General features: G+C 64.5%; 63 protein-coding genes (1 of these 63 only partly in view). 30 read left to right on the forward strand and 33 right to left on the reverse strand.

The genetic code is table 11. From position 1 onward, the window contains the following. The 9 genes from ACQPXH_RS27365 to ACQPXH_RS27405 all read left to right on the forward strand — a co-directional run. Positions 1 to 562, forward strand: partial view of a metallophosphoesterase family protein gene (locus ACQPXH_RS27365; protein ID WP_433599343.1) — the 3' portion only. It extends 161 nt beyond the left edge of the window; the window shows 562 of its 723 coding nt (coding positions 162-723); its start codon lies beyond the left edge, outside the window; its stop codon occupies positions 560 to 562. A 12-nt stretch (positions 563 to 574) separates the two neighbouring features. Then, positions 575 to 1027, forward strand: a complete 453-nt coding sequence (locus tag ACQPXH_RS27370) for a hypothetical protein (RefSeq protein ID WP_433599344.1) — start codon at positions 575 to 577, stop codon at positions 1025 to 1027. Between the two features lie 136 nt (positions 1028 to 1163). Next, positions 1164 to 1307, forward strand: coding sequence for a hypothetical protein (locus ACQPXH_RS27375; RefSeq protein WP_433599345.1), 144 nt, complete (start codon positions 1164 to 1166; stop codon positions 1305 to 1307). A gap of 408 nt (positions 1308 to 1715) precedes the next feature. Then, on the forward strand, positions 1716 to 2120 hold the full coding sequence (locus ACQPXH_RS27380) for an ATP synthase subunit I (protein ID WP_433599346.1): 405 nt from the start codon (positions 1716 to 1718) through the stop codon (positions 2118 to 2120). Next, positions 2117 to 2905, forward strand: a complete 789-nt coding sequence (gene atpB / locus ACQPXH_RS27385) for a F0F1 ATP synthase subunit A (RefSeq protein ID WP_433599347.1) — start codon at positions 2117 to 2119, stop codon at positions 2903 to 2905. The genes ACQPXH_RS27380 and atpB overlap by 4 nt, the downstream gene beginning before the upstream one ends. Before the next feature lie 82 nt (positions 2906 to 2987). Continuing rightward, positions 2988 to 3245, forward strand: a complete 258-nt coding sequence (locus ACQPXH_RS27390; protein ID WP_040687366.1) for a F0F1 ATP synthase subunit C — start codon at positions 2988 to 2990, stop codon at positions 3243 to 3245. A gap of 6 nt (positions 3246 to 3251) precedes the next feature. Then, complete coding sequence (locus ACQPXH_RS27395; protein WP_433599348.1) at positions 3252 to 3755, forward strand: F0F1 ATP synthase subunit B; 504 nt, start codon at positions 3252 to 3254, stop codon at positions 3753 to 3755. A 3-nt stretch (positions 3756 to 3758) separates the two neighbouring features. Then, positions 3759 to 4367 (forward strand): hypothetical protein, encoded by a 609-nt coding sequence (locus ACQPXH_RS27400; RefSeq protein WP_433599349.1) that lies wholly within the window; start codon positions 3759 to 3761, stop codon positions 4365 to 4367. 42 nt (positions 4368 to 4409) lie between these two features. Next, complete coding sequence (locus tag ACQPXH_RS27405) at positions 4410 to 5129, forward strand: Mut7-C RNAse domain-containing protein (RefSeq protein ID WP_433599350.1); 720 nt, start codon at positions 4410 to 4412, stop codon at positions 5127 to 5129. A gap of 358 nt (positions 5130 to 5487) precedes the next feature. On the opposite strand, the gene ACQPXH_RS27410 is transcribed toward ACQPXH_RS27405, so the two are convergent. From ACQPXH_RS27410 to ACQPXH_RS27425, 4 genes are all read right to left on the reverse strand, one after another. Next, a complete protein-coding gene (locus ACQPXH_RS27410; RefSeq protein WP_433599351.1) occupies positions 5488 to 5787 on the reverse strand; it encodes a hypothetical protein in 300 nt (99 codons plus the stop codon). A gap of 330 nt (positions 5788 to 6117) precedes the next feature. Further along, positions 6118 to 7413: a glycosyltransferase 87 family protein gene (locus ACQPXH_RS27415; RefSeq protein WP_433599352.1), complete on the reverse strand. Its 1296-nt coding sequence runs from the start codon at positions 7411 to 7413 to the stop codon at positions 6118 to 6120. A gap of 197 nt (positions 7414 to 7610) precedes the next feature. Continuing rightward, positions 7611 to 9203 (reverse strand): hypothetical protein, encoded by a 1593-nt coding sequence (locus tag ACQPXH_RS27420; protein WP_433599353.1) that lies wholly within the window; start codon positions 9201 to 9203, stop codon positions 7611 to 7613. A gap of 334 nt (positions 9204 to 9537) precedes the next feature. After that, positions 9538 to 9783, reverse strand: a complete 246-nt coding sequence (locus ACQPXH_RS27425; protein WP_433599354.1) for a hypothetical protein — start codon at positions 9781 to 9783, stop codon at positions 9538 to 9540. Between the two features lie 84 nt (positions 9784 to 9867). On the opposite strand from ACQPXH_RS27425, the gene ACQPXH_RS27430 reads away from it, so the two are divergent. From ACQPXH_RS27430 to ACQPXH_RS27445, 4 genes are all read left to right on the forward strand, one after another. Next, the gene (locus ACQPXH_RS27430; RefSeq protein WP_433599355.1) at positions 9868 to 11253 is read left to right on the forward strand and encodes a metallophosphoesterase; all 1386 of its coding nucleotides are present in this window, start codon (positions 9868 to 9870) and stop codon (positions 11251 to 11253) included. Between the two features lie 171 nt (positions 11254 to 11424). Then, positions 11425 to 11574 (forward strand): hypothetical protein, encoded by a 150-nt coding sequence (locus ACQPXH_RS27435; protein WP_433599356.1) that lies wholly within the window; start codon positions 11425 to 11427, stop codon positions 11572 to 11574. 130 nt (positions 11575 to 11704) lie between these two features. Beyond that, positions 11705 to 12790 carry an S-(hydroxymethyl)mycothiol dehydrogenase gene (locus tag ACQPXH_RS27440; RefSeq protein ID WP_433599357.1) on the forward strand — a complete coding sequence of 362 codons (1086 nt, stop codon included), beginning with the start codon at positions 11705 to 11707 and terminating at the stop codon, positions 12788 to 12790. Next, positions 12787 to 13413, forward strand: a complete 627-nt coding sequence (locus ACQPXH_RS27445) for an MBL fold metallo-hydrolase (protein WP_433599358.1) — start codon at positions 12787 to 12789, stop codon at positions 13411 to 13413. Before ACQPXH_RS27440 ends, ACQPXH_RS27445 begins: the two co-directional genes overlap by 4 nt. Positions 13414 to 13479: 66 nt before the next feature. On the opposite strand, the gene ACQPXH_RS27450 is transcribed toward ACQPXH_RS27445, so the two are convergent. From ACQPXH_RS27450 to ACQPXH_RS27460, 3 genes are all read right to left on the reverse strand, one after another. Continuing rightward, positions 13480 to 13938, reverse strand: coding sequence for an SRPBCC family protein (locus ACQPXH_RS27450; protein WP_433599359.1), 459 nt, complete (start codon positions 13936 to 13938; stop codon positions 13480 to 13482). A 38-nt stretch (positions 13939 to 13976) separates the two neighbouring features. Then, the gene (locus tag ACQPXH_RS27455) at positions 13977 to 14819 is read right to left on the reverse strand and encodes an alpha/beta fold hydrolase (protein WP_433599360.1); all 843 of its coding nucleotides are present in this window, start codon (positions 14817 to 14819) and stop codon (positions 13977 to 13979) included. Positions 14820 to 14906: 87 nt separating this feature from the next. Beyond that, complete coding sequence (locus tag ACQPXH_RS27460; RefSeq protein ID WP_433599361.1) at positions 14907 to 15746, reverse strand: DUF72 domain-containing protein; 840 nt, start codon at positions 15744 to 15746, stop codon at positions 14907 to 14909. A gap of 66 nt (positions 15747 to 15812) precedes the next feature. Between ACQPXH_RS27460 and ACQPXH_RS27465 the strand changes: the two genes are divergently transcribed. Beyond that, complete coding sequence (locus ACQPXH_RS27465) at positions 15813 to 16124, forward strand: pyrimidine/purine nucleoside phosphorylase (protein ID WP_433599362.1); 312 nt, start codon at positions 15813 to 15815, stop codon at positions 16122 to 16124. Here ACQPXH_RS27465 and ACQPXH_RS27470 read toward each other — a convergent pair. The 3 genes from ACQPXH_RS27470 to ACQPXH_RS27480 form a co-directional block, all read right to left on the reverse strand. Further along, on the reverse strand, positions 16071 to 16982 hold the full coding sequence (locus tag ACQPXH_RS27470) for an NAD-dependent protein deacetylase (RefSeq protein ID WP_433599363.1): 912 nt from the start codon (positions 16980 to 16982) through the stop codon (positions 16071 to 16073). The genes ACQPXH_RS27465 and ACQPXH_RS27470 overlap by 54 nt on opposite strands. Before the next feature lie 153 nt (positions 16983 to 17135). Further along, positions 17136 to 17684 carry a YceI family protein gene (locus ACQPXH_RS27475; protein WP_433599364.1) on the reverse strand — a complete coding sequence of 183 codons (549 nt, stop codon included), beginning with the start codon at positions 17682 to 17684 and terminating at the stop codon, positions 17136 to 17138. A 131-nt stretch (positions 17685 to 17815) separates the two neighbouring features. Further along, positions 17816 to 18913: an LLM class flavin-dependent oxidoreductase gene (locus tag ACQPXH_RS27480; RefSeq protein ID WP_433599365.1), complete on the reverse strand. Its 1098-nt coding sequence runs from the start codon at positions 18911 to 18913 to the stop codon at positions 17816 to 17818. 532 nt (positions 18914 to 19445) lie between these two features. On the opposite strand from ACQPXH_RS27480, the gene ACQPXH_RS27485 reads away from it, so the two are divergent. Then, positions 19446 to 20249, forward strand: a complete 804-nt coding sequence (locus tag ACQPXH_RS27485) for a hypothetical protein (protein WP_433599366.1) — start codon at positions 19446 to 19448, stop codon at positions 20247 to 20249. Between the two features lie 18 nt (positions 20250 to 20267). On the opposite strand, the gene ACQPXH_RS27490 is transcribed toward ACQPXH_RS27485, so the two are convergent. Continuing rightward, positions 20268 to 21395: a serine hydrolase domain-containing protein gene (locus tag ACQPXH_RS27490; protein WP_433599367.1), complete on the reverse strand. Its 1128-nt coding sequence runs from the start codon at positions 21393 to 21395 to the stop codon at positions 20268 to 20270. Between the two features lie 60 nt (positions 21396 to 21455). Continuing rightward, on the reverse strand, positions 21456 to 22109 hold the full coding sequence (locus ACQPXH_RS27495) for an SDR family NAD(P)-dependent oxidoreductase (RefSeq protein ID WP_433599368.1): 654 nt from the start codon (positions 22107 to 22109) through the stop codon (positions 21456 to 21458). Between the two features lie 229 nt (positions 22110 to 22338). Here ACQPXH_RS27495 and ACQPXH_RS27500 point away from each other — a divergent pair, with 229 nt between their 5' ends. From ACQPXH_RS27500 to ACQPXH_RS27510, 3 genes are all read left to right on the forward strand, one after another. Further along, positions 22339 to 23892 carry an LCP family protein gene (locus ACQPXH_RS27500; RefSeq protein ID WP_433599369.1) on the forward strand — a complete coding sequence of 518 codons (1554 nt, stop codon included), beginning with the start codon at positions 22339 to 22341 and terminating at the stop codon, positions 23890 to 23892. A 125-nt stretch (positions 23893 to 24017) separates the two neighbouring features. Further along, positions 24018 to 25232, forward strand: a complete 1215-nt coding sequence (locus ACQPXH_RS27505; protein WP_433599370.1) for a L,D-transpeptidase — start codon at positions 24018 to 24020, stop codon at positions 25230 to 25232. 135 nt (positions 25233 to 25367) lie between these two features. Continuing rightward, entirely contained in the window at positions 25368 to 25952 is a 585-nt protein-coding gene (locus ACQPXH_RS27510) for a TetR/AcrR family transcriptional regulator (protein WP_433599371.1), read from the forward strand. Between the two features lies 1 nt (position 25953). Here ACQPXH_RS27510 and ACQPXH_RS27515 read toward each other — a convergent pair whose 3' ends face one another. The 3 genes from ACQPXH_RS27515 to ACQPXH_RS27525 form a co-directional block, all read right to left on the reverse strand. Continuing rightward, on the reverse strand, positions 25954 to 27981 hold the full coding sequence (locus ACQPXH_RS27515; protein ID WP_433599372.1) for a CocE/NonD family hydrolase: 2028 nt from the start codon (positions 27979 to 27981) through the stop codon (positions 25954 to 25956). 378 nt (positions 27982 to 28359) lie between these two features. After that, positions 28360 to 28566 carry a DUF397 domain-containing protein gene (locus tag ACQPXH_RS27520; protein ID WP_433599373.1) on the reverse strand — a complete coding sequence of 69 codons (207 nt, stop codon included), beginning with the start codon at positions 28564 to 28566 and terminating at the stop codon, positions 28360 to 28362. Continuing rightward, positions 28563 to 29441 carry a helix-turn-helix domain-containing protein gene (locus ACQPXH_RS27525; protein ID WP_433599374.1) on the reverse strand — a complete coding sequence of 293 codons (879 nt, stop codon included), beginning with the start codon at positions 29439 to 29441 and terminating at the stop codon, positions 28563 to 28565. Before ACQPXH_RS27525 ends, ACQPXH_RS27520 begins: the two co-directional genes overlap by 4 nt. Positions 29442 to 29689: 248 nt before the next feature. On the opposite strand from ACQPXH_RS27525, the gene ACQPXH_RS27530 reads away from it, so the two are divergent. Further along, positions 29690 to 29869 carry a hypothetical protein gene (locus tag ACQPXH_RS27530; protein ID WP_433599375.1) on the forward strand — a complete coding sequence of 60 codons (180 nt, stop codon included), beginning with the start codon at positions 29690 to 29692 and terminating at the stop codon, positions 29867 to 29869. Between the two features lie 37 nt (positions 29870 to 29906). Here ACQPXH_RS27530 and ACQPXH_RS27535 read toward each other — a convergent pair whose 3' ends face one another. Beyond that, a complete protein-coding gene (locus ACQPXH_RS27535; protein ID WP_433599376.1) occupies positions 29907 to 30392 on the reverse strand; it encodes a hypothetical protein in 486 nt (161 codons plus the stop codon). Positions 30393 to 30608: 216 nt separating this feature from the next. Between ACQPXH_RS27535 and ACQPXH_RS27540 the strand changes: the two genes are divergently transcribed. From ACQPXH_RS27540 to ACQPXH_RS27565, 6 genes are all read left to right on the forward strand, one after another. Then, positions 30609 to 30947, forward strand: coding sequence for a hypothetical protein (locus tag ACQPXH_RS27540; protein ID WP_433599377.1), 339 nt, complete (start codon positions 30609 to 30611; stop codon positions 30945 to 30947). After that, positions 30940 to 31194 (forward strand): hypothetical protein, encoded by a 255-nt coding sequence (locus ACQPXH_RS27545; RefSeq protein WP_433599378.1) that lies wholly within the window; start codon positions 30940 to 30942, stop codon positions 31192 to 31194. Before ACQPXH_RS27540 ends, ACQPXH_RS27545 begins: the two co-directional genes overlap by 8 nt. Beyond that, positions 31191 to 31427 carry a hypothetical protein gene (locus tag ACQPXH_RS27550; protein ID WP_433599379.1) on the forward strand — a complete coding sequence of 79 codons (237 nt, stop codon included), beginning with the start codon at positions 31191 to 31193 and terminating at the stop codon, positions 31425 to 31427. The genes ACQPXH_RS27545 and ACQPXH_RS27550 overlap by 4 nt, the downstream gene beginning before the upstream one ends. 54 nt (positions 31428 to 31481) lie before the next feature. After that, positions 31482 to 32006 (forward strand): hypothetical protein, encoded by a 525-nt coding sequence (locus ACQPXH_RS27555; protein ID WP_433599380.1) that lies wholly within the window; start codon positions 31482 to 31484, stop codon positions 32004 to 32006. Between the two features lie 116 nt (positions 32007 to 32122). After that, a complete protein-coding gene (locus ACQPXH_RS27560; RefSeq protein WP_433599381.1) occupies positions 32123 to 33226 on the forward strand; it encodes a hypothetical protein in 1104 nt (367 codons plus the stop codon). Between the two features lie 133 nt (positions 33227 to 33359). Then, positions 33360 to 34157, forward strand: a complete 798-nt coding sequence (locus ACQPXH_RS27565) for a HEAT repeat domain-containing protein (protein ID WP_433599382.1) — start codon at positions 33360 to 33362, stop codon at positions 34155 to 34157. Positions 34158 to 34400: 243 nt separating this feature from the next. On the opposite strand, the gene ACQPXH_RS27570 is transcribed toward ACQPXH_RS27565, so the two are convergent. Genes ACQPXH_RS27570 through ACQPXH_RS27580 form a run of 3 tightly spaced genes read right to left on the reverse strand, consistent with a single transcriptional unit; the run spans position 34401 to position 38625 of the window. Beyond that, complete coding sequence (locus tag ACQPXH_RS27570; RefSeq protein ID WP_433599383.1) at positions 34401 to 35861, reverse strand: flavin-containing monooxygenase; 1461 nt, start codon at positions 35859 to 35861, stop codon at positions 34401 to 34403. A 5-nt stretch (positions 35862 to 35866) separates the two neighbouring features. Further along, a complete protein-coding gene (locus ACQPXH_RS27575) occupies positions 35867 to 37267 on the reverse strand; it encodes a wax ester/triacylglycerol synthase family O-acyltransferase (RefSeq protein WP_433599384.1) in 1401 nt (466 codons plus the stop codon). A 32-nt stretch (positions 37268 to 37299) separates the two neighbouring features. Further along, the gene (locus ACQPXH_RS27580) at positions 37300 to 38625 is read right to left on the reverse strand and encodes a cytochrome P450 (protein ID WP_433603598.1); all 1326 of its coding nucleotides are present in this window, start codon (positions 38623 to 38625) and stop codon (positions 37300 to 37302) included. A 625-nt stretch (positions 38626 to 39250) separates the two neighbouring features. Between ACQPXH_RS27580 and ACQPXH_RS27585 the strand changes: the two genes are divergently transcribed. After that, a complete protein-coding gene (locus ACQPXH_RS27585; protein WP_433599385.1) occupies positions 39251 to 40153 on the forward strand; it encodes an SGNH/GDSL hydrolase family protein in 903 nt (300 codons plus the stop codon). Positions 40154 to 40716: 563 nt separating this feature from the next. After that, complete coding sequence (locus ACQPXH_RS27590; RefSeq protein WP_433599386.1) at positions 40717 to 41571, forward strand: class I SAM-dependent methyltransferase; 855 nt, start codon at positions 40717 to 40719, stop codon at positions 41569 to 41571. 1 nt (position 41572) lies between these two features. Here ACQPXH_RS27590 and ACQPXH_RS27595 read toward each other — a convergent pair whose 3' ends face one another. The 10 genes from ACQPXH_RS27595 to ACQPXH_RS27640 form a co-directional block, all read right to left on the reverse strand. Then, complete coding sequence (locus ACQPXH_RS27595; protein WP_433599387.1) at positions 41573 to 42280, reverse strand: haloacid dehalogenase type II; 708 nt, start codon at positions 42278 to 42280, stop codon at positions 41573 to 41575. 6 nt (positions 42281 to 42286) lie between these two features. Beyond that, positions 42287 to 42502, reverse strand: coding sequence for a hypothetical protein (locus tag ACQPXH_RS27600; RefSeq protein WP_433599388.1), 216 nt, complete (start codon positions 42500 to 42502; stop codon positions 42287 to 42289). Further along, entirely contained in the window at positions 42477 to 42695 is a 219-nt protein-coding gene (locus ACQPXH_RS27605) for a hypothetical protein (RefSeq protein WP_433599389.1), read from the reverse strand. The genes ACQPXH_RS27600 and ACQPXH_RS27605 overlap by 26 nt, the downstream gene beginning before the upstream one ends. Positions 42696 to 42821: 126 nt before the next feature. Then, a complete protein-coding gene (locus tag ACQPXH_RS27610; protein ID WP_433599390.1) occupies positions 42822 to 44045 on the reverse strand; it encodes an FAD-dependent monooxygenase in 1224 nt (407 codons plus the stop codon). Between the two features lie 107 nt (positions 44046 to 44152). Further along, positions 44153 to 44737, reverse strand: coding sequence for an LLM class flavin-dependent oxidoreductase (locus tag ACQPXH_RS27615; RefSeq protein ID WP_433599391.1), 585 nt, complete (start codon positions 44735 to 44737; stop codon positions 44153 to 44155). A 40-nt stretch (positions 44738 to 44777) separates the two neighbouring features. Further along, positions 44778 to 45155, reverse strand: a complete 378-nt coding sequence (locus tag ACQPXH_RS27620; RefSeq protein WP_433599392.1) for an Rv3235 family protein — start codon at positions 45153 to 45155, stop codon at positions 44778 to 44780. Positions 45156 to 45497: 342 nt separating this feature from the next. Further along, positions 45498 to 46691, reverse strand: coding sequence for an ROK family protein (locus tag ACQPXH_RS27625; RefSeq protein WP_433599393.1), 1194 nt, complete (start codon positions 46689 to 46691; stop codon positions 45498 to 45500). Between the two features lie 62 nt (positions 46692 to 46753). After that, on the reverse strand, positions 46754 to 47995 hold the full coding sequence (locus ACQPXH_RS27630) for a sugar ABC transporter permease (RefSeq protein WP_433599394.1): 1242 nt from the start codon (positions 47993 to 47995) through the stop codon (positions 46754 to 46756). Beyond that, complete coding sequence (locus tag ACQPXH_RS27635; RefSeq protein WP_433599395.1) at positions 47992 to 48762, reverse strand: ATP-binding cassette domain-containing protein; 771 nt, start codon at positions 48760 to 48762, stop codon at positions 47992 to 47994. Before ACQPXH_RS27635 ends, ACQPXH_RS27630 begins: the two co-directional genes overlap by 4 nt. 75 nt (positions 48763 to 48837) lie before the next feature. Further along, positions 48838 to 49920, reverse strand: a complete 1083-nt coding sequence (locus ACQPXH_RS27640) for a sugar ABC transporter substrate-binding protein (protein WP_433599396.1) — start codon at positions 49918 to 49920, stop codon at positions 48838 to 48840. 234 nt (positions 49921 to 50154) lie between these two features. Between ACQPXH_RS27640 and ACQPXH_RS27645 the strand changes: the two genes are divergently transcribed. Both ACQPXH_RS27645 and ACQPXH_RS27650 read left to right on the forward strand, forming a co-directional pair. Beyond that, positions 50155 to 50637 (forward strand): VOC family protein, encoded by a 483-nt coding sequence (locus ACQPXH_RS27645; protein WP_433599397.1) that lies wholly within the window; start codon positions 50155 to 50157, stop codon positions 50635 to 50637. A gap of 162 nt (positions 50638 to 50799) precedes the next feature. Next, the gene (locus ACQPXH_RS27650) at positions 50800 to 51525 is read left to right on the forward strand and encodes a dihydrofolate reductase family protein (RefSeq protein ID WP_433599398.1); all 726 of its coding nucleotides are present in this window, start codon (positions 50800 to 50802) and stop codon (positions 51523 to 51525) included. A gap of 188 nt (positions 51526 to 51713) precedes the next feature. On the opposite strand, the gene ACQPXH_RS27655 is transcribed toward ACQPXH_RS27650, so the two are convergent. The 4 genes from ACQPXH_RS27655 to ACQPXH_RS27670 form a co-directional block, all read right to left on the reverse strand. Then, positions 51714 to 52214 carry a CGNR zinc finger domain-containing protein gene (locus ACQPXH_RS27655; RefSeq protein ID WP_433599399.1) on the reverse strand — a complete coding sequence of 167 codons (501 nt, stop codon included), beginning with the start codon at positions 52212 to 52214 and terminating at the stop codon, positions 51714 to 51716. Between the two features lie 175 nt (positions 52215 to 52389). Then, positions 52390 to 52623 (reverse strand): hypothetical protein, encoded by a 234-nt coding sequence (locus ACQPXH_RS27660; RefSeq protein ID WP_433599400.1) that lies wholly within the window; start codon positions 52621 to 52623, stop codon positions 52390 to 52392. 19 nt (positions 52624 to 52642) lie between these two features. Beyond that, positions 52643 to 53902 carry a diguanylate cyclase domain-containing protein gene (locus ACQPXH_RS27665; RefSeq protein ID WP_433599401.1) on the reverse strand — a complete coding sequence of 420 codons (1260 nt, stop codon included), beginning with the start codon at positions 53900 to 53902 and terminating at the stop codon, positions 52643 to 52645. Between the two features lie 45 nt (positions 53903 to 53947). Continuing rightward, the gene (locus tag ACQPXH_RS27670; RefSeq protein ID WP_433599402.1) at positions 53948 to 54928 is read right to left on the reverse strand and encodes an SAM-dependent methyltransferase; all 981 of its coding nucleotides are present in this window, start codon (positions 54926 to 54928) and stop codon (positions 53948 to 53950) included. Positions 54929 to 55038: 110 nt separating this feature from the next. Between ACQPXH_RS27670 and ACQPXH_RS27675 the strand changes: the two genes are divergently transcribed. After that, a complete protein-coding gene (locus ACQPXH_RS27675; protein WP_433603599.1) occupies positions 55039 to 56037 on the forward strand; it encodes a cation diffusion facilitator family transporter in 999 nt (332 codons plus the stop codon). The last annotated feature ends 1 nt before the right edge of the window (position 56038 follow it).

A 56038-nucleotide genomic window follows, 5' to 3' on the forward strand; every position in this document is an offset into this window, starting at 1 on the left:
ATTCGCCGATCTCGGCGTTCCGGTCGTCGCGGTGCTCGGCAATCACGACCACCACAGCGACGCGCAGCACGAGATCACGGGCGAGCTCACCGATCACGGCATGACCGTATTGGAGGGCACCGCAATGGAATTCGCGGTCGACGGACATACCCTCGGCATCGCGGGGACGAAGGGCTTCGGCGGTGGTTTCGCGGGCAAATGCGCGAGCGTCTTCGGTGAACGCGTGATGCGCGAATTCGCCTCGCACACCGTCGACCTCGCGGAGATGCTGCGCGACGCACTGGCGGGCCTGCACACCGACATCACGATCGCACTGACCCACTACTCCCCGATCAGCGACACCCTGCACGGCGAGCCACGCGAAATCTACCCGTTCCTCGGTTCCTATCTACTCGGCGAAACCATCGATGATCAGCGCGCCGACCTCGCGATCCACGGGCACGCGCACGCGGGCACCGAGCGCGGCACCACCCCGGGCGGCATCCGGGTACGCAATGTGGCTCAACCGGTGGTGCGCACCGCGTACGTCATCTACGAGCTCTCACCGGAAACAAAAGAATAATAAGGAGTACCGATGCCCTCGATCGGATCCATCGCCACGCTGGCCGCGGCGACCGTGGCGGCGGCCCTGCTCGCCGGCTGCGGCGGCAACGGCCCTCTCGACCCGGTGCCCGCCACCCCGACCTCCCATCCCGACATCACCATCACCTTCTCGTCCCCGGGCAGCTCCGCGCAGGTGCCCAATCCGGACGAGATCACCCCGACGGCGGCAAAACAGCTATGCGACATGCTGAAACCCGAGGTCGACCGTTGGCGTACCGAGGGCGCGCAGCTCGGCAAGCTCGGCTTCAACGGCACAGTGCACGATTGGGCGGCCCGCAACGGCGGCCTCAACGACACCGTCCTGAAGGACCGGGCCATCGTCGATCGCATCACCACCACCCAGTGTCCGGACATCCGGCAACAGGTGCTCGACGCGCTGAATATCAGCACGCTCGCCGACGGTCTGGTGGGGTTGGGCCGCTGAGCGGTCACGAGGATCGACTGGCGCGAATTCCAGCCAGGATGATCCGCAGGCCGCGTTCGAATATGGGTCGGCGTCGGCGTCGAACAGCTCGGCCACCATCCGGGCGGCCCCGCGGATAGCGCTCGGCATCGACGGTGTGCGCCTCCGATCCCGGGCCCCCGCCGCCGTCCTGCTGCGCCCGGAGGGTTACGTCGCGTGGGCAACCGACGAACCCACCACCGCGGACTCGGCCGAAGCACTCACCACCTGGGTCGGCGCCACCGACCTCGACTTCACCTGAACCACGCGACCCCGTACAGTGCGGACCGAGCGGCAGCGCGCCAGCTATCGACAGTTCCACCCGGACGCGGTATCCGGATACCACGTCCATCGCGCGATCGGCTGCCGCGAGCCGACTCCAGCTCGACATACTGGCCATTGCTTTAGAATCTCTTTACAAATACATGACCGAAATTAGGCGCCGAACTCGAATAAGCCGAGCAATAGCGACAAGTGATGCGGTGACCGTTTTGTCCGATTTACCCGGCGTGCACCAAGATCTTCGGTTGATCGAGTTGTCTTCGGCATGACACTGTCCCCCGATGGACATCGTACGAAAACCCGCCCGAGAAAGATCAAAAACATTGCCTCGCAAAAGGGTTCCTAATGTGTATGCTATCGATCAATCAAGACCCCACTACGAGGTGGGATGATGACCGAGGACGGTGTCGAGGTGGATGTCAATGCACTCCGAATGCGCCGTGCGACCGTCTTCGCAATAGGCGTCGGTGTACTGACTCTTGCTGCGGCCGGTCCACTCAACGGGCTGCTGGTCGGCCTGTTCATCTGCATCGGACTCGGACTCGGTTGGGTGAATGCGCAACTGACCCGATTGACGGTCAACCGCGTCGCCGACGCAGAGAAACCGAGGAAACAGGGGTTGTACCTCTCATCGGCAACTCGGCTGATCGTAATAACCGGCGGTTCGCTCGCAGTGGGTTTCCTGGCAAGGCCGCACGGCATCGGAATCTTCTTCGGCCTGGCCGCCTTTCAAGTGATTCTGGTGTTGGTCACCGTCTTGCCTGAAGTGAAGGAGCTTCGCCAGCAATCATGACGAATCAACTCGCCTTCATCGCCCGGTCGGCGCTTCCGGTGCTCGCACAGGAAGCGCCCGCCGAAGAGCCGAAAATCAAGGTCGGCGAACATGCGGTCGCGCACCTGTGGGGTATGGACTTCAATGTCGACACGATCATTTCGACCGCCCTCGCGGCGGCGATCGTGCTCGGTCTGGCGTTCTACCTGCGGGCGAAGCTGACTTCGGGCGTACCCAACGGCGTGCAACTGTTCTTCGAGACCGTCACGGTCCAGATGCGCAACCAGGTGGAAAGCGCCATCGGCATGAAGGTCGCGCCGTTCGCGCTGCCACTGGCCGTCACGCTGTTCATCTACATCCTGCTGTCGAACTGGTTGTCCGTGCTGCCGGTGCAGTACGGACACGGCGAATTGATCGCACCGCCTGCGTCGGACGTCAATTTCGTCTACGCGCTGGCCCTGTTCGTCTTCATCATGTACCAGGGTGCGGGTGTTTATCGGCGCGGTCCCGGTGGCCATGCCAAGCAGTTGCTGAAGGGCCACACCGGATGGGGCCCGATGGTTTTCATCAATGTCATCGAGGAAGTCGCCAAACCGCTCTCGCTGTCGCTGCGATTGTTCGGCAACATGTTCGCGGGCGGCGTGATGGTCTCGGTGATCGCACTGTTCCCGTTCTGGATCAGCTGGGGGCCGAATGCCATCTGGAAACTCTTCGATCTCTTCGTCGGAGCCATCCAGGCATTCATCTTCTCGCTGTTGACCGTCCTCTACTTCAGCCAGTCGATGTCGCTGGAGCACGAGCATTAGCCCCTGCGACGCTTTCAGGTCGCTCGAAACAACGACGGATCGGCGCCGCCGATCGAGCTCAGTAAAGAACAGGAAGTGAAAAATGGCAGACGCAACAACGGCGGCCATCGTCCAGGGCGCGCTCATCGGCGGCGGCATAATTATGGGCGGTGGCGCCATCGGCGCGGGTATCGGTGACGGACTCGCCGGCGCCGCGTTGATCAACGGCGTTGCCCGTCAGCCCGAAGCCGAGGGTCGCCTCCGCGGTAACTTCTTCCTGACCGTCGGTCTGGTCGAGGCGGCGTACTTCATCAATCTAGCGTTCATGGCGCTTTTCGTATTCGCTACTCCAGGTAAGTAATCCAGTATGACTCCGCGAACGGATGTTGTTGCCGAGGGGAACTTCCTGATCCCCAACGGCACATTCTTCGCCGAGCTGTTGATCTTCCTGATCGTGCTCGGGGTCATGTGGTTCTTCGTCGTTCCGCCGATACGCAAGGTATTGGCGGAACGCGAGACGAGAGTCGCCGAAACCGCGGTCGACAACAAGGAAGCGAAGTCCTTGTTCGCCGACGCCGAAGCAAAATACCAGGCCGCCGTCGCGCAGGCGCGCAGTGAAGCGGTCGAGATCAGGAACCAGGCGAGGCACGAGGGCCGAATTATCCTCGAGCAGTTGCGAAGTGAGGCGCAGGACGAGGCCGACAGGATCGTCGCGGAATCCGCGACGGAACTGCGGGCCCAGGCGGACCAAGTGGCCGCGGAGCTGCGTGAGGCTGTCGAACCGCTCGCCGAGACATTGGCCGATCGAGTGCTCGGCATCAAGGATCGGCACGCCGGCACCAGCGCCGGCCACAAATCAGAACGAGCGTAGCCAATGAACCTCAACAGCGGCATCTTTGCCGAAGGGGCTATCCGCGCAGCCGGGTCCGAGGACTCGGGCATTTTCCACATCACCTTCGACTGGCCGATCTTCTTCAGCCAGCTCTTTGGTTTCGCGGTCATCATCTTCATCATCGTCAAATGGGTGGCGCCGCCGGTCAAGCGGCTGATGGCCAAGGCGCAGAACAATATTCAGAAACAGCTCGAGGAGAACCAGCAGGCGGCCGACCGCCTCGTCGAGGCCAAACGCGCCTACGACAATGCGGTCACCGACGCGCAGGCCGAACTCGAGCACATCCGCGAGGACGCGCGCGCCGACGCCGAACGCATCATCGCCAAGATGCGCGAATTCGCCGACGCCGAAGTCGCCCGGGTCCGCAGCCAGGGCCGCGACCAGATCGCCCAGATGCGCACTCAGCTCATCCGTGATCTGAAGGACGAGCTCATCACCACGGTCATGGACAGCACCGAGGAAAAGGTCCGCTACGAGATCGGCTCCACACACGTGGCGGCCGACAGTATCGACAAATTCCTCGAGGACCTCGAGGCGATGGCCAACGCCGAGCCACCGGTCCGCCGCCGCGCCGAGCCCTGGACTTTGTAAACCGGGTGGTCGCCGGACCGCATGCCCTGGCATGCTGGCCGCGTGAGCACCGCGCAGATCACGATTGATTTCGCGCCCGAATTGCGGCTGTTCGTCGCGGCCGCACAGCGGGACGGTCGCTCGTCCGTGCGGATCGACACCGCGTCGACGCTCGGACATATCGTGGAATCGCTCGGTGTGCCGCTCACCGAGGTTGGCAAGCTGTTGGTCGATGGTCGGTCCGTGGATCCGTCGTATCTGCCCACCGACGGCGAGTCGGTGTCGGTGCGCGCTGTGGTGCGCCCGCAGCGATTCGACGAACCGCTGCGTTTCCTGCTGGATATCCACCTCGGCACCCTGGCGCGACGGCTGCGCCTGCTCGGCGTCGACACCGCCTACGAAAATCCGGATATCGGCGACGCCGCACTCGCCACGCGTTCGGCGACCGAACATCGCATCCTGCTCTCCCGCGATCGCGGACTGCTGCATCGACGCGAAATCTTCGCTGGCGCATACATTTACAGTCACCGTCCCGTCGAGCAACTCGACGACGTGCTATCGCGTTTCGCACCGCCCCTTGCGCCATGGACCCGCTGCACCGCCTGCAACGGCCCGCTGCGGATAACGGAAAAGCAGACCCTGCGCGGCCGGCTCCCGAACGAGACCGAACGCATCTACGATGCGTTCGCACAGTGCGTCGACTGCGGCCGAACCTATTGGAAGGGCGCCCATCACGCGCGCCTCGACGCCATCGTCTCCCACGCCATGCAGTTCGGCACCTGACCGCGACGCCGTGCACCCCCATCGATGACTTCCTGCTCGGTGGTGGCGGTCTCGATCTGCTGGTCGAGGGGTGCGACGATCTGGCTCACCGCGACGGCGAAAGGCATTGCACTGCAACCGATGACCGCACTGCCCTACCGCTTCGCCCGCCTCGAACGCGGCGCTGGCCACGGCCTCTGTAAACGCGAGCAGGCCGAACCCCGCGAGCTGCGCGTGCGTTATCAACGGGTGTTCGAGACCGATGCGAACCATGCCGAGGTGCTGCTGTTCCGACTCGCGTACGCGACCTCCGACGGCGCGTTCGCTGCGCCGTCCGTTGGTTCAGGTCCTCGATCTCGCCTGACTCGCGAACCGCCGACTACGAGGCGTGGTGCGTCGGGTGGTAGTGCTCCCAGGCGTCGACCAATGCCTTGCGCACATCCGTGGGCAGGTAGTCCCGGATCTCCGCACACAGATGGACGCTGTTCCCGCAGTCGTCGCACCAGATCCGGACCGTACGCGCGTCCTTGGCAACGGCTGCCGCGATCCAGTCGGCGCGCATATTCCCATGATCGACGGTGGCTACCCATCTGTCCCCATAGCCATCGACATCCTGATGGATGGCATTGACCATGGTCACCGCGAACATCGGGTTGGGCTGAGCCTTCTTCTTCGTCATAGCGGGAAAACCTCCGGCCCTGTCGAGCGAAATATTCGTGCGACATCGAAGTAATACCTCCCGGCGACCGGGAGGTCCAGCAACCTGGCGGTGACCGATTGCTTCGCGACGCAGGACGCAACCGTAACCCCGGCCGACCTGCCCGGCAAGAGATCGATTTCGGGTGGAAACCGAAGGGAATCCGCAGGTAAAGAGATCGCAAAGGCTCTAGGGCTGTTGCCGATACGGCACCGCCGCCACTCGCCCTTGCGCGCTGAACGTCCGCATGATCCGGGCCGCAGCAACCCCCTCGGCGGGAACCTGTTCTACGCTACCGGGTTCCGGAATCGGTCAGGGGGAAGGTGTGGGGCACGAAGGCGACTCCGGATCACGGCGGCGCGCCAGCGGGAATCGGATCGAGCGCTCGGCCGAATGCGCGCTGAGGGCCGACCCCCTGCGCAGGTGTATCCAGGCCGCGATCAGAACGATCAGAAATTCGATGACGTAGCCGTTGATCAAGACCTTGGTGATCGGCCACCACGGCGGCAGCAGGAACACACCGATCGACACCCAGGTCTTGCTCCAATGGTAGGTCCACGACGCGGTCACCGTGAACAGCAGCGCCGCCGCCACCCACCAGCGCCAGTTGTGCAGCCCCTTGTGCACGAGGAAGACGAACAGCGGAACGAACCACACCCAGTGGTGTCCCCAGGAGAACGGCGACACCGCGCAGGCGGTGAGACCGGCCAGGGTGATCGACAGCAGCCGCTCACCTCGCTGATACAGCGCCGTCGTGACCATCATGCTGGCGATCGTGACCGAGCCCGCGATGAGCAACCACAACCATACCGGTGCGGGCCCGTCGAGCAGATGCGCGATGACACCGCGGATGGACTGGTTGGACGGGTGGTTGTCCGGCGCGATCCGGTTGGATTGGAAGAACGTCGAGGTCCAGTACTGCCGGGAATCGGCGGGCAGGCTGACCCAGGCGAAGGCGACCGAGGCGATGAAGACGGCGAAAGCGGTTACCGCCGCGCGCCATTGCCGCAGGGCCACGAAATAGGCGACGAAGTAGATCGGAGTGAGTTTGATGCCCGCCGCGAGTCCGACGCCGAGGCCGCGCAGTTTGCTTCGGTCCCCGCGCAGCGCGTCCAACAGCACCAGCAGCATCAGCACCAGGTTGATCTGCCCGAAGTAGAGCGTTTGGCGGACCGGCTCGATGAATACGCAGGTCGCCGCGATCAGCACGCTGACCACCACCAGCCGAGTCGTGATCCGATAGCCCAGCAGCCGCCAGCTGAGCAGCACACAGGCGATGAGCACGGAGAGGTTGACCGCCAACCAGGTGTTCGTCACGTACCCCCACGGCACCAGGTAGATCGGCACGAACGCGATGGTGGAGAACGGCGTGTAGGTGTAGAGCAGGCCGCGCATTGTCGGCTCGGTATACAGCGGCAGATCGTGCACGATGCGCCACGCACCGTCCCGATAGATGTGCACGTCGAGGCCACCGACCAGGAACCCACCCTTGTCCAGGAAAGGATCGATGGTGGTGAAGAGCAGGATCACCGACAGCAGGGCACTCCCGGCGAGCAGGTATATCGCTGGTCCCGTACGCGGAAACTCCAGCTTCCGGGTGTCTCGCACCGATCCGCTACGACCGAGGCAACACCGTCGCGGGATTCGAAGTACAGGATCCTGTTGGGTGATAAGACCTCATCACGTCGACCGATCCATCCCTTCGTCCCGCACCTGCTGCACTACGGCGATAACCAGTTTTTAACGTACCTGATGACCCGCGCCTGCATCATGCCCCGAAGTGCCGGGGCAAGCAAGCCGCGTGATCATCGTTGCCTGCTGGCCCTGGCCCGCCTGCGCTCCGCCTGTAGTTCGGCAAGTTCTTGTTCGAGCATCTCGGCGATGCGGAATTGCCCGGTGTCGTGGATATCGGGCGTGCGAACCACCTGGAGGTGTGAATCCGGCTCGGCGGGTGCGCTGCCCTTGCCGCGCGCGTTCTCGGTCGTCCTGCTGTCCTTCCTGCCCTCGAGTGAACTGGGCTTGCGCGCGGTAGCCGCGGCCGAGCCGTTGCCCCTGCGCAGTGCCGACACGACCGACGGCTTGTTCTCCGCTGCGGGCTTCTCCTGGCTCACCGGGACGGCCTTGCGCGCGGGCGCGGGCGCCTTGGCCGGGGGCGGGCTCTCGACCTTCGCGACGGGCTGGGTCTCGGCCGTAGCGGCCGGCTCGGGTGTGGCCGGTGCGAAGGGGTTGTTCTTCGCGACCACCGGCTTCGCGGCCACCGGTGCGGTCGGCTCCTTGACGACCTCAGGGCGGTTCGCGGCCTTCGCGGGAGCGGGCCGCTGCTCGGCCGCCTGGGGCTCCGCATTGTCCGGCGCCTGGCCGTTGGTCGGCGCGAGACGCTTCTCGGGTGCTTCCGAACCCTCCTGCGCAGCAGGACTTTCCCCGTCCGGCGACTCCTCGACCTCGACCGCTTCGGCCTCCACGATCTCGTCGGCTGCCAGCTCGGCGTCCTGTTCCGCACCTTCGGCACCAGCCAGAGCCGCATGCTCCGCCGACTCCCGCTCCGCCCCCGGCGCCACCAGGGCAGCCTGGGTGTTCGCGCGGTAGGACGCGATGGACGGCATCGTCTGCTTGAGTTGTTCGGCCGGATCGGGCAGCTCGCGGACCTGCTCGGTGGCCCGGTAGATGGCCAGACCGTACCGTGCGCTGGCCGCGTCGTGAATGAGTAGGGCGACACCGATCATCACCGGCGCGACCGCGTGCACACCGGTCTCGTACCACTCCCCGTCGCGCAGATAGGGGTAGGTGTTGAGGGTGACAGTCAGTGACAGCAGGGCGATTTCGGCCGCAGCGACCTGTCGACGGTTGTCGATCACGCCCCATTCGGCGACCTTGTTGGTGCCGACCATGATGATGATCAAGCAGACGCTGATCATCGCCTCGATGAGGTAGCTGAACCAGTACAGCGGATCGGAAGGCCCGCCGGGCGCGATGTTGTGCTGCACATTGACCGCGGACCACAGCATGCCCGCTGCCACCACGCCGGCCAACGCGCGCAGTGACCATCCCCGGTGCCGGTACAGCGACGCCAATTTGGCGTGCGGGCTGGATTCCCGCCGCTGCGCCGCAATTGCCTTGCGGGCTACCAATAGATCTCTGATGTCGGCCTTCTCGATTGCTTCAGTGGTCTGTCGGGCGCGGTCGGCCGCGGAGGCCGCGGCCTGAACCTGTTTCCATCGCTGTGCGCGATCCTCGCCACGGATCTTCTCCGCGAGTTCACGTTCGGCGATCAGTTCGTCCTCGGACAGCGCCTCGGTCAGCGCGGGATCGAACTGGTAGGCCAGTCGGCCTCGGGCCCGCTCGACCCTTCGCGCGAGCTGTCCGACCTCGTCCTCGACAGGATGATGCTCGATGGTCAATTCGACTCCCCGCGGGAGAGATTCGACGGCAGACAAGTGATCACGCGTGGGAACAGCACCAGACATTCATAGTCGATTCACCGTTGCCAGCGAAACTGTCAATTTGCCGCCGGTGGGTCGTCCTGCGGCGTGCCGCGCGCGACACACGCATGCGAAGTTTCGATTTAACGACGATTCGGCACTCACGGACGCCGTCCGCGGCGCAATGAACATACGGTTCACGGGTCCGGACTCGCCGCGGCGCGACTGCTTGCCACCAGCACACAGCCGACAAGTCGGTTGATTCCAGGGGTGTCGACACATTCGGGCGTGTCGCCGCCAACTGGTCGATAGGTCAGGCGATTTCGGATCCACTGGGCCGGTGCGCCGCGCCATAGTCATCGATCTCGCGCAGGAAGCCGTCCAGGCGGCCCGGTGTCAGCCAGGAGGCGCGGAACGAGTTCTCGGCGAGTTCGACGATACGGTCGAGATCGAGGTTCGCGTCGGCGGCGAGAGACAGATAATTGTCGGCCGCACAGGCGCCGAAGTAGGCCGGATCGGCAGTCGAATTCCCAGACCCGGCGATACCAATGTTCGACACCGGACAGCCGACACGTCATGTGCGGGGACCCGAGCGTTCAACCGGCAACCGTAGCGTTCGAGCCAGCAGCGAACGGAGATTCCCATGCTCGAGCCGCGACTTCGAACCCTATGGCTGGCGAATGTGGCCGCGGGCGCGGCCGCTGTGACCGTGCGCACCCCACTCTACGCCCGCCCCAAACCCACCCATTCCGTTCGTGTGCAACGGGATTCGATACTGGCGACGGACCTCGAGGTCGTCACGGTGACCGACCGCTCGGTCATCCTGACCTGGACCACGTGCGCGCGCGACCGCTATGGCCGCACCCGTCCGGTCCCGGCCGATACCGAGGTCCGCATCGCACCGGTCGACGGCCGGTCGGCGGCGCGACCGCGCTATCTGGACTCCCGGCCGACCGCCTACCACTATGCGGAGCTCGACGGCCTCGAACCCGGCCGTACCTATCGGTTCGAGGCCTACTCGGACGGCCACCGTGCCGTCCCCGCCCGCACCCTGGTGACCCGCCGCGCGGGAACACCGGAATCCACCGGCACATTCACCACGGCCGATCCGCCGCCGGGACGACTGCTGCACACCATCGCACTCGCCAACGACGTGCACTTCGGCGAGCACAGCAGCGGCCTGATCGTGGCCGGGCTGCCCACCGGCCTGCGTCACGAGACCGAGCACTATCCGGAGTTCATGCTGACCGCGTTGCTCGACGATCTGCGCCGACCGGACCGCGCGGCCGATCAACTGATCGTCGCGGGCGATCTCACCGATACCGGCACCCTCGAACAAAGCCTCGGCGTGCGGGCTCGGCTGGACGAGTGGGGCGTGCTCGGCCGCGATTACTTCGTCTGCCGCGGTAACCACGACAAGCCCGACGAACACCGAATCGACCACTGGGGCGCGGTATTTCACGCACGTCAGCGGCTGGTCGAATATCGTGTCGGCGAGCTGCGCATGATCGGCCTCGACACCACCCGACTGCGCGGATCCGGTGGCACAATCGTCGCGCCGCAAATCGCGCATCTGCGCGAACTCCTGGCGGCCGATCCGGATCGGCCCACCCTCGTTTTCGGGCACCATCCGGTGACTTCCCATGCGGCGGTGAGCAATCCGGGCGGCCCGGGGTTCGTTCTCGATCGCACGAATGCCGCCGCGCTCGGCGCGCTCTATCGCGACGCACCCGGTGTATTCCTGCACCACTGCGGCCACACCCACCGCAACCGGCGCAACCGCCCGGACTCCGGTGTCGATGTCGAGTTCCTGGAAGTAGCTGCCACCAAGGAATATCCGGGCGGCTACAGCCTGCTGCGCGTCTACGAGGGCGGCTACGCGGTCAACTTCTACAAGACCCGCACCGAGTCGGCCCGCTGCTGGAGCACTCGCACCCGCCGCCAATACCTCGGCCTGCATCCGGATCACGCCCTCGGCAGCTGCGCCGACCGCAATCACGTTGTCCAGCGCGATTTCTCCGGGTTGTAGTTACAGTCGATCATGCGGACAGTAACGGGGCGGTGAATTTGTTCCTGTCGGCGGGGAGTGGACTACCCGGGCCGTACGACAATCCCACCGATCCGCATACCCAGAGCTGGGCTGAGGGCGGCCTGCCCCCTGCAGGTGACGATGGGCGGTGCGATCGAAGGATCGACCGCCTTGTGCACGAGCAACATGCGGCACCGGCTGAACCAACTCGGCATTCCGGCCACCTACGACCTCGAGCCCACCGGCACCCACTCCTGGGGCTACTGGGAACGCGCGCTGAAGGAATCGTGGCCGGTTCTCGCCAATGGACTCGGTGCCTGAGCCCCGCCGACGTCGCCTTCACCAGACGCGAGTATTTCCCGAAGTCGAAATAGTCACGGTGACTCTCCTAGGCTTTGGTCAGAGTGGAACGGCGTGTGTCTCGTGCACTCGGCGACATCTAGGAGGAATCGTGTCCGAAACCGTGCGTGGCGTGGTTGCCCGTAGCAAGGGCGCACCGGTCGAACTCGTCGATATCGTGATCCCGGATCCCGGGCCGCACGATGTGGTGGTGCGCATCCAGTCCTGCGGGGTGTGCCATACCGATCTGCACTACCGCGAGGGCGGCATCAACGACGAATTCCCGTTCCTGCTCGGGCACGAGGCCGCGGGCATCGTGGAGACTGTCGGGGATGCGGTCACCCATGTCGTCGCGGGCGACTTCGTCATCCTGAACTGGCGCGCGGTGTGCGGTGAATGTCGCGCGTGTAAGCGCGGCCGCCCGTGGTACTGCTTCGCCAGCCACAATGCCAGCACGAAGATGACCCTCACCGACGGCACCGAACTCAGCCCCGCCCTCGGCATCGGCGCGTTCGCGGATAAGACGCTGGTGCACGAGGGTCAGTGCACCAAGGTCGACCCGAATGCCGACCCGGCCGTCGCCGGACTGCTCGGCTGCGGCGTGATGGCGGGTCTCGGCGCGGCGATGAATACCGGCAATGTGTCGCGCGGCGATACGGTCGCCGTCATCGGCTGCGGCGGTGTCGGCGATGCCGCCATCGCGGGTGCCCGACTGGCCGGTGCGCGGACCATTATCGCGATCGACCGCGATCCCCAGAAGCTCAGCTGGGCAACGGAATTCGGCGCAACTCACACGATCGATGCGACCAAGACCGATGTCGTCGAACAGATCCAGGAATTCACCGACGGTTTCGGCGCGGATGTGGTCATCGATGCGGTCGGGCGCCCGGAAACCTGGAAGCAGGCCTTCTACGGGCGCGACCTGGCGGGCACCGTGGTGCTGGTCGGCGTACCGACCCCGGACATGACCATCGATATGCCGCTCATCGACCTGTTCTCCCGTGGCGGCGCACTGAAATCCTCCTGGTACGGCGACAGCCTGCCCGAACGCGATTTCCCAATGCTCGTCGATCTGTATCTGCAGGGCAGACTCCCGTTGGAGCGCTTCGTCACCGAGCGCATCGCACTGGATCAGGTCGAAAAGGCCTTCTCCGCGATGCATGCGGGTGAAGTGCTGCGTTCGGTGGTGGTCTGGTGAGCCTGCGCATCGATCGGGTCGTCACCTCCGGCACCTTCTCACTCGACGGCGGCACCTGGGATGTCGACAACAATGTGTGGTTGATCGGCGACGATGTCGAGGTGGTCATCGTCGACGCGGCGCATGATGCCGGCGCGATCATCGCAGCCGTCGGCAACCGCGATGTCCGTGCGGTCGTCTGCACCCACGGTCACAACGACCACGTCACCGTCGCACCGGAACTCGCGAAACGACTCGACGCCCCGATCCTGCTGCATCCGGGCGATGATCCGCTCTGGCGCATGACCCACCCCGACGTCGACTACCGATCACTGGCCGATACGCAGCGAATCACCGTGGCGGGCACCGATATCGAAGTCCTGCACACCCCGGGCCACTCCCCCGGCTCGGTCTCCCTGCACCTGCCCGAGGCCACCGCCCTGTTCACGGGCGACACCCTGTTCAACGGCGGCCCCGGCGCCACCGGCCGCTCGTTCTCCGACTTCGGCACCATCATCGATTCCATCCGCGACCGCCTACTAACCCTCCCAGACGAAACCACAGTCCACACCGGCCACGGCGAAGCCACCACCATCGGCGCCGAAAAACCCGCACTAGCCGACTGGGTCGCCCGGGGACACTGACGAGAATCGAGATCAGGTGGCGGCGGCTTGTCGACCGATGCCGCCATGGATTCCACCTGATCTTGATTACTGTTCGGCGTGGGCTTTGATGCGCTCGAGGGTTTGGCGCATGTTGGCGCGGTTGGTTTTGCCGCGGGCGCGGCCGGCTACGAGCCAGTAGAGGCGCAGGGGGAGGTTGTTTTCGTTCAGCTGGAACGATTCGGTCACGTCGGTGCCGCCCTCGACCGGCTCGAAACGGTAGCGCCAGGTATTGACCGCCATCCCGCGCGGTCCGAGCACGGTGAACGCGAACTCACGTCCGGGCTCGCACGCGACGATCCGGCAGACCGTCCAATACTTCAGTCCCCAGCCATTGCGGTTGACGTGGCCGCGGAATTTGACGCCCACCGCGGGAGCCGTTGCGCCACCGAGCCATTCGGTGTCGAAGGTCTCCGGTGAGAACTTCCCGGTATTCGTGATATCGCTGACCAAGGCCCAGATCTTGTCTGCGGGTGCCGCCATTCGAACCATCACGCTATCGTGCATGCCTGCACGCTAGCAGGAGCCTTCTCAGACAGGTCCGCTCAGTGCGGATCGGTGCCGGTCCAGAAGGCGACCAGATCGGCGCACACGCGGGCCGGACGGTCCTCGTTCGGTAGGTGGCCCACACCGTCGTAAACCGCGGTGCGCGCGCCCAATTCCTCGGCGTAGCGTTCGTGGACGCTCGGCGGCCAGAGATCGCCGGAGTTGCCGTAGGCGATGAGAATCGGGAGACCGGTGGCGCGCAGGGCGGCGGTGCAGTCGGTCGGGCCCACCATGGCCCGCATGATGCCGATCAGATTCGCCTTCTTGGTCGTGAAGATGCGGTTGCGCAGGAATTCGAGCTTTGCGGGTGGCACCAGGGCCGACACGGCCTGACTCATCTGCTCCCACAGTGCCCGCTGGCCACCGCTTTCGATGAGTTGGGCGACCAATTGCGGTGGCGCGAAGTTGATATCGGAGGTCGAGGACGGACCGGAGGCGAGCAAGCTGAGGCTGCGGAAGCGGTCCGGACGGGCGGCAAACGCCGCGCGTGCGACGTAGCCGCCGAATGAGTGGCCCACCAGGTGAATCGGTGTGTCGGCCGAGATCTGATCGGCGACGAAGATCAGATCGTCGGCGAAATCGGCGATCGTGTATCCCGATGCCTCGTCGGGACCATCGGACTGCCACTGCCCGCGCTGATCGTAAGCGACACAACGGAATCCGGCTGCCGAGAGAATCGGCACCATGGCCTCGAAGTCCTCTTTGGAGCCGGTGAAGCCGGGGACCAACAGCACCGTGCCGCGCATCTGGACGTCGTGCGGCGGTACGGATTCCCAGGCGGCCAGCGCGCCCGCAGCGCCGCGCAGGGTGAAGGACGTGGACTGCGCGGTGGCGTGGCTCATCGGTTCCTCCATCGTGCTCGGCACTAGTGCGGCAACACCTCCAGTCTATCCGAGCAAACATTCGGAATCGTTACTTATTCGAGATATTCAGAACAAAGTCATCGGCTCGGTCGGAATGGGTTCGGGCAGCGGCTCGAGTTCGGGCAGGCGGGCGCGGACCTCGTCGTGGAAGCGGCGGGCGAGGTGCAGGGAGGAGGCATTGTCGGGGGTATGGATGAAAACCGTTGGTGAGCGGCCCTCGCGCAGCCAAGCGATGACGATGTCGAGCCAGGGCTGCCAACCGGCAACTGTGCGCTCGGCCGAATCGCGGCCGTGATAGCGGACGATCGGGAATTCGGTGAGCGCTCGCGTGCGGCGCGGCATCCGCGGTTTCTTCGCCCGCGCCTCGGCCTCCGCGGCGCTCTCGGCGGGTCCTTCGAAAAGCAAAGTGGTGTCGAAGGGCACCCATTCGGCGCCTACGCGCGCGAGCAGCTGCTCCAACTGCCGTGCGGCGCTGTCATTTTCGAAGAAGGCGGGATGCCGGACCTCGACGGCCGATCGGTAGGAGCCGGGCAGCGCGCGCAGGAATCCGGCCAGCGTCCCGAGATCGGTCGGACCGAACGAGCCCGGCAACTGTACCCACAACGAGTGGATGCGCGATCCGAGCGGTTCCATCGCGTCCAGGAAGGTGCGCAGTTCGGTTTCGGCGCCGTGCAGCCTGCGCTCGTGCGTGATCGGCTTGGGCAGTTTGACGACGAAGCGGAAGTCGGGATCGGTCTGCTTTGCCCACGACTCGACCGTGTTGCGCGTCGGCGTCGCATAGAACGTCGTATTGCCTTCCACCGCGGTGCACCACGACGCGTAATGTCGCAACCGCTCGGCCGGAACCGGTTGATATTCCTGCCATGCCGCGTGCGTCCACATCGCACATCCCACGTGAAGCCGCATGACAGGGACGCTAACGCACGTCGCGTACGCTGACGGCTCCACCTCCAGCGCCTCGGGAAAGAGATCATGACGCGGTTCGAGAATGTCAGTGTGGCCAAGAAGGCCAATGTGTACTTCGACGGGAAGTGCATCAGTCACAGCATCGAGCTGGCGGACGGCACCGCGAAGTCGGTGGGCGTCATCCTGCCGTCCACCCTGACGTTCAATACGGTCGAGCCGGAGATCATGGAGTTGATCGAGGGCGAGTGCAAAGTCACCCTCGCCGGCGAGACCGAGGCCGTGACCTACCGCGCCGGCGAATCGTTCTCGGTGCCGGGCAACAGTTCATTCGACATCGAAGCGCTCACGACGCTGCACTACGTCTGCCACTTCGGCTGAGCCGGTCAGACGCCGAACGCGCGCGGCACCCAGTGCATCCGCCAGCGCGGTCAGCACATCCGCGCACCCGGCATCGACGGTGAGCGCGGCGAGTTCATCGCCTCGGGTCCGGCCGCGGTTCACGATGGCGACCGGCTTGCCCTGTTTCGCCGCATGTCGCACGAACCGCAGCCCGGACATCACCGTCAACGACGATCCCGCCACCAGCAGCGCGTCCGCCGCCTCGACCATTCCGAACGCGGTGGCGACGCGCTCCTTGGGGACGTTCTCCCCGAAGTACACGATGTCCGGCTTGAGCATGCCGCCGCAGCGCGCGCAGTCCACCATCCGGAAATTCGCGGTATCGGCGACCACCGCATCGGCATCGGGCGCCACCTCCACCCCGGTGGCCGTCGCCGATGCCGCGAAACCCGGATTCGCGGCCTCCAACCGCTCGGCCAAGGTCATCCGCGAAATCAGCGCCGCACAACCGAGGCACCGCACCCGCGCATAAGTCCCGTGCAGATCGATGACCCGCCGATGACCCGCCTTCGTATGCAGCAGATCGACATTCTGCGTAATCAACCCGGTGACGACGCCGGCCCGCTCCAACTGCGCCAACGCCCGATGCGCCGCATTCGGCCATGACCCGTCCATGGCCCGCCACCCGATGTGGTTGCGCGCCCAATACCGCTGCCGAAACGCCGCATCCCCCACGAACTGCTGATACGTCATCGGAGTCCGTATCGGCGACCCCGGTCCCCGATAATCCGGAATCCCGCTGTCGGTCGACACCCCGGCCCCCGTCAGCACCGCGACCCGACGCCCCGCCAGCAGCCCGCACAACCGCTCGACAGCGGATGCGTCGAATCTGGCCATGGAATTCAGAGTAAGCGCAGGGGACGGCAGCCGGCGGAGCCGGCGGGGTGGGCAAGCACAGGGGACGGCAGCCGGCGGAGCCGGCGGGGTGGGTTAGCACAGCCGCCCGGTCGGTGACCCCGGGCGGCTGCGAACGCACTACGTCGGTCTTGATCAGGCCTGCAGGCCGAGCTCGATCTCCAGGGTGAGGGTGATCTTGTCGCCGATCACCGCGCCGCCGTCGGGCAGTGGCATATCGATGGTGATGCCGAAGTCGCGACGATTGATGACGGTCTTGGCCTCGAAACCGGCGACCGGGCCGTGACCCATGCCGGGGTTGACGCCGAGGAATTCGACATCGAGGGAGACCGGGCGAGTGGCGCCGCGGATGGTGAACTCACCGTCGACGACGAAATCCTCGCCATCTACGCGGAATCCGGTCGACTTGAAGGTGGCCACCGGGAAGTCGGCGGCGTGGAAGAAGTCGGCAGTGCGCAGGTGCGCGTCGCGCTGCTCGTTGTCGGTGGTCACCGACTCGACCAGGATCTCCGCCTCGGCCGAGGCGGTGCCGTCTTCATTGATGACCAGCTTGCCGGAGAAGTCGGCGAAGCGACCGCGGACCTTGCTGACCATCAGGTGACGCACGGTGAAGCCGAGGGTGGAGTGGGCAGGGTCGATGACCCAGGTGCCCGCGGTCAGGTCCTTGGCGGTGCTGGTCGACATTGTCGGTCTCCTCATGTGTTTGATATTTCAATTACTTGTACATCGAACGAGTATTCAGTTCTGGCATTTCAGGACCGGTGCGCCGTTGCACCGGGGCGATCAGGTCGGATCGGCGAATTCCGAGATCACAGTCACTGCGCGACCACGGTGCTGTTTTGGGCACGAGCCGCGACCAATGACGTATGAGTCGGCGCATCCGGGACATGGGCCGGACGCAGGGCCTCGAACTCCCTGCGCAGCACCGGAACTACCTCCGCACCGAGCAGATCGAGTTGCTCCAGCACCGTTTGCAACGGTAGACCGGCGTGGTCCATCAGGAACAGCTGTCGCTGATAGTCGCCGAAACTTTCCCGGAACGACATGGTCTTTTCAATGACCTGCTGTGGACTGCCGACGGTCAGCGGCGTCTGCTCGGTGAAATCCTCCAGCGACGGACCGTGACCGTAGACCGGCGCGTTGTCGAAGTAGGGCCGGAATTCGCGCACCGCGTCCTGGGAGTTCTTGCCCATGAACACTTGTCCGCCGAGGCCGACAATAGCCTGGTCGGCGGAGCCGTGGCCGTAATGCTCGAAGCGGCGCCGATACAGCTCGATCAGGCGCTGGAAATGCTCCTTGGGCCAGAAGATATTGTTCGCGAAGAAGCCGTCGCCGTAATAGGCGGCCTGCTCGGCGATTTCGGGACTGCGGATCGACCCGTGCCACACGAACGGCGGTACATCGTCCAGCGGTCGTGGCGTTGCGGTGAACGCCTGCAACGGAGTACGGAAGCGGCCTTCCCAGTCGACCACATCTTCGCGCCAAAGCCGGTGCAGCAGATGATAGTTCTCGATCGCCAGCGGGATGCCTTCGCGAATGTCCTTGCCGAACCACGGGTAGACCGGACCGGTATTGCCACGACCGAGCATCAGATCGACGCGACCGTCGGCCAGATGCTGCAGCATGGCGAAGTCCTCGGCGATCTTCACCGGATCATTGGTGGTGATGAGTGTCGTGGCCGTCGACAGCTGCAACCGCTCGGTCTGCGCCGCGATATAGCCGAGCATCGTGGTCGGCGACGACGGCACGAACGGCGGGTTGTGATGCTCGCCGGTGGCGAATACATCCAGCCCGACCTCTTCGGCCTTGCGCGCGATCGCGACCATTGCCTTGATGCGCTCGTGCTCGGTCGGGGCCCGACCCGTCGTCGGGTCGACCGTCACATCGCCCACCGTGAAGATTCCGAACTGCACCGCGCCTCCTCTCGGAAAGCCTGACGCCTATTTGGTGGATATGGCAACCAACAGGGGGGTATCGCCATCTATTCCCGAGGGGGCACTTGCGCAGCCGTGATTCCAGACCGTCCATGACGCAGAGCAGACCGAAATCGAAGGCCATCGCGCGGGCGGTCTGATAATCGGCGGGTTGCATCTTCCGGTAGTCGTCGAGCGCCGCATTCCAACTCGGATATATCGAACCAGCCAAGGAAGCGTTCACCGATGCCATGTCGACCGGCGCGTGGATCAGTGCGGGCTTCAGCATCGCTGCAGCACTACTCGGTTTGCTCTTGCTGCGGACACGGCCCGTGCCACAGGTCGACACACCGGAGGAAGTAACCGTGTCATAGCTGGCGTCGATTTTCGCTCCGAATCCGGTCGCTTCGCACCGCAGGCTCGGCTAGGCTCCCCTCGACCTCCTTGCCGCGCATACGAGTACATTGCATGGGGAGTTGCTCGAGCAGGCGAGTCGAGCCTGCACGGGGCGTTGCGAAGAGCGAATAATCTGATGACTGAACGGGATACCCGAATGAAGCTTTGCGATAGCACTGCGGCGGCGATTCTTGTCATCGGTGCCGTGACCTTGGGTGCCGGAGTTTCGCACGCCGAGCCGGTCGCCGCGCCCCCGCGGCAGGACATCACCTACTCGGTCAAGCTAGTCGACAAGACGGTGGTGGCCAGCGTGCGCAACGGCACCTTCACCCTGTCCAAGGCGTCGGAAAGCGAGCTCGCAACCGGCGGCCACGGGCGGCTCGTCGACAAGGACGGCACGCTGGTCGATAAAGACGGCAACGCCGCCGATATCGCCGACGTGGTCGATGTCGTCGATCTGGCCGACACCGATGGTCACATCGTCCTTACGCTGCCGCTGCGGTTCCGGGCCGCCGATACCGACATTCCGGTCAAGCCGGTGGTCGAAAAGGACGGCACGGTACTGGAACTGGCGCCGCAGAAGCCCGCCGGACTCGACATCGCGCAGCCACTGGCCATCAAGCCGGTCGCATCGATGGCTGAGAACAACCGTGCCCGTGATGAATTCGCCACGCAGTTCGGCCTGGCCACGGCAATCGGCGGCTTCGTCGGCACCGCAATCGGCGCGGTCGTCGGATGTGTCGCCACCATTGCCGCAGGCTGCATTCTCGGCTTGACCACCGGCGCCGCCCTCGGCGGGATCATCGGCACGATCGCCATCGGCGGACCGGTCCTGATCGCCTCCGGCGTGGATTACGTCAACACGATGATGTCTCCGGACGGCACCACCCGGTTCGCGGACAAGACGACGACCCAACCTGTGCCGGCCGCACCGAAGTAGTACCGCAGAACTGACCCCTCACCCGCAGAAGGCACCGTCTACCAGGCTGTCCATGGCGCCCTTGTAGCCGAGGCCGAACAGGGGTGGGACTTGGTTGAGGCTGACGGTTATCGCCCGGTCGGGGGTGTAACCGCCGAAGACGAAGAAGCCGTCCATGGCGCCGCCGTGGCTCCAGATATCGATTCCGCAGGCGTTGGTGCGGTGGTACAGGCCGAGGCCGACATCGTCGGGGAGGGCTGGGTCGCCGCCGTGGATGGTGCGCTGCATTTCGGCGAGTTCGGTTGGGCGAAGCAGTTTTCCGGAGAGAAGGGCAGTGAAGAAGCGGTTCAGGTCGGCGTCGGTGGAGACGAGCGCGCCATCGGCCAGGCCCCAGCCCGGGTCGATATCGGTGATGTCGACCTGGGTGCCGTTGAAGATCTGATATGCGCGCGGGTGTGGACCGCGAATCACGTTCTCCTGCGGGAATGCGGGCCAATAGGTGTCTTGGAGATCCAGCGGGATCAGGATCCGGGAGGTTACCTCGACGCCCAGCGGCCGTCCCGTGACCTGCTCGATCAGCTTTCCGACCAGCAGGTAATTGGTATTGGAGTAGCCGAAACGCGAGCCGGGCGCGAACAGCGCGGGCATATCCAAACCGAGTCGGATCAGCTGATCCGCCGTTTGGTACCGCTGCAACGACTCGACCGACCCCCAGTCCAATCGAAGGAGATAATCCGGGATACCGCTGGTGTGCTGCAACAGATTTCGGACGGTGATCAGATTCCCGTCGCCGCCGGGGCCGCGCACAACACCGGGCAGATAATGCTCGATCGGAGCGTCCAGCTCGACTCGCCCCTCCCCCACCAACTGCAGCACGACGGTCGCCACGAATGTCTTGGTATTGCTGGCGATCCGAACCTGCGCGTCATCCGGGAACGGAGCGCCCGTCGCGAGATCGCCGACGCCGCTATTGATCTGAGTCGCGTCGCCGTCGGCGGTCACGACCAGTTGCCCACCTGGAACGAAAGTCGAACGGACCAGGTCATCCAGCCTGGCTTGCAGCACCTGGGGGTGCACCGCGGCCGGTTGGGCCGAGGACGCCGCGAGATGCGGCAGCGAAATCATCAGTGCGGCAACCAAAGCCGTCGCTACATTGAACCACCGCATCCATCCTCCTTCGTCGCGACCCGCTCGGCCGCACGTCGTTGGTCGGAATGTCTTGTCGGATCAGCCGTTATAGGACACATGCGGTGTCCAGTCGTCGAGTGGGCGAACGGCGGCGGCGTGCAATGCCGCGGCGACCCGCTCCCGAGTGAACGCACCCTCGCCGAGCACACCATTGATCTGCACCGCGACAGCGCGGAAACCGTCGGGCGCCATGGTGGTGTCCAGACTGGTGACGAGATTGCGCACCGCCGCCTTCTGCACACCGAGCGATGCCGCCTCATGCCACGGCTTATCCGCCGCCGCACTCCCCGTGACGAGCACGCGCGCACCGGGTGCGAAGAACGGCCGTGCCGCCTGCACCGCGGGCAGCAGCGCCGCGGCGCCGATCGTGAAGTCCTCGATCAACTCCGCGACCGTCAACCGCAGCGGGTCCGCCTGCCGGAAGATGCTCGGGTTGAAATGCAGCACGTCGATGCGCCCGTGCCGCTCGCCCACCTCGGTCACAACTCGACTGACATCGTCGGGATCGGCCAGGTCCACACCGACACCTTCGGCATCGAAACCTTCGCCCAGCAATTCCTTCGCCAACGGCTCGGCCTCCGCGCCGAGCCGGCACGCCAGCACCACTACATACTCGTCGCGCCCGAAAAGACGACCGACCGACAGCCCGACGCCGGGACCGGCACCGAGGACGAGCAACACGGGAGCAGCCATGTATACGAGACTAGATCGTCAATCTGTGCAGATCACAATGTCCGATTCTTGCCTGCCTCGAGCGGCGTCGGTAACACTGGGAAGGTTGAGCAGGCGCTTTCGAGTGACCTGCAAGCAGTCACTAGCGGGTGCAACTAGTCGTCAGCGGGTATGACCCGGACATGCGCTGTGTCGTGACCCGAGACGAAAGCTGAGGCGGCGAGAATGACCCGGGACCTAGGCCGCCGCCATGGATGACGACACCGTCGAGCTTCCCAAAATCACCGAGACTCGCCCCGCCGGGAACCGGCGAGCAGCGCACCGACGAGCGGAACCGAAACCCCATCGCGCGCGCAAAGCGGCAAAGATCGCAATGCGCGTCCTGACATCGATCGCCGCTCTCGCCGTTGTGTCCGGCACCGGATTCGCCTGGTCCGCCAAGAACGAATTCGACAACGGCTTCACCCACACCGACGCGATCGGCAAGGACGCACCGCGCTCACTCGGCGGCGATCTGAATATCCTGCTGATCGGCCTGGATACCCGCAAGGACCTCGACGGCAACGACTTGCCGAAGGCGATCCTGGAGCAGTTGCACGCCGGCGACGGCGACAACGGCGGCTACAACGCGAATTCGCTGATCCTGCTGCATATTCCCGCGGATATGCACAAGATCGTCGCGTTCTCCATTCCGCGCGACGACTATGTCGCGGTCTCCGACATTCCGGGCTACGACCACGCCAAGATCAAGGAGGCCTACGGGCTGAAGAAGGCCGCCACCGAAACCAAGCTGGAAAACTCGGGCATGAAGGACAAGGTGTCCCTGGAACGCGCGGGCCGCGAGGCGGGACGGGCATCGATCGTGCAGACCGTGCGCAATCTGGTCGGCGTCCCCATCGACCGCTTCGCCGAAATCTCGCTCGTCGGCTTCTACGATCTGGCCGATAAGCTCGGCGGCGTCGATGTCTGCCTCAACCACGCGGTCAACGACAGCTACTACTCCGGCGCCGTCTTTCCCGCGGGGCCGCAGCATCTCGATGCCGCCAATGCGCTGTCCTTCGTGCGGCAACGCCACGGATTGGAGAACGGCGACCTCGACCGCACCCACCGCCAGCAGGCCTTCCTCACCTCGGTCGCCAAATCGCTGAAGGACGCAGGCACGCTGACCAACTTCAGCAAGCTCTCCGGACTCATGGATGTGGCGCACCGCGATGTCGTGCTGTCCGACGGCTGGAACCTGCTCGACTTCGCCCGCGACCTCGGTTCGGCGGGCTCGATCTCGGTCGAATTCCGGACGCTGCCGGTGCTGCGGTACGACAATATCGACGGTCAGGACGTCAATATCGTCGATCCGGCGGCCATCAAGAAGGAAGTGCGCGCCGCCTTCGGCATCGAAACCACGCCGACCACCTCGACGCGCACCCCGACCAGCATTGTCGATGTCCGCAATGCGAGCGGATACACCGGCCGGGCCGCCCAACTCTCCACCGCTCTCACCAAGCGCGGCTATCCGGCGGGCACGCTGGACAACGGCACCACCCGCGCCACCTCCACCATCACCTACGGCACCGGCGCCGAGACCGATGCCGCGCAGCTGGGCGACATCCTCGGCGTCGCCGCGGCCGTATCGCCGAATGTCGAGCCCGGCCACATCAGCGTGGTCGTCGGCGCCGATTTCACCATGCCCACCGAACTCGTGCCGACCACCAGCGCGTCCGCGACCACCACCTCCGTCACACCCGCACCCGATGCGGGCAAGCCAGTCGCGACCACGATCGGCAGCAGCGTGCCCTGCGTCAACTGAGCCGGATGTTCGCGCAGGTCACACCCGCAGCGGCGAACCACGCCCGAAATGGCCGGTAAACTACGGCACGAGCCAGTACGTCGTAGGTGCGCCGCAGGGAACGCACGGCGAAACACAGGAGAGTCATGTCGAGTCGCCGCTTCCGGTGGAGAGCAGCTGCGGGTTTTGCATTGGTGATGATGTCGCTCGTCGCCGGATGTTCATCGAAGTCGGAAGCGCCGACCACCCAGGCCGGACCGCCGCCGCCCCCGATAGTCATCACGCCGGGCGGTGGCAACAACATCGATCCGCTCGCGCCGGTCGTGGTGACCGCGAACGACGGCATGCTGACCTCGGTGAAACTCACCAATGAGGCGGGCCGTCCGATCGAAGGCATCTACACCCCGGACAAGACGGCGTGGAAGCCCGTCGATCCGCTCGGCTACGGGCACACCTACACGATCAGCGCCGAAAGCCTCACCATCACCGGCCGCGTCGGGCCGACCACCTCGACCTTCAGCACGCTGGCGCCGAACAACCAGACCAAGGTCTATATGACCACCACCGGCGGCACACCGCTGACCGACGGCGGCACCTTCGGTGTCGGCACCGTCGTGGTCGCGCATTTCGACGAGGACGTCCCGGATAAGGCCGTTGCCGAGAAGCGGCTCTCGGTGACGACCAACCCGCCGGTCGAGGGTTCCTGGTACTGGCTGGACAAGCGCAATGCGCACTGGCGGCCGCAGCAGTACTTCGCACCGGGCACCAAGGTGACCGCCGCGGCCAACATCTACGGCGCGGATCTCGGCGGTGGGCTCTACGGCCAGGAGGACACCAAGACCACCTTCACCATCGGCCCGTCGCACGTCTCCATCGCCGATGACAACACCAAACAGGTACAGGTCTTCGAGAACGGCAATCTGATCCGCACTATGCCCACCTCGATGGGTAGAGGTGGCAGCGAGGTCATCGCGGGTAAGACGCTGAGCTTCTGGACTCAGCCGGGCATCTACACCGTGATGGACAAGGGCAATCCGGTCATCATGGACTCCTCCACCTACGGCCTGCCGGTCAATTCCCGGCTCGGCTACAAGGAGGCCATCGGCTGGGCCACCCGCATCAGCACCGACGGCATCTATCTGCACCAGCTCGATTCCACGGTCTGGGCGCAGGGCAGCCAGAACCTCTCGCACGGCTGTCTGAACCTGAGCCTCGCGAATGCCCAGTGGTTCTACAATTTTGCGATTCCGGGCGATGTGGTCGAGGTCCGCAATACCGGCGGCGCACCGCTCGAGGTCTGGCAGAACGGGGACTGGGGCGTGCCCTGGGACGAGTGGGTCCAGGGCAGCGCGCTGCACTGAGTCTTTGTCACCTGGAAAGAATTTCCGGGCGAAAGTTCCACGTGTGGCAGAATCGTCGGCATTATGACCGTCTTGACCAGCGCTTCTCCGGACCGATTGCCCCGAGGGCCGCATCGCTTGTCCCGGGACGAAGTCGTGACGTCACAGCGCGAGCGGCTATATATCGCCGCATTGGAGGCGGTCGGCGAACTCGGTTACGGCCCGACCACGATCACCGATATCGTCGGCCGGGCCCGGGTGGCCCGGCGCACGTTCTACGGGCTGTTCGAGAGCAAAGAGGAATGCTTCACCGCCGCTTTCGATTTCGCGGTCGACGTCATCACCCGCGAACTCGACCGGGTGGTCACGGAATCGGGTGCGGACACCTTCGTCGAGCTGGTGCGCACGACGCTGGAAACGTATCTGGAGTTCCTGGCCGCGGAGCCGGCCGCCGCACGCGCGCTGCATATCGAAACCCTCGCCGCCGGACCGGGACTCATCGCCCGCCGGGCCCGCACGCACCGCATGTTCGGCTATCGGATGGTGGCCGCGGCGCGAATCGGTGTGCGCGCGGGCGAAGTTCGCGCCGAACCCGATCCCGGGCTGATCGATGTGCTGCTCGGCGGCATCGACGATCGAGTCAGGGCCACCCTGATCGAATCCGGGCCGCAGGAGCTACCGGCCTTGGCGCCCACACTGACTCGCGCCGCACTGGTCTTGCTCGGCTCCGGCCCGGCCTGATTCACCAGCCCGGCTCGCCGTCGACCGGAATGTTCACCCAGCTCGGCTGATTCGGGTCCAGCTCGATGTGCTGCGGCTTCAACCCACTCTCATTGAGCAAGGGGCGCAACGGAAGACTGCTCGGAAAATTTCCGGCGAAGATGTCGACGCGCAGTCGGTGCCCCGGTTGCAGCACGCCGTCGGTGGCGAACATGCCGATATCGATGACCGTCGGCTGACCGGGCACGATCGGTTCGCGGGTGTCCAGGGTCAGATAGGGGTACGGGTCGGTGTAGTCGCCATTGGCGGAGCGGGTGGCCTTGCTCTCGTCGACAGCGCGCAGGGATGCGGTGCGCTGGCCGTGTGTCCACTGGGTCGAACGTCCGTCCGGGGCAACGTCGTTCAGTGTCACGGTCCAGTAGCCGTCGGTGGCGTCCAGGACGGTATCGAGGTGTATCGCGATCGGTCCGGAGATTTGCGTCGGTACGGCGACCGGCGCGCTGGTGAAGGTCAGGCCATTGGTCTCGGCGATCCGCGAATCCTTTGTGCAGATATCCGGGAGCGGCAGGATGCCCGCTGTCCCCTGTGCACCGTCGCGTGAGCAGAGCGTGGTCAAGCCGGGTCCGATCGAAACCCGTGCGGGTCCACCCGGCTCCCCGGTGAGGCTGCCGTCGTAGGCGCTGCCGGGCGCGGTGCCCGAGGCGGCCGCGTTCAAATACATACGGCGGTAATCCATATCGGGCCGCGGGAAGGCCGAGGTGTGGGTCCAGCCGCCGCCCTGCTGCCACAGGGTGACCTGGTCGTAGTCATCGATGCCGTTGTCGATGCCCTTGAGCCACTTGTCGAACCAGGCGCGCTGCAATACATCCAGGGCCGCCGGTCCGTCGGCGTCACCCATGCCCGAGCCGGTGGTGATGTGATAGTTGTTGTCCATCACCAGCTTCTTCTGGCTGTCGGGCACATTGATCGCGTTGTAGACCCGCGGCGAGGAGTAGGCGAAGATGTCCTGCCAGCCGCCGTAGACGAAGGTCGGCACATCGATGCGATCGGGATGTCCGATCCAGGCGGTGCGCAACGGGCTTTGATCGTCGAGTACCGAATGCATTTCGGGCGGAATCTGATCCACGCTCTGGGTGCCTAGCGCCATGATGATGATATTGAAGAAGGTGAACGGGTCACGGACCCGATCCGCCAGCCAGGTCCAGTCGAACTTGCCCGCCAGCATGGACACCACGTCGGGAATCAATTTCGTACCGTCGACGGCGAGCAGCCATTCCGGGATGAACCCGATGCCGAGTGCGCCACCGGGTGCGGCCACGTCACGGATCAGATCGCTGCCCGGCACGATCGGGAAGATCGCCTGCAGGGCAGCGGGTCTGCGCTCCGCGGTCTGCAACTGGTTGATGGCCGAATAGGAGATGCCGCTCATGCCGATCTTGCCGTTGGACCAAGGCTGCGCCGCGGCCCAGTCGACGACCTCGACGCCGTCCTGCTGCTCGCGATCGCCGAACACCTGCCAGATGCCCTCGGAGAAGCCGGTGCCGCGCACGTCGACGACCACCTGGGTGTAGCCGCTCTGCACCAGTTTGCGATCCACCGCGAAGGTGCGCGCGGTGCCGCCCGCCAATGCCTGGGCCAGATCGCTGATCCCGCTCAGGCCGTAGGCCGAGAGATCGAAGCCGTGCAGCGCCTGCATCAGCGGCTCGGCCAGGCCGGGGATGGCCAGCACGGAATCGGCGATATTCGCCACCAGCTTGGTGTAGGGCGTGAGGTTCACGATGGTCGGCGTCGGCTCGACGATCGGCCGGCCCGAGGCGTCGGCCGGGTGGTACACATTCGCCTTCAGCACCGTGCCGTCACTCATGGTGATCGGGATGTCCCAGTCGATGTAGACGTTCGGATACTGTTGCGGCCCCGCATGAGTCGCGGTCAATTGCGCATCGAGGCCGAGCGTGGCCTGGGTCGGCGCGGCGACCACGGCTCCGGCAAACACGGTGAAGGTGGCAATCGCAGCAGCCACTGCCTTAATCGGACGTCGACGTCGGATCATGCTTGCCAAACCCTCCCGGCAATGAGGAACTACCCCGTTCCCATCAACGAGTGGGTACAGTAACGTGCATCACCGTTGGTGCGCAACCATGACTCACTACAACGCTCTGTGCAGCGCAACTTATGCTGCGGGCCGCAGTTAAGTTGCCAAGCATTCTCCCAATTGGGCTGCGCGGCAGGCGGACCGACATCAGACCAGGACGCTGATACTTCGCGCTGGCCCGCACGTGGCTCAGACGCTAGCAAGCCATAGCCGTTCGTGGCCTTGACGTCTTTGATCACACGGCTCGACTCCATCGGCTATCGAGCGGGCTACGGAAACGCGAAACGACCCCCAATCGTTCATGCTGAGGGTCGTTTCGGCTATGTCCGAGGCCCGCTACGGTCGATCGAACTCGCCATCGTGAACGCCAGCCGTGAAGGCATCCCATTCACTGGGTGTGAATACCAGCGCCGGACCGGCCGGGTCCTTGGAGTCCCGCACGCCGACCATGCCCCCGCCGAGGTGTGCAACCTCAACGCAGTCCTGCGAGCCGCTGCTGCGCGTGCTCTTGAACCACCGTGCCCCCGACAGATCAACGTTCACCGGGTCAACTCCTCTGCAATCTCCAGAATCAGGCGGCGCGAATCGGCTTCGTTCAGTGCCACACGCTGTAGCCGAGTGTATGCGTCTCGGTACTGCTGCACTTCGTCAGGCTTCTCCAGATACAGCGCGCCCGTATACCCCTGAACGTAGATCACCGGCGGTTCGGTCAAATGCGCTGTCGGATGCTTCGGGAACTCCAACAACACAAAAGTACCTACCAACAAACCGGGGTGTGTGCCAGCGGCGGCCGGAACGACACGAACCGACACGTTCTTCAAACGCCCGACATCGGCGATGTGTCGAAGCTGTGCCGCCATAATCTCGGGGCTGCCTATAGGTCGCCGTAGCGGCAACTCATCCAAGATCACATCAAGTTGAAGCGGATTTGAGTCATCAGTCAGTCGGTCCTGCCGACGCGCCGCGAGTTCGATTCGGCGTTCAACTTCCGCAGTGTCCATCTGGGGGAACTCGGCCCAAATAACCTCGCGTCGATAGTCCGGGATCTGCAACAACCCTGGCACAAGAGCCGCCTGATACGTCGTCAACCGAACCGCCGCCTGTTCGAGTCCCACGAACAGGTCGAAATGCTTGGGGATCGCGTCGCCGTATGCATGCCACCACCCCTTACCCTGCGCCTCCTCCGTGAGCCCGAGCAAGATTTCCGTCTTCTCCAGCGTCGCGCCGTAGACCTGACACAACCGCTCTATGTCGATCAGCCGCAATCTGAACGACTGCCCGGTTTCCATCCGCCAAATCGTCTGTTTGCCAACGGAGATCGCCTTCTTCGCGACATCCATGGTGATGCCCGCGTTCTCGCGCAAGTCGTGCAATTCTCGTCCGAGTAAGCGCCTCGGAAGCGTCGAACCGGTAGCCATCTGCCTTGCCCCTCCTGAATTCCGGTCTTGTTTGGAACCAGACTGACAGCATCGCTGGAACTTTGAAGGTTTTCATTGGAAAGTTCCTGTTGATAGCTCGCAGATGGGCATGTTCGGTGATGTCCTGGATGTGCGCCCGAAAGGAAGACCCGAACGGTTGACCCGTCATCGCAACCGCTTCCGTCCGAGGATCTTCAGGAGTTTTCAGGCCGGGCGCACCTGAACCATCACCGTCCGAGGGGGTCTCAGTGTTGAACCCAGAACTGCCGCATCGCGTTTCGTTCATCGGCCCGCCCGCCGTCGCCTCTCTCGCTCTGCCTGATCTCGATATCGAGCTTCCCACCGACATCACTGTCGCTGATCTCGAACGATTCCAGGCCGCCTTGCTTGCATGGGAGCCGACCGACCGACGCACCTTCGAGGGATAAGCCTGTGGAGCACATAGCTTTTGGCGACACACCCGTATCACGCTGTGTCTACTACCGGCAGGTGTGCGACCTCCCCGCGAACGTCGACCCGCCTCAGATCGGTCGAATCGTGATGAAGGTCGAACATGTGGGAGCGCTGACCATGCCCGCCCATCTCGGTCGGTCCGTGAAAATCCACATGCAGCGGCGCGGGTCGGACCTCGGCCCGGTTTCGTCTCATCCACGCGAGAACCGATGGACCTTCCTCATCAGGCCTAATATCCCCGATGACGATCGGCTGTTCGCCGAGATGTTCCGCCTCGATGTCCAGGTCGTGCGAACCGGCGGTACTGTCGCGCTGCCATCGCCAGCCGAGCAGGGCACGGGGTTTCGGCGTTGGATCGAACCGCCGCGCTGCGCTTTCCGGCCGTCCGGGCTTGTGGTGGTCGATGCGATCCGGGCGTGCTCGGGCCAGTATCGCCCGGTGAAGCGGTGGGCGGCTCATGCCGGAATGTGATTGCGGGCCATGGATCACGTTGTCCATGTGCGGGATCGGGACATTCGACCCTGAAACCAGCGAATTGCGGTCGGTCAGGTGTCCGGATCGGCTGTGCACGGGCCTGGTCCCACTCGTCGACGGACTGATCGCCGACCATGACGGCATTCTGCCCTCAGCTTTGCGGTGTCCGTGGATCGGCGTACGGGTGGTGGATGACACGCCCGACTTCTATGCACGCATTTCGGCACAGGTGTAGCGGCCATGAACGCAAACCCTATGCCTGCCAAAGCAATTGGTGTTCTCTCACTTGAGGTGAGCGGCCCGCACCTGTTGCGGGATGAGCGACTGATCACCGAGCTGGCGCAGCGACGTGGCTACACCCTCGCTGGGCTTGTGACCCTCGGCGATGACACGTTCATGCCGACCGCGCTGATTGTGGGGACAGCACGCAGCACGAAAGCCGTGGCAGTCATCGCCCCGAGCATGGCCCATTTCAACAGCCGGGTACGCGCTATCGCTGTGGCGTGTGACCTGGTGACGCCGCACAGGTTCGTGGCCTGCACGAGCCCCGATCGACCACAGGACCGGCCCCATGAATGAGGTTGCGCGGCCACGACAGGCGGAGTTAGCCCCGAGCGTACGAAAACTGCTCGCGGTCTTCCATGAAGAGACTCATTTCAAGCTCGACCTCGCCCCCAACAACAGCGCTCCGATCTACCAGCGCGCGGACGGCTCGGTGATGCTGGTTGACGAGGACGGATGGGTCTGCGACTCGGATGCCGAGCTGGACAAGGCCGACGCGATCACGATTCACCCGACCAGTGTTCGCAATACGGAGAGATTATGAGCTTGCAAGTCCCTGTCCCGCACGACCTTTCACCACGTCCGGACGATCCAGACGTCCACCTGAGCGTGTTCCTCCACGGTGCACGATTCGACTTCACCGCATGCCTCACCGCCGCGCTGAACTTCATACAAGAGCACCAGGCACGGCACTACGCCGAAGCCGTCACGGTTGACCTCGGCGACAGCAGCCGATACCCGCGCCTGCCGTGCGAGCGGCTTTACCTGTCGGCGTGAGATGAGACACTGGTCTGCGGATCGCGAACGCAACAGCGAACGGGAGGCATCGGCGTGGGGAACAATGAACAATTGGGTCTGGACTTTGAAGTCGAACAGACCGAGTGGGGTAAATGGGTCGACCCGGACCGGCGCGCGGCACAGGCCCACAAGTTCATGGACTATGCCGGGCTGAAGGGCATTCCATCGAAGCCTTGGCCGGAAGCCTCGCCGGAAGTGAAGCGGCTCGACACCGTTGTCGCGGAACTGTTCCCGAATATGGCTACGGCAATGGCAACTGAAAACGCCGACATGGCTGATGCGTTCATATGCTTCGTCGGTGAGTGCTATGTCAAGTTCGCGCGGGCACAGTGGTTCGATTTCCAACGGGGTGGCCGTGAGCGTTCCTTCTACGACCATGTGAATCCGGCGCTTCGATGGTGGTTCGACGACGACGATAAAGACAACGAAGAAATGTTTACCGCATGGAGCCTCATGGATGTCATCACCTTGGCTTCCAAATTTGAAGAAGGTTTCTCGTCGGTCGCCTCTGAACTCCGCGACAGCTATGCCCGTCACGCACGGAACATCACCATATGACGCCTGCTTAGCAGCGTCTTTTATCTAATCAATCCTGCATTCGACATTTGGCGGAGCTATGCCCGGCGACGGCTACGACAAAGACCGCGACGACATAGACAATAATACGCGCGGGCGTGTCTGGGAAAACGGCACGGACAGATTTTCGTGACAGCGAGAACGGCTATGTGCCACCGACGCGTGAACAGGAATTATCGATTCCTGACAACGAGTCTCGAAGATACGACAAACAACGTGGCGATCCTCGCGCGGGGCCTGTGCGGGCCATCGAGGACAAGTCGGGGGAGATCAGTAGTCGTAAGGATCTCAGCCAGTTGAAACGCGACTACGAGTTGATTCGGGATGGCAAGGTCGAGCATCTGTTGTTGCGGTCGGTGGAGGGGGAGAAAATATCGGCGATTGCGCACCGGTTGATCAAGGATTTGCAGCGCGATTTCCCAAACAAATTCACGCACCAGATCATCACGCGAGAGGAGGCCCGCGAGATCTGGGCGCGCGGATTGGAAAAAGAAACGGCTCCGCAACTCGAATTGCCTGGCGTCGGTGAGCAAGCACGGCTGCAAAAGCAACGCCAACGGGAAGCGCGGTCACGCGAGCAAGCTACCAAAGAGAAAGAGGGCCAACAGCGAGAGCAGGGGGAGGAATCGCCCAAGAGGGCGGTTGAGCGAGAACCTGCAGACGCCCGCGCCCGAGAAATCGACCACGACGAGACGAAACCAGCCACCGTCGCCAGAGAAAGCACGGACCCCACGACGAAGGCAAGGGAGGTCCGCCAACGCGAGGAAGCGCAAACGCGGGAGACGATCGACAGCCTCGGCTCGTTCCTCAGCGATGCACAGAAAGATCAAATACTGGCCGCGCGGAGGCAAGAGCGAGACAACGAACGCGACGCCGTAGCCCTCGAGATGAAACCCGCACGTGGCGAAGAACCCTCGACACCACCACCACCCGCACCGCAGCGGACGCCGAAGCAGGAACGAGAAGACGCCTTGGCACGAGCTGGACAGGAACGCGAGAATGCCCGAGTGGCAGCGAGAGAGGCGGGGCTGTCACCAGAGATCATGGGCATTCTGGGGCTCAACAGCAACGACCCGCCCAAGATGATTGACGCCGACGCGGCGCGGACACACGCCGAAGCGGAAAGGGACCGGGCGATACACCAGAAGCGCGAACGCGAACGCTCGGAGCGCGAGCGTGATGCCCGACACCGGAGTGAATAGAGAACCCCAAGCGTTCATGCCGAGGGTCGTTTCTGCTATGCCCGAGGCCCGCTACGCATCAGACCAGGGCGATATCCAATCGTTGGCAGCGCGGGACGAACACGTCTACGGTGAGCGAAGAAGGTGAGGACAAGTGGAAGGCGGAGCTTCCCCGCTCAATTCGGCACTGATGTCAGGCGACCCCGACCGGCAGGTCGATGCATTGATCGAATTGATCAAGCTCGGTGATGGTAGGGCCGTTGCCGACATCTTGCCACTCGTCGAGTCGGAGGATGTAGCTGTTCGGAGTGAAGCGGCGCGCGCAATCGGATATCTGGGTGTAACGCAGGTCCCCATTGTCGGACCAGTACTATTGCGGATGCTGTCGGATACGGACGAGATGGTTCGCAACGAAGCAGCCGAAGCGCTCTGCAACGTTCGGTATGACCCTGCGGTCGATATCCTCGTAAACCTGCTGCGCGCGGATCCGTCGTGGCTGGTTCGCGCTTCCGTCGCCGAGGCGTTGGGGAGCTACCCTGGGCATGGGACCGCCACTCTGATCGAGTGCGTGCGCGATCTCGACGAGTATGGGGCGGTGCGGAGGTACGCGATCGACTCTCTAGGCCGTACCGGAGACCTCACGCGTAGTGAATTATCGGCGCTAGCAGAGGAATTCGGCCACGACGAGGAAATCGGACCGCAAGTTCGAATCGTCGCCTATCGTGTGGGCGATCAATCACAGCTAGCGGAGATCAGCCGCGAGGCGGCTCATATGGATCAAGAGGACTCGGCGCGCTTACTCAACGACATCGAATATCTGCTACGCCCCCCTGTGCCACCAACATTGTCGGAGGACTCCGCGCACATCAAATCCATCCTCGATGTGGTCGCGATGCGCTGGCCGCTGTCCTCGCGGCATGTAAAGCAGATCACCGATATGCTGCCGACATGATCGGCGGCAGTGCTAGGACCGTCCCGCGGCGGCCGTAGACATCTCAGTGAGATGTGAGCCCGAAACGGTGTCGATAGCCTGAGCGCCCGACGTGCCGTGAATTCGTATTCGGTCCGAGTTGGGGATTCGGCTACCCGGCTACTGGCTGCGGCGGAACTCACCATTGCGCCGAGAGCTAATTCGCGCGACGGCGACATCGCGAATGTGCGACGTGCTGAAACCGTCGGGGTTACGAGGCGTTTGTCAGGGCCGTCCGGTATCCCAGTCCTGCGGTCGGATGCGACGCCGGTCGAGTCGGACGCTGAACGTTCCGCCCGGCCAGGTCAAGGTGTTGGTGCCGCCCTCATCGATGAAGTAGCTGGTGCATCCGCCGGTCGACCACACCCGGGTGCCGAGCAGTTTCCGTGCGCGCGTGACCCATTCGCGCTCGGCCTCCTCGGACGGGCTGTAGCGGCGAATACCCTTGGCCCGCATGTGTTCGATCGTCTTGGCGATCAGCTTCGTGGTGGGTTCGATGGCGAGGAACTGCGAGGTGTGCGGCAGTGCGGTATTCGGTCCGGTGACCGCGAACAGATTCGGCAGCCCCGCGAAGGCGATGCCGCGATACGCGCGAAAACCATCGCGCTGGAACTTCTTTCGCGTCGAGGTCGCCGCAGCGCGGAACTCCGGGAAGTGTGCGATGGAATCCTGGACGTGGAATCCGGTGGCCCACACGATCGCATCGACCTCGTGCAACGCCCCGTCGGCGGTGCGGAGGCCGGTGGCGGTGATCTCGGTGATCTTCTCGGTGCTCAGCCGCACATTCGGGCGGGTGAACGAGCGGTAGTACTCATCGGAGACCATCGGTCGCTTGCAGCCGAATGCGTAGTCGGGTGTGAGTTTGCGCCGCAGCTCGGGATCGGGCACCTGCTCGGCAAGCACCTTGCGGACGACCCATTCATAGACCGAAACCAGCCGCGGATGAAACACCGCGTAATGCATGGCCTCCAGGAACAGGAAGACGAATCCCCTTGCTGCCAGCCTGACCGGCGGAACGTGGCGCAGAATCTTGCGCATCGTCGGCGGAATCGGCCGGTCCAGTCGCGGAATCACCCAGGCCGGAGTGCGCTGGAACGAGATGAGCTCACCAGCCGACTTCGCCAGCGCAGGCACGATCTGCACCGCGCTCGCCCCGGCCCCGACCACCGCGACCCGCTTGCCCGCCGGTTCGAACGACGGATTCCACTTGCTCGAATGCATCTGCGGCCCAGCGAAATCGGCGCGACCGGGGATATCCGGAATAGCCTCAGCGTGTAGCGAGAAGTAGCCCATGACGACAGCGCGCGCCCGGACCAGTCTGCCGTCGCTCAGCCGCAGCACCCACTGTTCGGCCTCGTCGTCGAAATCGGCCTCGGCCACGTCACTGTTCAGCCGCACATGCCTTCGCAGATCGAAGGTGTCGACGACCTGCTCGGTGTAGGCGCGCAATTCGGGCTGAGTCGCGTACACGCGGGTCCAATCCGCATTCGGCGCAAAGGAATACGAGTACAGCACAGATGGCACGTCAACCGCGCAGCCGGGATAGACATTGTCGCGCCAAGTGCCGCCGACGGCATCGGCACGTTCCAGGATGACGAAGTTGTCATTGCCGAGGCGCCGCAGATTCACCGCGACGCCGAGACCGCTGAAGCCCGAGCCGATAATCGCCACGTCGTAATTCGACACCGAGGTCATCCAGCGGCGAGCTGTGTGTGGTCCGGCAGGAGCAGTTCGGTGAGCTCATCGAGCGCGGCATCCATGGCCCCGGTGAGATACGACATCGGCGGCAGCTTGTCCTGGACACCGAGCACGCCGAAGTGCAGCCCGCCCGAGTACCCGATGCAGGTGAAGTTCAGCGAATTGCCGTGCATGAGCAGCGAGATCGGATAGATCGTCTCGAGCCGAGCACCGTTCCAGTACAGCGGGTTTCGCGGTCCCGGCACATTGGAGACACCCATCGGATGGGAGGATGCGGTGTTGGTGAAGCCGAAGCTGAGCCCGAGGATCCACGGCAGGGTGACCGCGAGCCCGTAGCCGATGACCTCGTTCGGGGCCATCTCACCCATATGCTGCTTGGCGGCGCGGATGTAGTACTTGACCGCGCTCAACCGGTCGCGCGGATCGGCGATGTCGGTGGCCAGCGCGGTGAACATCATGCCCGCTCGAGTGCCGGCGCGAGCATCGTCCTCCTCGCGCAGATCGGTGGGCACGCCCGCGGTCAACGACTCTTCGGGCAACGTGGCGTGATCGGTCAGGTAGCCGCGCAGCGCCGTGCTGACGAGGTACAGCACGATGTCGTTGATCGTGCAGTCACCCGCCTTCGCCAACCGCTTGAACAGCGCGAGGTCGTAGCGACGCCTGGACAGATCGCGCGCGCCGGTGATGGTGCCGTCGAGAATCGTCTCCGGCTGCTGATATGCCTTCTGCGCCACTGTCTTATCGCCGCGTGCACGCCGGAAGGCATCGCGGGCGGCGGATCCGACACCGCGAAACAAGGCCAGCACGCCGGTCAATGCGGCGAGCATGGCGCGGAAGGGATTCGCCGTACCAGCCTCCGCCGACTCGGCGGCCGGGCGCACCGTGAACAGGTCCGGCACATCGCGGGCGGCGGCATCCTCGGTGAACGTATCGGTGAACAACCGCATGGCCGATGCGCCGTCGAGCAGGCTGTGGTGCACCTCGAGCAGGAGCGCGAAACGATCCTGCGCCAGCCCCTCGATGACATGCAATTCCCATGGCGGACGGCGCATATCGAGCTGCTTCTGATGGATCGACGATACGAGTTCGGTCAGCTGGTCCTGGCTGCCCGGCTCCGGCAGCGTCCACTCTCGGATGTGCTCGCTCAGGTCGATATCGTCGACCTCACGCACCATGGCCGCGACACCCGGCGGCGGGAACTTCAGCGGGCGGAAGTTCCACGGTTGCGGCAGGCTCGCCGGTGCGTCCAGTCCGGCCCGCCACTTTCGCAGGAACTGGGCGGCCCCGCCCTCGGGTGCGGTGAATTCGAGCAGGAAGGCGATATGCATCGGCATATCGGCGGATTCGAGCGACAGCCAGACACCGTCGGTCGCGGTCAATCGATGCAACGACATCTACATCCTCAGAGTGTGCTCGGCGAATGGGGTCAGGCGGGCCGTCGGATCAGGTCGAGATCGAGATCGATGGGGATGACGGCGAAGTGGAAGCGATCCTTCGGCGACTGCGCACCCGCGGGCAGACGCACCTCGAAGTTCCGGCAGACCATGCCGGTCACGTTCTTGATCTCCAGCATCGCCAACCCCCGTCCCGGACAGAACCGCGGACCGGCCCCGAACGGCGTGGAGACCTCGGGTCGATGCGTGCCGTGCTCGGTGCGCAGCCAGCGGTCCGGGTCGAAGCGCAGTGCGTCCTCGAAGTTCTTCTCCTGCAGGCTCGCATGCTGCACATTGACGATCACCCAAGTCCCCGCCGGGATGTGCACACCGTCGATCGTCGCGTCGACGGCGGCCTCCAGTCCGACGATCGGCGTCGTCGGCCGCAGCCGCATCGATTCGGCGACAACGGCTTCCAGATACGGCTGCCGGTCCAGCGCCGAGGGGATCTCGGCGACCTCCTCGCGAATCCGTTCCTGCACAGCCGGATTGCCCGCGAGGTGGTAGAGCAGCCAGGCCATGGCATTGCTGGTGGTGTCCTGACCGGCGATCAGAATGGTCAGCGCCTCGGCGAACAGTTGGTCATCGGTGAAGGAGGTGCTGCCGTCTTGCGCCAGCAGGAAGGCCTCGATGAAATTCGTCGGCGCCGCAGGCAGATTCGCACGGGCCCGACTGATGACACCGGTGAGATCGGTGCGCAGCGCGGCCAGCGCGCGCTCGAGCGCTCGGTCGTCCGGGAGTTTGACGTAACGCCAGTACGGAAGCGGGCTGTTGATCCGGCGGTTGATGAGCGGGAAGATCAGTTCCAGGTGCCGCTGGATGATGTCGCCGGACTGTTCGATGGTGTTGATGTCGTAGTCGAAGGTCAGTTTGGCGGTGACGTCCACCGTGTAGCGGGTCAGGTCGGCACGAATGTCCTTGGGCGACTGCCGTTCCCAGCGCTGTTGCAATCGTCCGGTGATCGTCTCCAGGGTGGGATGGAAGCTGCGCAGATGCGAGGCATTGAAGGCGGGCATGGCCAGCTTGCGACGCAGCCGCCACGCCTCACCCTCCAGCGAGAACAGTCCGTTGGAACCCATCTCGTCCATGACCGATTCGATCGCCGACTGCCGCCGGAACCCGCCGGGCCGGTCCCGGAAGATCTCGCGGTTCAGATCGGGATCACTCACGACCACGATGTGCCGCCCCGGCATTTTCAACTGGTAGAGCGGGCCGTACTCATCGCACCACTCGTCGAACTGCCGGTGCAGCAACGAGGGTCGCATCTGCGGGAGATTCCCCAGCAACGGCCACCGACTCGGCCCAGGGAGGTCATCCACGGTCTTGGCGGGTGAGATCGAGACGGACAAAGCTGAGGCCTAACGTCCAAAGGAACTGGTGGAGCCTCGGCGGGCGAGAAAGGAACGAGAATCTTGTCTCGAAGCACGAAGAAAGGTCCGCCGAGTTTGTTCATGAATGCGACCAGGGTCGACGAATAACGACGGCCTCCCCGCAGTCGAAACATTTCGGCCAGACCTTTTGGACAGCCTGCTGCCATTAATGCCGAGGCGGGCGATGACTCAGCGCGAACAATGGCGACCGTAGCCAGCGCGAGCGGGCGGTGTCAACCCCGACGATTCGTCATCGCGGACTTTCCGCAGGTAGAGACGAAGTAGTGAGGAATGCAACAGTACCCTACCTCAGGGCATGAATCTGAAACAAGACCTGGTCGCTGAAACGTTCTGACGAAATGCGCTATCCCCCAAGGTCGCCCGAGGTCGTCACATGTGGCCGACCCCGGAGCGACCAGAAATGCGAGCGGGAAACCGAAAGTTATTCGGGATTTGCGAACCACCGCTAGACTCTGCCCATACCGGTCGGATGTCCAGGTCGATCCCGCCTGCGCGAGTTACTCCTGGGAGTTCAGGCCAGAATTCGTCCGGTCATGGTTCATAAGGAGACACAATGCAAGTTTTCGGCAGCTGGAACCACCTATTCGGAAAGGTGCGACCGGCGGTCGCCGCAGCCGCGATGACAGTCGCGGCGAGCGCCGCTATCACCGGGCAAGCGAGCGCGGACCCGGCCGCGGAAACCCACTATGTGGCCCTCGGCGATTCTTTCGCCGCGGGCGCCGGCGTATTTCCGCAAACCGAGCTCGCGACTTGTTCACGCTCCGCGGTCAACTACCCGTCGCTGGTCGCGAAGACGCTCGGCGTCGCGACCTTCCAGGACGTCACCTGCGGCGGGGCCACATTGAACGACCTCGCGAGCCCGCAGCGCGGCGTAGTCTCCGGCACCGCCGCACCGCAATTCGATGCACTGACCCCGGACACCACCCTGGTGACAATGACCATGGGCGGCAACGATATCGGCCTGGCAGGCGAGGCCCTGCAGTGCGGAAATCTCCTGCCGGAGCCCTACGGCACGTCATGCGCGGACACCTTCACCGCGAACGGCGTCGACACTTTCGCGGAACGGACCAAGGCCCTGGCACCCGTCTACGGCACCGCGATCGACGAAATCCGTGCACGCGCACCCAAAGCCACGATCGTGATCGTCGGATACCCCACGGCCTCGCGCGAAGGCGCCTGCCCCGCGCAACAACCCGCCTGGCCGCGCGACGCCGACTACCTCCAGGACGTGCTGGTCAACCTCAATACGCTGCTGCGCAACGTCTCCGCCGCACACGGCGCGATCTTCGTCGACACCGCCGCCTCCAGCGTCGGACACGATATGTGCGCCGCGCCCGACCAGCAGTGGATCAATGGACTCATCCCCTCGCTGTCGACCCCATCCATTGTCCCGCTGCACCCCAACACCTTCGGTGAGCAGAACATCGCACAGCAGGTTGTCGCCGCACTGCGCTGAGATCGCGACGCCGGGCGCCGGTACGGCGCCCGGCGTCACTGTGACACCGGGTCTCACATGTTTGGCGGCTATGGCACAGACGTGATGTGCATCGCAACAACGGCCGCGATCATGGGCAGAAATAGACCCGATTTGTTGACTCGATGTGCCGAGCGTCGGAATATGCCGTAACTTTCGGTTCACCGAACCGGCCGGTTGGTGCCGGATAGCTTGCTGGGGAAGCGCCGAGGAAACATGCACGTGCTCGATGAACCGGTCTCGACGGTTCTGTACTACGCCTTCTTGCTCTTCTATGGCGCACAGGATGCGCTGGGCAGATCCTTCATTCTGGGCTGACCGAGCCGTCACAGCACACCGAGCAGTCCGCGTGGCTGCTCGGATACCGTGGTGCTCGGGACCGAGCCCAGCGAGGGAACCCACAGCGAGGGAACCAAAGACACAGCACCCGTGGTCGCGGCGGAGCTGTGACCATCGCAACTGGTCGAGGTGCTCGCTCCCATCGCCACCTCGCTGATCATCACCGAGGAATAGCGCGCCGGGCAGCGTCCACGTAACTTCGGCGTATGCAACTCGGTCAGCCAAGTCGCACCGCGCTCGCCACGGCCTACGCTCGCGCCTACCACCAGATCGCGAGTGAGCCGCGCATCTTCACCGATCCACTGGCCGTTCGAATCGCCGGCATCACGCCAGATCAACTGGCCGACCTGGAGACCACGACATATCAGAATGACTCCGACATGCGTCGCCGACGCCGTCTGTTCCTGGCCGCCCGCGCCCGATTCGCCGAGGACACCGTTGCCGACGCCGTGGCGGCGGGCACCCGGCAGGTGGTGATCCTCGGTGCCGGACTGGACACCTTCGCCTACCGCAACCCGCATCCGGACGTGCGGGTGTACGAGGTCGATCATCCCGATACCCAGCAGTGGAAGCGGCAGCGGCTCGACGCGGCGGGCATCGAACTTCCGTCGTCGCTGACCTTCGCGCCCGTCGACTTCGAAAGCCAGACGCTCGCAGCAGGATTGGCTGCCGCCGGATTCGATCGAAGTCGGCCGGCCGTGTTCGTGTGGCTCGGCGTCATCATGTATCTGACTCAGGACACAATCCTGGACACCCTACGGTTCGTCGCGGGTCAGGCGACACCGGTGCGGTTGGTGTTCGACTATATCTATCCCGCCTCGGCTTCCAAAGGCGAGGAAATGGATCAGCGCACCGCGCGAGCCGATTTGGTGGCGTCCATCGGCGAGCCTTGGCTCAGCTTCTTCACCGCCGACGAGATCGCCAATGTCTTGCGGGAGACGGGATTCGACCGGGTCGATGATCGCGACGCACCGCATCTCGTCGCCGGTTACCTCGGTATCAAGCCGCGACAGGGCTCCATCGTTCCGCCACATGTGCTGTGTGCCATGCGAACCGGGTAGGTCAGCAGTCGAGTTGGTCTGCGAGATCGAGGAAGTCGGTGGCGTTGACGTCGAAATCGTCGTCGAAGGAAACGTCCACGTCGCCACCGGCGCCGAACTCGAGTGGCCGTGCGACGAAGGCCGTGCGGAAGCCCAGTGCGCCCGCAGCCTGGATGTCGTATTTGTGGCTGGCGACCATCATGATCTCGGATGGCTCCAGCCCCAGATACCGTGCGGCCATGCGATACACCGGGGGGTCTGGCTTGAACGCACCCGCCATCTCGGCGGTGAACACCGCATCCCACGGCAGCGCGGCTCGCTTCGAGATGTTCACCACTGCGGCGACATCCGCATTCGACAATGTCGCGATCGTGAATTTGCTTGCGAGCCTGGTTAATCCGGCGACAACATCGGGCCACGGTTCGAGGCGCTGCCAGGCGAGGGAGAGATCGGCGCGTTCGTCGGGCAATAGGTCGATGCCGTAGTCACCCAATAGGCCGTCCAGTGCATTGGCGTAGACCGAATGCACGGTGATCCAGTTGTCTCGGTCGGGCTCCGCCTTCCGCAGCGCGGCGAAGTATTCGGCGCGCCAGTGGTCTACGAAACCGGGCCAATCAATGTGCCGGTATCGGGTACCGCCGATGCGTCGCGCCTCCGCGCAGACGGTCGAATGAAAATCCGTCGCCGTACCCTGCACATCAAAAAGTAATGCTCGCAACACAATTCGCACCTTTCCCTACACGCGCTGGACCAGCGGATAGCTGCGCCGGCTCGGATGTTCGCTATCCCGGTGCGGTTCACGGCAACCAATATCCGCGACCACACCCACGTCGGTGAGTTCGGCGAACACCTCCAAAAACGCGCGATCCAACGGCTTCCCCCGCAACTCATCCCCGAGCTCATCGACATAACGCTCGGCCACCAAGTCACAACTGCGCCGCGTGCCGATCATCCAGCCAGCGTAGTTCCGCCCCGCAACCCGCGCCTGCCGTGGACTTACCGACCCGGGAGACGGCCAGCCACTGTGGCACCACGGCGACGCCCAGCCAGGCCGGATCGAGCGGCGCATCGCCGAACTCGCCGCCGAGCACACCGGGCAGTCGGTGGGAACATACGATCGACGGGCCGTCCGAACGCGAAATCATCCGCTGCCTCGAACGCCCTGGGCAACACGCGGCGACCGTTGCCCAGGGCACGGATCACGGTATGAGCGGACGCAGTCCGGCCGTGGCCGACCGAGGCGTTGTCCCGCTCGACACGTTATGTGACACCTACGGCCTGGCCGACGAGGCGATCGGCGGTCCGACCGGGGTCCCGGAGTCCGGCACCCCTGCGTAGTCGGGCAGTTCGACGCCATTGATCGCGCGCTCGATCAGCTCGGCGAACCACGCTCCGGTGAAATCAGGGCCCGGCTCGGCGTCCGGCCCGGGGACGTCGCGGCTGCGGGCGTTCAATTGGGCGATCTCCTGATTGGCCTCGACGAACGAGCGCATCCGGCCCTCGTAGGCGGTGAACCCGGCCTCCGGGTCCCACCCGGCGGCGGCCAGCTCACCGGCCAGCAGGTAGGCGCCGACCAGGGCCAGCCCGGTGCCCTGCCCGGACATCGGGGACGAGCTGAACGCCGCGTCCCCGAGCAGCCCCACCCGCCCGCTCGACCAGCGGTCCATCACCACCTGGGCAACCTGGTCGAGGTAGAAGTCCGGGGTGTCGTCCAGGTGCGCGAGGATGCCCGGGGTCAACCAGCCCAGGCCGGTCATCCGCTCGCGCAGCAGGCGCTTCTGGGCCTCGATGTCGCGGTAGTCGACGTCGAGGTCGGCCGACGGGAAGGAGAACATGGCCATCGCCCGGGTGGCGTCCTGGATGGGCCGCAGCCCGGCCGAGCGCCCGGACTCCTGGTACTCGATCAGCCAGCGGTCCAGCCCGAACTCGTTGGGCACACTGTAGAAGGCCAGCACGTGCCCGAGGTGACGGACGAACTGCTCGTGCGGCCCGAAAACCATTGTGCGCAGTGCCGAATGCAACCCGTCCGCTCCGATCACCAGGTCGAAGCGTCGCCGGTCGCCGCCTGCGAAAACCACGTCGACCCCGTCGGCGTCCTGGGTGAGTTCGGCGATCCGGTCGCCGAAAATGTACTCGACACCGTCGCGGGTGTCGTCGTAGAGCACCTGCGACAAGTCACCGCGCAGGATCTCGATCTCCGCGATGAATCCGTCGCCGCCGTCGTCGTCCACGCGGAAGGTCTCCAGCACGTTGCCGTCCGCGTCCACGGTGTGCGCGCCGATGGTCTGGGTGCAAGCCGCGCGCACCGCCGCGTCCAGCCCCATGCGCCGGATGACCTCCTTGGTCACCCCGCGCGCGTCCACCGCCTGCCCACCCGGACGCAGCTCGGGGGCCCGCTCCACCACGGTCACCTCGGCTCCCCGGCGGCGCAGCCAGTGGGCAAGCGCGGGACCCGCGATGCTCGCCCCCGCCACCAAAACTCTGGTACCGCTCACTGTTGCCTCCCACTCACCCGCCGGATCACTGTCCGGATCGATTGCTTCTGCTCTGACCCACCGCTGTCGGTGTATCCAGTGGTATGGACGACGGATCCACCCAGAATTCATCGGTGCGGCTGGTGCGGAACTCGCGCCAGCCGCGCGACTTCGCGCCGAGGCTGATCGCCCAGCGCGAAGGTGACCGTGTCCGCGACCTCGGCCGCCAACACCCGCGCCTTCGGCCCCAGGACGGCCAGCGCCACAGGCGTGCGACGGTCGGGGCCGTCGAGATCTCGCAGCCTCTTGACGGTCTCACGCACCTGGGCCAGCCGCTCGTTCGGCGGGACCACGGGCAGTCCCTTGTCGCGTAGCTCGTCCTCGATTCCCGGTCTGCCGGTGCCGTTGCCGAACTCGAAACGCCCCTCGGTCAGCAACGACAACGACTGCGCTTCCCACGCCGGGCGCAACGGAGAGGCATACACCCAGGTGCCCACGCGCAGGTCGGTAAGGGCCGCGACAGTCGCCGGCATGGGGCCCGGCGCCGGTTGTGTGAGAGGGAAGTCGGGCACCAGCAGCGTCGAATAGCCGCTATCGGCGATGCGGCGCACGCGATCTCGCCACGTCGGCAGGTCGGTTCCGAGCGGGGCAACCTCCCCGAATCGAAAGTCTCGCCATGACCGGATTCCTCTGTGTCTTATCGGCCGAGCCACGATGCGTAACGAAAGTCCCCACCGTGGCGCACATCGGGAATTACCGCACCCGGAAAACAGTGAGCCGCCAGTCTGTCGAGCGGGTGCGGGCGATGCGTGCCGCTATGGCGAAGTGTTGGCGGCCGCGGTCGTAGGTGGCGAAGACTTCCGCGGTCGAGGCGTCGACCATCATGAGGCCCGCGCGGTGGAGCACCGCTACGCCGAGTGCACGGCCGGGTGCGAGGTCGGCTCGGACTATGGTGCGCACCGCGGAGACCACTGCGGGCGTTGCCATGGCGGTGAGTTGGGCGACGGGGCGACGGTGGTCGAGTATCTCGAGTGCCAGCCGCAGCGCACGCTCGACGAATTGCTGTGCCGTCGAATCCAATTCGACGACCGGCGGCAACTCGGCATGCCCGGCACCGAGCGCCCGCCGCACACCCGGCGGACCGGATCGTCCGGTCTGATCGTTCCGCGATAACGGCGTACGGCACGGCGACGCACGCGGCGGATCCTCGAATTCCGCGCGACTCCCAGCCGGACGGTACGGCAACAACGGCGGCTCAGTCCTCGGCGCATACGAAAGCCCCGACGGATGTCGCTCCAAATGAAGCACCCCCCAAATGAGTTCGAACCACTACCCCCAAGCTCGGACCGCGACAGCATTCCACGAATATCGCCGCAGGTAAAGCCCTGGCGTCAACAATCAAGATCAGGCGGCACTGGTAGTTGAGGGTTCTCGACCGATGCCTACCCAGATTCCACCTGATCGTGATACGGGTCAGTTGGAGATGCGGGCCAGAGTTTGCAGCGGGTCGGTCAGGACGTCGGCGAAGGCCAGTTCGGCGGCACCGACCAGGGGCGCGTCGTCGGCGAGTGCAGAGGTGCGCAAGCGAACTCGCTCACGCACCGCGAGCAGACCGTTCACCGCGAGCCTGCTGCGGACCTGCGCGGCGGAGGCGAGGTAGATCTCGCGAAGCACCCCACCGAACACAACCATCGTCGGATTGAAGATATTGACCAGGTTGGCAACGCCGTACCCGAGCCAATCCCCCACCCGGTGCAACGCATCTCGGGCAGTGGCATCACCGCGCGCAGCGGCATCCACGATCGCCTCCACCGCCGCCCGCCCGGTGAGGTCCGCCCGCCCGGCAGCCGCAATCAGCGCGAGCTCCCCCGCCTCGGCCTCCAAACAGCCATGCGACCCACACGTGCAAGCCCGCCCACCCGGATTCACGATCATGTGCCCGACCTCGCCGCCATATCCGCCCTCACCACCGAGCAGCTTGCCGCCCATGATGATTCCGCCCCCGATACCGACCTCACCGTGCAGATAGATCATGTCCGCGACCCCGATGCCGACACCGCGCTCCCGTTCGGCAAGCGCACCGAGGTTGGCATTATTGCCGACCACCACGCGCAACCCGAGTCGCTCCGAAAGCAGCGCCCCGACCGGCACATCCACCCACCCGATATTCGGCCCGTACCGAACGACACCGTCCTCCTCGCGCACCATCCCACAGAACGCGACTCCCACACCCACACACACCGTTTCGGGCCCGGACCCGCGGATCATGTTCTCCGCGAGGTCGACCAGCGCACCGATCACATCGGTCGGGTCGAATGCCCCACTGGGACGGCGCGTTTCCCGCCGATCGAGAATCACTCCACCCAAGCCGACTCGAGCCACCGCGAGCCGGTCCGCTCCGACATCCAGTGCCAACCCGTAGACCCGCTCCGATTCGGGCCGCACCACCAGCGACGGCCGCCCCGCCTTCCCCGTCTGCCCGGGCAGTTCCTCGCTGACCAGACCGGCCGCGGCGAGGTCGGCGGTCAGCGCCAGAATGGTGCTGCGATTGAGCCCCATTCGCTCGGCGAGCGCCGCCCGCGATATGGGTCCGCTGGAGTGGACGTGCCGCAGCAGCACGGCAAGGTTCTGCCGCCGGATCTCGTCCGGGGAAGGTGCAGCTCTCATTCGGGCGAACCTCCTCCCGGTCGCTGGCGACTGTTTGCAGGTCGCTCGAAATGGTCAGTCGGTCAACTTCCTGGCAACGCACGCTTGCGCGAGAGCGCATCCACTCCCGCTGCCAACAGCAGCACGAATCCTGTCACAACGAATTTGGTGCCCGCGCTGTAGCCCATCAGGCCCATTCCGTTATTGATCACCGCGACCACCGCCGCGCCGAGCACCGCGTCGAGCATCCGACCGCGCCCGCCGAACAGACTCGTACCGCCGATCACGGCCGCTCCGACAGCGGTCAGCAACACATCGCTGCCACCGGTATTCGGATCGACGGAGTTGGCCCGCGACGCCGCGATCAGCCCGCCCACCGCGGCCATCGTCGAACACAGCACGAAGGCACAGATTTTTATCCGATCGACCGGAATGCCCGCGCGCCGAGCCGCTTCCGCGCTGCCGCCGACCGCGTAGATATGTCTGCCGAACGAGGTGCGGTTGAGCACGAATGTCCAAAGCAGTAGCAGCGCAACTATCAACGGCACCACGATCGGCATGCCCTCGAGCGAGTTGATCGACGGGTTGCGGCTGCGTTCGTCATTGAGGATCAGCACCGCGGCGCCCGCCACCACGGCGACCGCCGCGATTCGCAGTGCGATCACCGGCGCGGTCTCACCGGTGAGACCGAGTTTCGTGCGTGCCCGCAGTTTCCGGTATTGGATCACCGCGAATCCGGCCAGCAGCACCACGTACATGATCCAGCCGAGCCAAGGCGGCACATTCTTATTGGCGATCGCGACGATCGTCTCGTCGTGGATCGAGATATTGCGCCCGTTGTCCATGATCTTCAGTGCGACACCCTGCAATGCCAGGAACGCCGCCAATGTCACCACGAACGAAGGGATTCCGATCTTCACCACGATCGTACCGATGGTCAGCCCGATCGCGACGCCGGTGAGCAGCGAGACGAGCACCGCCGCGTACCAGGGCCATCCCTTATCGGTGAGCAATACCGCGAGCACCGCCGCACACACGCCACTTGCGAATCCGGCCGACAGATCAATCTCGCCGAGCAGCAAAACAAAGATCAGTCCCATGGCGATCACCGCAATGGCCGCGCCCTGGGTCAGGAGATTCGCGAAATTGCCCTGCGTCATGAACACCGGTCGCGCGATCCAGAACACCACCGACAGCACGGCCAGCGCGATAATCGATGGCAGCGCACCCATATTCCCGCTGCGCACCCGTCCGACATACGAGTTGACCAGCTCGGTCACCGGCGAGGACGTGGCCTCGAACTTATCCGTAACCACGGCGCTCATACGCTTGCTCCATTTCCGAGGCCGAGACTTCCGCTGCGACCGGCGGTGATCAGTTCGACGACCTGCGCGTGCGTCACGTCGGCGGTGCGCACCTGGGCCGCCATCCGGCCGAGATACAGCGCGGCGATCCGATCCGAGACCGCGAAAACGTCGTTCATATTGTGCGAAATCAACACCACCGCAAGGCCTTTGTCGGCGAGTCGGCGAACCAGCTCGAGCACCTGCTGGGTCTGAGCGACACCCAGCGCGGCCGTCGGCTCGTCCAGGATCACCACTTTGCTGTTCCACAGCACGGCTTTCGCGATCGCGACGGTCTGGCGCTGACCGCCGGACAGGCTCGCCACCTGCTGTCGCACCGACTTCACCGTCCGAACCGATAAGCCCGCCAAGGTCTTTCCGGCCAGTTCCTCCATCCCGTATTCGTCGAGGACCAGGCCGTGCTTCTGCTCCCGGCCGAGGAACATGTTCTGCACGATGTCGAGGTTGTCGCAGAGCGCGAGATCCTGGTACACGATCTCGATCCCGAGATCGGCGGCGTCCCGCGGACTGTGCACACGCACCGGCTTGCCCTCGAACAGGAATTCACCCGAATCGATCGGATGGGTGCCGCCGATGCACTTGACCAGGGTGGACTTGCCCGCGCCGTTATCGCCGACCAGCGCCGTGACCTCACCCGAGTACGCGGCGAACGCGACTTCGTGCAAGACATGGACGGGACCGAAACTCTTTTCTATCCCGCGTAATTCGATGACCGGGGTATCCGGCATGGGTGGAGCTCCTCAAGTTGGGGCGCCCCTTCCGCGGTCCCCTCATCGAATCGCGGAAGGGGCGTGGTAACACGATCAGCGGACCCCGTTATCCGTGCAGAGCTTGGCGAATTCGCCGGTGCACAGTTCGGCCTTGGTGACATAGCCGTCCGCGACGACGTCGTTCACGTTCTCCTTGAAGATCGCCTTCGGCTCCAGCAGCACCGCGGGCACTTTCGCCTTCGCCTCGGGATCGTCGACGGTGCTGTTCGCCTCGCCCTTCTCCCCCTTCGCGAGTGCGATCGCCAACGTCGCGCCGGCGTCGGCCTCCAACTTGATGGCCTTGTAGACGGTCATGCACTGATCGCCCGCGAGCACGTTCTGCAAGCCCTGGACCGTGGCATCCTGGCCGGTCACCGGGATCTGGCCGTTCAGCTTCTGCTTCTTCAGCACCGCGATCGCGGCATTGCCGAGCCCGTCGTTGGCCGCGACCACACCGCCGAGATTCGGCGTGCCGGTGAGCATCTGCTCGAAGATGGTGCCCGCCTTGGTGTTATCCCACTCCGGCACGGCCTGATCCGGCCCCTTCACATACTCACCGGAATCGAACTTCGGCTTCAGCGCGCTGTCGTAGCCGTTCTTGAACAGCGTCGCGTTATTGTCGGTGGGTCCGCCGTTCAGATACGCGACGATCGGATCGACCGCCTTCTTATCGGTGAGGCACTTGGCCAGCCCGTCTCCCATCAACTTGCCGACCTTTACATTGTCGAACGACACATAGAACGGCGCCCCGCCGCCGAGAGTCAGTCTGTCGTAATCGATTACGGTCACACCCTGCGACTTCGCCTTCTGGATCACGGCCTTGCCGGTCCCGCTGTCGAGGTTGGTGATCATCAGCACCGAGGCGCCATTGGTGATCATCTGATCCGCGATGGTCTGGAAGGCGTTCTTGTCCCCCTGCGCGTTCTGGATATCCGCCTTGATCCCCGCCGCGTCGAACGCCGCCTGCAGATACTTCCGATCCGCCGTCTCCCACCGCGCGGAGGTCTTGCTGTCCGGCAGGATCACCCCGATCTTGGCACCCCCACCCCCGGAGTCCTTGTTGTCGTCCCCGCAGGCAGTGAGCGAGGTGAGAAGCGCGACCGATACGGCCGCAATGCCGAGGATCCCCTTACGCATGAGGGCGAGCCTTTCGTCGAACCACCGCCCGATCAGACCGGGCAGTCGAGCAAGAGCGAATGTTGTTCGACACAACTTATTGCACTGTGACCCGAAGCACAGCCGTTTCGCAAAGATATTTGTTGTTCGCGATAACAATCCGGCCACAGTGCGGCGCGGCCCCGATCGATAGACCGCGCACCACCCCACCGAGTAGCGTTACCACAACCGCCGTCGACGCAGAGGACCCCGCCGATGTCGCTCGGAATCAACAAGATCCGCCAGGTAAAGCTCCCCGTCGGCAACCTCGCCAAGAGCGTCGCCTGGTACCGCCAACTCCTGGACCTCGAACCCGTCTTCGAGTTCTACGAGGACGACGCCGTCCGCGGCGTAGTCCTGCTGGAACCCAACGCCGACCTCCACATCGGCCTCCGCGAACGCGCCTACTGCGCGAGCCACCCCCACCTGAACGACTTCGACGCCTTCGCCCTCGAAGTCGACTCCCTCGAGACCTTCACCGAGCTGATCCGGCGCGCCGATGAACTGGGCGCACCCCACGGGGAGATCCACGACCGCGGGCCATACGGTGCGGCCCTCGACATCAGCGATCCGGACGGCACGGTGATTCGCTTTCTGTACGAACCCGAGACCTACCCAATCGGTTTCGCTGGCCTGGAATTCGGGCCGGACGGCACACCGATCGGCTACGAGCGACCGCGGCTGAACGACAAATCGTGAATCCGGTTGGGCCGAGCCGATGCCGGGGGTTGTGTAGCGAGCACGGTTTCACCGCCAGTGAAACCCGTTCCTTCACAGTCAATTCCAGTGGCCCACTATCGGAGCTGCCGACACCGCGAGCCATGTTGCGCGCCATGAAACCCGGGGCGGCGGGACCCCGTCGTGTCGCGCGTCCGCTTCGACTGCCCGGCCTGCGACTCGGTCGGCGGCGATTCGACGGGAGACCGCTCAGAATCGGTGCCCCGCCCCGTCTACAGTCACATGAAGCTCACCGTTCAGACATTCCTGACCCTCGACGGCGTTATGCAGGCCCCCGGCGGGCCTGAGGAAGATCCCAGCGACGCGTTCACCCACGGCGGCTGGCAGGCCCCGTTCCCGGACCAGGCCGTAGGCGAGTTCGTCACCGAGCTAAACAGCCACGCCAGCGCGTTCCTGTTCGGTCGCAGAACGTTCGACATCTTCCGCGGCTACTGGCCTGATCAGACCGAACCCGACAACCCCATCGCCACCGCGATCAACTCGCTGCCCAAATACGTCGTGTCCAACTCGCTCAGCGAGACCGATGCCACGTGGCGCGGCGAGCACCCTGACACCGCTCGCCTCCTGACGGGTGACATCGTCGCCGCGGTGCGAGCGCTGAAGGACGAACCCGGCGACGAGTTGCAGATCTGGGGAAGCGGCAAACTGCTCCAGACGCTGTTGCAGCACGAGCTCGTCGACCGCTTCCGCCTGATGACGTTTCCGCTGGTGCTCGGCTCCGGTCGCCGCTTGTTCAACGACGGCATCCTCCCGGCGACGATGCGCCCAGTCGACCTCACCCTGACCGATCTCGGCATCGTCCTCGGCACCTACGAACCAGCGGGCCCGGTTCGCCACGGCCAGATGTAACCGGCTGCGGGGCAGTGCAATAGGTACAGCAACTCGCGCGCTCCCCCGCGACTGATCCGGCATTCCGGGGGCGCCCGCCGAACGCAGTCGAAACGCGGCACGACACACCCAGCGGTACTGCCATTCGACTACGGTCGACGGATCTCGATGACCTCAGAAGCTAGCTGGACGCGGCAGCGCGCCCAAGATCAGGCGGAGCGACGGGTGCGGTGCTCCGCGACATGCACGCGGGTCGAACAGCGGGTGGAACAGTATCTGCGCTTGCCGTTGCGTGAGGTGTCGACGAAGACAATGCCGCACCCCGCGCGAGCGCAGCGTCCGATGCGGCCCCGATCCTCACAGAAGAGCTCCGCGAGTCCGGCCGCGGTGTAGGCCTTGACGCGCTCATCAGTGGGCGCGTCCTCGCGGGCGTAGTGCAGGTGGGGCGCGCGGCCGTCGTGGGTGGAGATGTAGGGCTGGCTGGTGGTCTCGGCCAGTAATGCGTTGAGCAGATCGACGCCCGGTTCGGTGAAGACCTCGTCGAGACGCACTACCCAGCGGCGCAACTCGGCGGTCTGCCTGGTGTCGAGGGTGCCGAGTGGCTTGTAGCCGGAATCGGCGAGGAGTTGCAGCAGGTCTTGCCGCGGGTTCGCGTTCACCAGGCGGGCGGCGAGTTCGGCCGCCGCGCCCCCGTAAGGGTTGAAATGCACTAAGTCATTACATCAGGCTGGATGCATGATCGCTACCTGCCCTTCTTGCTCCTGGTCGTCCCCAACTCTTGTTTCCTCGCACGGCACGACCAGCTACCTGCGCTGCATCTGCGGGCGGTGGCTGATCAGCGAGCACGGATCGGTGGTGGCGCTGGCGGGGACCAGCACAATGGGCCTAGCCGACGCCCGCCCGCCACTCCGGAGCCAGCACTGACCAGACCTCCACATCGAACCGCTGCCCCCGATGTGGGTAGAACTCCCGCAGCACACCGTCTTTGGTCATTCCCAACATCGCGCCACGGCGATGCCGGCGTGGTTCGGCGACGCGATCATCCACTGCACCCGGTGGATGCCGCGGTTCGAGCGGACGCAGCTCGGCGCCGTCCACATCGAGGGATATCGCGAACATCGTGACCTTCCGTTGGTAACTACTTCCGGAGCCTGCGTCCTCCCGCGGTTTTGTTGCGGTACATCGCGGTGTCGACGGCGTGCATCATTTCGTCGATGTCGGTGGGACGGTCTTCGGCGAAAACCGTTCCGATGCTTGCACCTACGACCACGGGCCGCCCGGCCACCTGTATCGGGGTGCCGAGCCCGTCGAGCAACAGCGCGGAGATAGTTTCCAATTGCTCTGTGCCAGTGCACTTCTCGACGAGCACGATGAACTCGTCGCCGCCAATTCGCGCGACCAATCCGCCGACGGATTCGACGGATTCACGAAGACGTCGGGCAACGTCGCGCAGCACCCGATCCCCTACCGTATGCCCCCACACATCGTTCACTTCCTTGAACCCGTCGAGGTCCAGATAGCAAACACCAACTGGCGGAATGGCATTGGCCAGTCGATTGAAGAAGAGGACACGATTGGGCAGACCGGTCAGGCTGTCGTGGTTGGCATCGTGCCACAGCTGGTCGGCCAATTGTTTACGTTCGGTGACGTCGACGGCGACACCGATCAGGAAGCGGACCTGCCCACTGTTGTCACGGACCGCGGACATGGACAGGTCGATGCTGGTGATGGTGCCGTCGCGTCGGAGATGGTCGGTTTCGAGGCGGAAGCGGTCGGTCCGACCGCTGAGTAGGTGCTCCAAATTGGCATATGCGTCACCGATATTCGCGGGACCGAGCAATTCGGCGACCGACCGACCCGGCATCATCGCCGCGGGTAGTCCGAGCATATCGGCCATGGCCGCGTTCACCTCCAGTACCCGACCGGTGACGTCGACCGTCCCGATCCCAACCGATGCTCCCGCGAAGACCGCTTCGAACCTGGCCTCCGACAATTGCCTTCGCACCTCGGCCTCCTGCGCGGCCGAAAACACCGCTGCGAGTGTGGTTTCCTGCTCCCCTAACGCCGCGTTCCGCAGCGCAGAGGTGAAACCCGCGGCGAACTCGGCAGCGACAACTATCGCACGCTCGCGAACCGGCTCGTAATCGGATTCGGTTCCGGTTGGGCAGATTTCACGAACGATCTCCCGGCAGATAACCAGAACTGAACGGCTGACGGCAATTTGGTCACGATAGTTCGCCGCGACGAGCACCGCGGCGGCGTCCTGCGCGACCGTGACCTCCCGCGTCCCGCGCACAGCCGCGATCAGCACATCGGCGAGTTCCGCTAGCAGAGTTTCGATTTGGCTTCGGGTGAGGATCGGAGCGACGGCACCGTCGAGCGCATCCGCCCATCGCATCGCCAGCTCATATGTCCCCACACCGATCCCCTGCCACGGCTCCGGTCAAACCTTCCGGCCGACGCCCGCCAGGCCGAGCGACCGGCCCGGCGTCTCGTATAGGTCGCGCTCGGATTCCGGCCGCCAGGCGGGTAGTTCGACGACGCCGGGTTCGACCAGCTCCCACTCGTCGAACATCGCGGAGATGCCGTCCTTCGAACGGAAGTAGATGCCGACGCGGGTCACATCGGCCGCATTGCGTCCGAGCTTGCCGGCATCTTCGGGGCGCGACTCCGATGTCAGGTGCGAGATCGCGACGTAGCTTCCGGCGCGGACGGCCGCATGCAGGGCGGCAACCTTCTCGACCGGCCGCTCCTCGTCGGATAGCAGGTGCAGCACCGCCACCAGCAACACTCCGACCGGTTGTGCGAAATCGATGAGGCCGGTCGCGCGGACTCGGGCGAGCAGCTCGTCGGGCTTGCGCAGGTCCGCTTCGATGGCCGCGGCGTTGTCGTTGTCCATCAGGATCGCGCGGGCGTGGGCGACCGCGACCGGATCGATATCGGCGTAGAGCACGCGAATCTCCGGATCAACCGACTGCGCGACCTCGTGCACATTGCCCGCGGTCGGAATGCCCGAACCGATATCGAGGAACTGACGCACGCCCTGGTCGGCCAGGAAGCGGACCGCGCGGCGCAGAAAAGCCCGGTTGCTCAGCGCCAGGCGGGGCAGGTCGGGCACCAGCTGTTTGCCGGCCTCGGCGGCCTTGCGATCGATCTCGAAGTTGTGTGAACCGCCCAGCAAGGCGTCATACATCCGTGCGGGACTCGCCTGTTGCAGATCCACGCCCTCGGGCGCCCACGCCGGCCTGTCCATCGCAACCCCTCTGCATTCACCATCGGACCAAGCATCCCGATCCGCACCGCCGGATACCGCGTTGTTGATCACCGAATGGTGCAGTCCGCAATAGTAGTCGGGCCGGTCGGTCCGAATGATCACGAATTCGCCACTGTTGATCTGGTTCTTCCAGAGCTGATCCATATTCATACATGCGCATGAGTGCAAGATCCGCTACGCTGACGAACGGCAGCGATATCAACTGGAAGGAGCGTTCGACTATGGGCGAGCAGTGCGTGTCGCCGAAGCGGTCCGCAGTGATGGTCAGCGCGGCTGAACACATCGATCATGACCACTCGCATGACCACGCACAGTCCGGCCATTCGGACAAACAGGGCCACAGCCACGGCGTCTCGGCGGATTCGAATCCGCGCTGGCTTGCCATCGCGCTCGGTTTGATCGTCGCGTTCATGGTGGCCGAGGTAGTCGTCGGCCTGCTCGCGCAATCGCTCGCGCTGATCTCCGATGCCGCGCACATGCTCACCGATGCCGCCTCGATCGTGCTCGCGATGATCGCGATCCGGTTGGCTCGACGTCCGGCGCAGGGGCGATACACCTACGGATTCAAGCGGGTCGAGATCCTTTCGGCGCAGGCCAATGGGATTACCTTGCTGCTGCTCGCGGCGTGGTTCGTGTACGAGGGCATCAATCGGCTGATCAATCCACCGGATGTCGAAGGGCCGCTGGTGTTGATCACGGCGCTGGTCGGGATCGTGGTCAATATCGCGGCGGCGTGGAGCATCAGCCGCGCCAACCGGACCAGCCTGAATGTCGAGGGCGCGTTCCAGCACATCCTCAACGACCTCTACGCCTTCATCGGAACCGCCATCGCTGGCGCGGTGGTGTGGTTGGCCGGATTCGCCCGTGCCGATGCGATCGCGGCACTGGTCGTCGCGGCGTTGATGATCAAGGCGGGCTGGTCCCTGGTCCGGGATTCAGGGCGGATCTTCCTCGAGGCCGCGCCCGCCCATCTCGATCCCGACGCCATCGGAGCGCGCATTGTCGCCCTCGAGCAGGTGACCGAGGTCCACGACCTGCACGTCTGGCAGATCACATCCGGACAGCCGTCGCTGTCGGCGCATATCCTCGTCGACAACGCTGCCGACTGCCATGCGATTCGATCGAGGATCGAGACCGTGCTGCACGACGAATTCGGGTTGGAACATACGACTTTGCAGGTGGATCACTCGTCGGAACTGACGGTTGCCGCCGACGATACGCACTGCGTGGAGGCGCACGGGCCGGTGCACCGGACCTGAC

The sequence above is a fragment of the Nocardia sp. CA-135953 genome (assembly GCF_050955735.1).
GTDB lineage: Bacteria > Actinomycetota > Actinomycetes > Mycobacteriales > Mycobacteriaceae > Nocardia.

Excerpts from the sequence above, each read along its gene's own strand:
- ACQPXH_RS27370 (WP_433599344.1), top strand. The coding sequence starts at position 575 with ATGCCCTCGATCGGATCCATCGCCACGCTGGCCGCGGCGACCGTGGCG.
- ACQPXH_RS27380 (WP_433599346.1), top strand. The coding sequence starts at position 1,716 with ATGATGACCGAGGACGGTGTCGAGGTGGATGTCAATGCACTCCGAATG.
- atpB (WP_433599347.1), top strand. The coding sequence starts at position 2,117 with ATGACGAATCAACTCGCCTTCATCGCCCGGTCGGCGCTTCCGGTGCTC.
- ACQPXH_RS27390 (WP_040687366.1), top strand. The coding sequence starts at position 2,988 with ATGGCAGACGCAACAACGGCGGCCATCGTCCAGGGCGCGCTCATCGGC.
- ACQPXH_RS27395 (WP_433599348.1), top strand. The coding sequence starts at position 3,252 with ATGACTCCGCGAACGGATGTTGTTGCCGAGGGGAACTTCCTGATCCCC.
- ACQPXH_RS27400 (WP_433599349.1), top strand. The coding sequence starts at position 3,759 with ATGAACCTCAACAGCGGCATCTTTGCCGAAGGGGCTATCCGCGCAGCC.
- ACQPXH_RS27410 (WP_433599351.1), bottom strand. The coding sequence starts at position 5,787 with ATGACGAAGAAGAAGGCTCAGCCCAACCCGATGTTCGCGGTGACCATG.
- ACQPXH_RS27430 (WP_433599355.1), top strand. The coding sequence starts at position 9,868 with ATGCTCGAGCCGCGACTTCGAACCCTATGGCTGGCGAATGTGGCCGCG.
- ACQPXH_RS27450 (WP_433599359.1), bottom strand. The coding sequence starts at position 13,938 with ATGCACGATAGCGTGATGGTTCGAATGGCGGCACCCGCAGACAAGATC.
- ACQPXH_RS27455 (WP_433599360.1), bottom strand. The coding sequence starts at position 14,819 with ATGAGCCACGCCACCGCGCAGTCCACGTCCTTCACCCTGCGCGGCGCT.
- ACQPXH_RS27460 (WP_433599361.1), bottom strand. The coding sequence starts at position 15,746 with ATGCGGCTTCACGTGGGATGTGCGATGTGGACGCACGCGGCATGGCAG.
- ACQPXH_RS27465 (WP_433599362.1), top strand. The coding sequence starts at position 15,813 with ATGACGCGGTTCGAGAATGTCAGTGTGGCCAAGAAGGCCAATGTGTAC.
- ACQPXH_RS27470 (WP_433599363.1), bottom strand. The coding sequence starts at position 16,982 with ATGGCCAGATTCGACGCATCCGCTGTCGAGCGGTTGTGCGGGCTGCTG.
- ACQPXH_RS27475 (WP_433599364.1), bottom strand. The coding sequence starts at position 17,684 with ATGTCGACCAGCACCGCCAAGGACCTGACCGCGGGCACCTGGGTCATC.
- ACQPXH_RS27485 (WP_433599366.1), top strand. The coding sequence starts at position 19,446 with ATGACTGAACGGGATACCCGAATGAAGCTTTGCGATAGCACTGCGGCG.
- ACQPXH_RS27490 (WP_433599367.1), bottom strand. The coding sequence starts at position 21,395 with ATGCGGTGGTTCAATGTAGCGACGGCTTTGGTTGCCGCACTGATGATT.
- ACQPXH_RS27495 (WP_433599368.1), bottom strand. The coding sequence starts at position 22,109 with ATGGCTGCTCCCGTGTTGCTCGTCCTCGGTGCCGGTCCCGGCGTCGGG.
- ACQPXH_RS27500 (WP_433599369.1), top strand. The coding sequence starts at position 22,339 with ATGGATGACGACACCGTCGAGCTTCCCAAAATCACCGAGACTCGCCCC.
- ACQPXH_RS27505 (WP_433599370.1), top strand. The coding sequence starts at position 24,018 with ATGTCGAGTCGCCGCTTCCGGTGGAGAGCAGCTGCGGGTTTTGCATTG.
- ACQPXH_RS27515 (WP_433599372.1), bottom strand. The coding sequence starts at position 27,981 with ATGATCCGACGTCGACGTCCGATTAAGGCAGTGGCTGCTGCGATTGCC.
- ACQPXH_RS27525 (WP_433599374.1), bottom strand. The coding sequence starts at position 29,441 with ATGGCTACCGGTTCGACGCTTCCGAGGCGCTTACTCGGACGAGAATTG.
- ACQPXH_RS27535 (WP_433599376.1), bottom strand. The coding sequence starts at position 30,392 with ATGGACAACGTGATCCATGGCCCGCAATCACATTCCGGCATGAGCCGC.
- ACQPXH_RS27540 (WP_433599377.1), top strand. The coding sequence starts at position 30,609 with ATGAACGCAAACCCTATGCCTGCCAAAGCAATTGGTGTTCTCTCACTT.
- ACQPXH_RS27545 (WP_433599378.1), top strand. The coding sequence starts at position 30,940 with ATGAATGAGGTTGCGCGGCCACGACAGGCGGAGTTAGCCCCGAGCGTA.
- ACQPXH_RS27550 (WP_433599379.1), top strand. The coding sequence starts at position 31,191 with ATGAGCTTGCAAGTCCCTGTCCCGCACGACCTTTCACCACGTCCGGAC.
- ACQPXH_RS27575 (WP_433599384.1), bottom strand. The coding sequence starts at position 37,267 with ATGTCGTTGCATCGATTGACCGCGACCGACGGTGTCTGGCTGTCGCTC.
- ACQPXH_RS27585 (WP_433599385.1), top strand. The coding sequence starts at position 39,251 with ATGCAAGTTTTCGGCAGCTGGAACCACCTATTCGGAAAGGTGCGACCG.
- ACQPXH_RS27590 (WP_433599386.1), top strand. The coding sequence starts at position 40,717 with ATGCAACTCGGTCAGCCAAGTCGCACCGCGCTCGCCACGGCCTACGCT.
- ACQPXH_RS27600 (WP_433599388.1), bottom strand. The coding sequence starts at position 42,502 with ATGATCGGCACGCGGCGCAGTTGTGACTTGGTGGCCGAGCGTTATGTC.
- ACQPXH_RS27605 (WP_433599389.1), bottom strand. The coding sequence starts at position 42,695 with ATGATTTCGCGTTCGGACGGCCCGTCGATCGTATGTTCCCACCGACTG.
- ACQPXH_RS27625 (WP_433599393.1), bottom strand. The coding sequence starts at position 46,691 with ATGAGAGCTGCACCTTCCCCGGACGAGATCCGGCGGCAGAACCTTGCC.
- ACQPXH_RS27630 (WP_433599394.1), bottom strand. The coding sequence starts at position 47,995 with ATGAGCGCCGTGGTTACGGATAAGTTCGAGGCCACGTCCTCGCCGGTG.
- ACQPXH_RS27635 (WP_433599395.1), bottom strand. The coding sequence starts at position 48,762 with ATGCCGGATACCCCGGTCATCGAATTACGCGGGATAGAAAAGAGTTTC.
- ACQPXH_RS27640 (WP_433599396.1), bottom strand. The coding sequence starts at position 49,920 with ATGCGTAAGGGGATCCTCGGCATTGCGGCCGTATCGGTCGCGCTTCTC.
- ACQPXH_RS27645 (WP_433599397.1), top strand. The coding sequence starts at position 50,155 with ATGTCGCTCGGAATCAACAAGATCCGCCAGGTAAAGCTCCCCGTCGGC.
- ACQPXH_RS27660 (WP_433599400.1), bottom strand. The coding sequence starts at position 52,623 with ATGTTCGCGATATCCCTCGATGTGGACGGCGCCGAGCTGCGTCCGCTC.
- ACQPXH_RS27665 (WP_433599401.1), bottom strand. The coding sequence starts at position 53,902 with ATGCGATGGGCGGATGCGCTCGACGGTGCCGTCGCTCCGATCCTCACC.
- ACQPXH_RS27670 (WP_433599402.1), bottom strand. The coding sequence starts at position 54,928 with ATGAATATGGATCAGCTCTGGAAGAACCAGATCAACAGTGGCGAATTC.
- ACQPXH_RS27675 (WP_433603599.1), top strand. The coding sequence starts at position 55,039 with ATGGTCAGCGCGGCTGAACACATCGATCATGACCACTCGCATGACCAC.